We start from the raw sequence: 51,158 nt of genomic DNA on the forward strand, positions 1-51,158 counted from the left end.
AATAGACATCCCTCACGCCCCGCCGTACCGCCATGACCGACCTCGCCCCGCAGACCCCGATCGAAACCCTGCTGAAGGCGGCGATGGACGGGGCGGTGCCGATCCGCGCCTTCATGGAGGCCTTCGTCGCCTCCGAAGTGGTGCTGCTGACCGGCAGCCTGGTCACCCCCGACGGCAGCGGCTTCGACCCGCTGCTGTTCGACAAGCAGGGCACCCTGCACGTGGCCGTGTTCACCGACCCGTCGCGGGTGGGCATCTACAGCCAGCAGGCCGAACACCAGATCCGCTGGCTGATGCTGGACGTGCTGCGCCGCGTGCCGGGTGGCTATGGCGTGGTGATCAATCCGGGCACTTCGCTGGGCTTTGAGATTTCGCCGAGCGGCGTGGGCGAGATCCTGAAGGACTTCGCCCAGGGCTGAACCGCCACCGCGCTATATTTGTAGAGTCGAGCCATGCTCGACTGCCTTTCGCACAGTGCCAGATCAGTCGAGCATGGCTCGACTCTACAGAACGCTTCCCCATCGAGGCATTGCCATGGAATTCAGGGTATTACCCGCCGATGCACCGGAACGGCAGCAGTTGGCCCGGTGGTACCACGCCGAATGGGGCCGCGACGCCGGCCTGTCGCTGGAACAGGAACTGCAGCGGCTGAACACACCTCAGGACGCCGAGGGTTTCCCGCACCTGATCGCCGCCTTCGATGGAGACCAGGTGGTCGGTGCCGTGCAGCTCAAGCGCCGGGAAATGCAGGCCTTCCCGCAGTACGAGCATTGGCTGGGCAGCGTGTTCGTGGCCGATAGTCATCGCGGGCGTGGGCTGGCTGGCGCGCTGGTCGAACAGGCCGCGGCGCAGGCGGTGCGGATGGGCGTTTCCGAACTGTACCTGCAGACCGAATCGTTGGATGGCGGCCTGTATGCGCGGTTGGGCTGGAAGCCGCTGCAGGAAGCGGACAACCGCAGCCACCGCGTGCTGGTGATGGTGCGCAGGTTGGCCGCATGAGCGCCGCAACGGCCCGGCACCCCCGCTCAGCACTGATCTTCCTGATCGCAGCCATCGTTGCCGCACTGGTCTCCATGCCCCTGCTGCGCGCGGTGGGCATGGTGCTGTGGCCGGTGTTCGTCATTGCCTGGCTGATCAATCTGGGCGCGGCCTGGCATCTGGCCCAGTGGGCGCGCCAGCAGGGCCGTTCGGCGTGGGCATTCGGGTTGCCGGCGGGGCTCGGTACCGTCGCCTCGATCGTGGTCTATGTGCTGCTGGCGTTGCTGGGGCCGAAGGCGACGGTGCGCTGAAGCTTCTCGGTCACCGTGGGCAGTATGCCGAGCATGGCTCGGCACTACAGTAAGGCCGAGCCAAGCCCGCAGGTGTTGCGTGGAGCGCCGGCGGACAGGCCGGCGCCCCGTTGCCTCACATCGTCACCTTGCGCCGGTTGTCATCGCTCACTCGGTCGATCAGCTTGTTGTACGGGTCGAAGCCTGCTTCGTCCGGCTTTTCGTCCACCGTCACCGTGATCTTCGGCGCGGCTCTGGTGATGTGGTGGCGCTGCAGGTACAGCACCTTCTGGTCGCGTTCCTTGCCCGAAGGCCCATTGGCGAACACGCCGATCTCAACCCAGTCATCCATCGTGCCGTCGCTCTCCTTGCCCTTGCCATCGGCGTACTGCTTGGCCGCGTGCAGGTCCAGGGTCACGTCGTAGCGACCGTCATCGCGCTTGCGGGCGCTGGCGGCCATCACGCGGTTGTCGTAGAAGCTGATCTTCTCGAACAGGTCGGTGACCAGCTGCTGACGATCAGCCGGGGTCTCGGCGCGGATGTAGCCCAGCAGTTCGCGTGAGGTGGTGTACGGCGGTTGCTGATAGCCCTTGTCCTGCAGGAAGCGCTTCAACGCACGGTTCAGCGCCTGCTCGCCGATTTCCTCGCGCAGCCGGTAGAACACCAGCGAACCCTTCTGGTAGTGGATGTACTGCTGGTTCTCCACGCGCTCCAGCGGCTGCTCCTCGATGGCCTCGCCACCGCGTCCGGACAGGTAGCCATCCAGCTCGCGCTTGAGGAACTGGCGCATGTGCTGGCGGCCGTACTCCTGCTCCATCACCATCAGCGCAGAGTACTGCGACAACGATTCGGAGAGCACCGTCGCGCCCTGTACGTTGGCACCGATCACCTGGTGCGCCCACCACTGGTGCGCGATCTCGTGCGCGGTCACGTAGAACACGTAGTCCACCTTGTCCGGATCGCGCAGGTCGGCGATGAAGCCGATGGCCTCGGAGTAGGGGATGGTATTGGCGAACGACTGCGCGAAGCGCGCATAGCCCGGAAACTCGATGATGCGTACCTGGCGGTGCTGGTAGGGCGTGAAGTTCGCTTCGTAGTAGGCCAGCGACTTCTGCACCGCTTCGATCATCCGGTCCACGTTGTAGCCGTGCGCCGGGTCGAAGTAGACCTCCACCGGGATGTCCTTGTACTTCGCCTTGCGCACCTCCCAGCGTGCCGACAGATAGGCGTAGAAGTTCAGCATCGGCCGGTCCATGGCATAGCTGAAGCAGCGTCGGCCGTTGACCGTGGTCTCATGCTGCAGGTAGCCCGGGGCCAGCGCCACCTGGTCCGGTGCCGTGCAGACCGTGGTGCGGAAGTCGAGCCAGTCGGCATCGTTGGAGATGTAGGTGTTGGCACGTGCGGCTTCGTCTTCCAGCTTGGGCATGCGCCGCGGCTCACCCAGGTCGCGCTTGCGCCGCTCGTTGCGGTCGCTGATCTCGGCGCCTTCGTTGTAGCCGAACGACGGCAGTACGCGGCTGTTGAAGAACGTGCCGTTGTCGACGATGTTGCTCGGCGCCTGGCCGGCGGTGATGCCGTTGGGTTTCTGCACAACCCGGAAGTGGACGTTGCGGCTTTCACCCGGTTGCAGTGGCGCGGCCAGGCGGTAGATGCGGTAGCCGAGATCGGCATCATGCATCGACAAGGTCTGCCCACCCAGGTCAACCGCGACCAGCTGCTTGTCGTCGCCCATCGAGACATGCACGTCCTGGATCGGCACGGCATGCGTGTTGCGCACCGTCCAGTTCGCATCGATCACCATCGACTGCGATTCGGGGAACAGGTCAACGCGGTTGTCCACCGCCACGATGCGAGGCTGCGGCAGGTTGCGGTACTTCGACAGTTCACGCTCGTAGCGGGCCTGCAGATCCAGCTGCTGGTCGGGCGAGATGAACTCGTTGCGGATGTTGGTGCTCCAGTACAGCCAGCCGCCCACGCCGATGAAGGCCAAGGCCGCTACTCCAGCGAAGACGCCGGTCGGGCCGCGCAGGCGGCGGCCGGCCAGGGCCAGGCGCTGACGCAGGCCCTGGCTGACACCTCGTACCCAGAAGGCTGACGCCAGGCACATCAAGGTCAGCAGGAACAGGGCCCAGTAGCCCTGGAACGCCAGTTGCCCGGTCAGGAAGTGGCCGTAGCCGTTCATGTCCGAATAGGGCGCGTTGGGCCAGCTGCCGAAGTTGTACAGGTTCTGCGTGTAGTCGAGCAGGCCGAGCACGCCCTGGCCGATCATCACCACGATCAGCAGCGCATAACCGACGAACTTGTTGTTGGTGAGCACCTGCAGCACCAGCGCCAGGCCCCCCATCAGGATGTAGACCACCGAATCCAGCGCCAGGCTCCGCAGGTACAGCAGCGGCTCCAGATGCGTGTAGCCCTTGGCCAGCTGCACGCCCATCGCCGCCAGCGCGCCGGCGGCCTGGAAGCAGATGATCACCGCCAGCAGTGCGGTGAACTTGGCCAGCAGCGGCACCCAGTTCGGCACCGGCATGGCATCGGTCACTTCATTGATGCGCGCGCTGCGTTCCTTCCAGACCAGCTCACCGGCGAAGAACAGCACGATGATCACCAGCAGCCAGCTGAAGGCGCCCTGCAGGCCCATGATCATCTGCGAGGTGACCGGCCAGATCGAGGTGCCGTACAGGGTCTGCCGGAACAGCGCGCTGGGCAGGAAGTTGGCCAGGCCGAGCACCAGCAGCACGATGAACGGCACGCTGCGCAGGACGCCACGTGTATCGAAGCGGACCTGGCGCAGGAACTGCTGCCACGCCGTGGTGGTAGTGAATGCCGGTACCACGCGTGGCAGCGTTGCGCGGGTGGGGCGGACGGCGCCGGCATCGGCAACCGGTTGCGCCTGCCTGCGGCCCCAGCGCCGACGGCCACTGCCGCTGCGTTCGGTGCGGAACAGCGCGAAGGTGGCGGCGAACAGCGCGGCAGCCACGCCCAACCACAGGGCGCGATTGGCCAGCAAGTAACCGGCCAGCTCGGGAATCCCGTTGTTGCGTTCGGCGGTGGACCAGTAGCGGATCGTGCGGCCCAGTGCGCGCATGCCCAACGGTTCGCTCAGCACCGCGATCCACGTGTTGTCGATGTCGCGCAGCAGGGCCGCGCTGGCGCCGTACAGCACCAGGTAGGCCACCAGGCCGATGTAGACCCACAGGATCGAGCGCGTCAGCGCCGCCAGCAGCGACAGCAGCGCGGTGGTGAACAGCAGGTTCGGTATGACGATGACCGCGAACGTCCACGCATAGCCCTGCCAGCTGATCGGGCCCATGCGCTCGGGATCGACCCACGGCATGAACGGCGCCAGCCACAGGCCAAATGCGATCAGCACGTAGACCAGCAAGCCTGCCGCCAGGGCGGCGGCGATGCGTCCGGCCAGGTAGTCGCGGCGTTTCACCGGGCTGGCGAAGATCAGTTCGGCGGTGCCTAGCTCGAAGTCACGCAACAGCGCGTTGCTGACGAACAATGCGGTGACCAGCATGCCAAGCAGGGTGAAGATGCCCAGCATCTGCGCGATCACGGTGGGCGCGTTGCTGTGCACGTTGCCAGTGCCGCCACCGATCTGCACGGCGTCGCTGGAGGCAGCGGCGAAGGCGAGCAGGGCGAACAGCCCGGCCAGCAGCCACAGCAGCGGGGAACGCAGCTGCTCGCGCAGCTCGAAGCGGAAGAAGTTGAGGATCATGGCGTGCTCCGCTCAGGCTGCCGCGCGGGCACGGGCCTGCAGGCGCAGGCGCTGGAAGTACACGTCCTCGAGGTCGGGAGCTACGGTCGCAAAGCCGTCGCCGGGGTCGTTGGCGCTGTGCACGTGGATCACCGGGCGGCCACCGACCAGGCGGGTCGACAGCACCACATAGCGCGCTTCGTGGTCGGCCAGTTCAGAAGGATCGACCTGCTTGCGCCAGACCTGGTGCTGCAGGGCGTCGATGGCTTCGGCAGGACGGCCGGTCAGCAGCACCTGGCCCTTGTTCATGATCGCCATCGTCGGGCACAGATCGGTCACGTCCTCGACGATGTGGGTGGACAGGATCACCGCCACGTTCTCGCCGATGGCGGCCAGCAGGTTGAGGAAGCGGTTGCGTTCTTCCGGGTCGAGGCCGGCGGTGGGTTCATCGACGATCACCAGCCGCGGGTCACCCAGCAACGCCTGGGCAATACCGAAGCGCTGGCGCATGCCGCCGGAGTAGGTGCCGAGCTTGCGCTTGCGGGCGTCCCACAGGTTCACCTGCTGCAGCAGCCCATCGACCACCTCGCGGCGCTGCGCGCGCTGGGTCAGGCCCTTGAGCACCGCGAAATGCTCCAGCAGGTCCAGCGCGCTGACTTTCGGGTACACGCCGAAATCCTGCGGCAGGTAGCCCAGCCGGCGGCGCACCGCGTCCTTGTCGCGCAGCACGTCGATCGGTGTCTCGCCGGGGATGGTGAGCACGGCCGTGCCGCTGTCGGCCTCCTGCAGGGTGGACAGCGTGCGCATCAGCGACGATTTGCCGGCGCCGTTCGGGCCGAGCAGGCCGAACATGCCGCGCGGGATGTCCAGGTTGACGTTGTTGAGGGCATGCACGCCGTTGGCGTACGTCTTGGACAGCGAATCGATCTTCAGCATGCGACGTACACCTTTCAATGGGCGATGTCTGCGCGTTATCCGCGCATCAGCCTCCGTGCGCATCCGCCGTTGGTCATGGGGGGAGAATTCCGCCGTCGCACGTTGGGGCGTGGGGCGGTGGCCTGGCAGCGCTTACCCGCGCAGCGAAGATTCCCGCACCACCAGCTTCACCGGGATGCTCTGGCTCTCCACCGGTTGCCGGCCGATCAGTGCCAGCAGGCGCTCCACCAGCAGCTGTCCGGCCTGCTTGGTGTCCTGCTGCACGGTGGTCAGCGCCGGGGATACCGAGGCCGCCAGTGGGATGTCGTCGAAGCCGGTCACCGCCACGTCCTGTGGCACCCGCAGGCCAGCCTCGCGGAGCGCGCGCATCGCACCGATGGCGATCAGGTCGCTGGCGGCGCAGATCGCATCGATCGGTTCACCGCGCGCCAGCAGCACCTGACAGGCCTCCTGGCCGGAAGCCTCGGTGGTGATCGCATCGTGCTGCAGCGCCGGTTCGGCGGCCAGGCCGTGGTCCTGCAGGGCCGCGACATGGCCGCGGTAGCGTTCCTGGAATTCGGGGTAATGGCTGGAGGCATGGCCGAGGAAGGCGATGCGGCGGCAGCCCTGGTGCAACAGGTGGTTGGTGATGTCATGCCCACCCTGGAAATTGTCGCTGCCGATCGACACGCCGGGCTGGCCGGGCAGGGCGGCGCCCCAGCGCACGAAGTGCGTGCCCTGTTCGACCAGCCGCTGCAGGCGGTCGCGCGATTCGTGGTAGTCGCCGTAGCCGAGCAGGATGATGCCGTCGGCCTTGTTGCTGTCTTCGTAATCGGCCTGCCAGTCGGTGGACAGCTGCTGGAACGAGACCAGCAGGTCTTGCCCGTGCAGGGCGCAGGCGCGAGTGATCGAGCCCAGCATCGAATGGAAGAACGGGTTGATCAGCGAGTCGTCGTTGGTCGGGTCTTCGAAGAACAGCAGGGCCAGCGTGCCCGCATTGCGCAGGCGCAGGCTGGAGGCGTTCTTGTCGACCTTGTAGTTCAGTTCGCGGGCGATGCGCAGGATGCGCTCGCGGGTCTCGGCATTGACCATCGGGCTGCCACGGAGCGCCCGCGACACGGTCGGCTGGGAGACCCCGGCCAGGTGGGCGATGTCCAGGGAGGTGGCTTTGCCTTTGATCGTCATGGGAACGGATAGGGAACGTGCAGCGATCATGATGCCATGAGGCTGGCCCTCCGCTCGCAGGTGCGCTCCTGTCTGGATGAACGGGATTGATGTTGAAAAATGTGACCAATTTGTCACTTTGACCTGATTTGCACAAAAGCGCATTCAGCAGATGGACAGCTGCCATGGCATGGCCCTAGAGTCCGCGCACCAGGGGACAACAAGGCAGTTGACGTGGGCAGTAACGGATCAGGGATCGATCTGCAGGAGTCACTGTGCGTGGACGATGGAGGCGCGCTGGCGTGCTTCGTCGCCCTGTTGGGGTTTCTGGATCGGCCTGCCGACCCCGACCAGCTCCGGCACCAGCTGGGCCACCCCGAAGGCCGTATCGATACACAGGATCTGTTGCGCCTGGCCAAGCGGATGGACGTCAAAGCACGCGTGGTACAGGCGCGGGTAACCGCGCTGCGCGACCATCCGCTGCCCGCCATCGCCTGCCTGGCCGACGGGCGCTATACGCTCGTGCTCAAGGCTGACGCCGAGAACGTGTTGTGCTTCGACGCGGCGGCCGACGGACGCCCGGTCACGCTGTCCCTTGGCGAGTTCTCGCAGGAGTTCGATGGCCGCCTGTTGCTGATGACCACGCGTGAAAGCGTGGCCGGTGCCGTGAGGCGCTTCGATGTCGGTTGGTTCATTCCTGCCCTGGTGAAGTATCGCCGCCTGCTGCGTGACGTGTTGGTAGCCTCGTTCTTCCTGCAGTTGATGGCACTGATCACGCCGCTGTTCTTCCAGGTGGTGATCGACAAGGTACTGGTGCACAAAGGCATCACCACGCTGGAAGTGCTTGCCCTCGGCCTGCTGGTGGTTTCGGTGTTCGAAGTGCTGATGGGCGGACTGCGCACCTACCTGTTTTCGCACACCACCAGCCGCGTTGATGCCGAACTTGGCTCGAAGCTCTTCTCCCACCTCACGCATCTGCCATTGGCCTATTTCCAGGCGCGCCGGGTGGGCGATTCGGTGGCGCGCGTGCGCGAACTGGAAACCATCCGCGAGTTCCTCACCTCTTCGGCGCAGACGGTCGTGCTGGACCTGTTCTTCGCCATCGTGTTCCTGGCCGTGATGTGGCTGTACAGCCCTGCATTGCTGCTGATCGTACTGATCACGCTGCCGCTGTACGCGGTGGTGGTCATGGTGGTCGGGCCGATGCTGCGGCGCCGCCTGGATGAAAAGTTCGTGCGCGGTGCCGAAAACCAGTCGTTCCTGGTCGAAGCAGTGACCGGTGTGGAGACCATCAAGGCGCTGGCGGTCGAGCCGCAGGCGCAGAACCGCTGGGACAAGCAGCTGGCGGGTTACATCCAGGCCAGCTTCCGCGCCAGCATGCTGGCCAACTGGGGCTCGCAGGCGGTGCAGCTGATCCACAAGCTGGCCACCGTGGCACTCCTGTTCTTCGGCGCGCGGCTGGTGATTGACGGCAAGCTGACCGTGGGCGAACTGGTGGCGTTCAACATGCTTGCCGGGCAGGTTGCCGGGCCGGTGCTGCGCCTGGCGCAGTTGGCGCAGGACTTCCAGCAGGCGCGCATTGCCGTGGAGCGGCTGGGCGACATCCTCAACTCCCCTACCGAACCGGCCAGCTCACCCTCGCGTGCCAGCCTGCCGGCAGTGGATGGCCGCATCGCGCTGGAGCACGTGTCGTTCCGCTATCGGCCTGAGGGGCAGGAAGTGTTGTCGTCGGTCAGTCTGGAGATTGCTCCGGGTGAGATCCTCGGCGTGGTCGGGCCCTCGGGATCCGGCAAGTCGACCCTGACCAAGCTGATCCAGCGCCTGCACACCCCGGAGCGCGGCCGTGTGCTGGTGGATGGTGTCGATCTGTCCATGGTGGATCCGGCGTGGCTGCGGCGACAGGTGGGTGTGGTGCTGCAGGAAAACCTGCTGTTCAACCGCAGCGTGCGCGAGAACATCGCCATGGCCGACCCGGCGATGCCGATGAGCCGGGTGGTGGAAGTGGCCAAGCTGGCTGGCGCGCACGATTTCATCCTGGAGCTGCCCGAGGCCTACGACACTCGCATCGACGAGCGCGGGGGCAATCTCTCCGGCGGCCAACGGCAGCGCCTGGCGATCGCGCGTGCATTGGCGATCGATCCGAAGATCCTTATCTTCGATGAGGCGACTTCGGCGCTGGATGCGGAGAGCGAAGAGGTCATCCAGGACAACCTCAAGCGGATGTCCGCCGGCCGCACCGTGATCATCATCGCGCATCGTCTGTCGGCGGTACGCCAGGCCAACCGCATCGTGACCCTCGAACGTGGCCGCATCACCGAGACCGGCACGCACGAGGATCTGCTCCGCGCGGGAGGCCGTTACTCACTGCTCTACACCAAACAGATGGGCCTGCCCGCCGTGGCGGCCCCGCTGAACTGACCACTGCGGGCCCAGCCAAGGACAGCACGCATGTTGAAGGGACTGAGGCATCACCTGGGCATCCTGCGCGAGAGCCTGCGCGCAGAGCGTGCGCAGCCGGATCAACGGGATTCGGCCGCGCCGGACTTCCTGCCGGCGGCGCTGGAAATTCTGGAAAAGCCCCCGAACCCTATCGGCCGCACCGTTCTCTGGTTGCTGATCGCCTTCCTGGCCATCGCATTGGTCTGGTCGTGCCTTGGCCGCCTGGACATGGTTGCCGTGGCCGAAGGCAAGGTCATTCCGCGCGGCAACGTGAAGGTGATCCAGGCGGCGGATCAGGGCGTGGTCCGTGCGATCCATGTGGTCGAAGGGCAGTCGGTGAAGGCTGGCACGCCGCTGCTCGAACTGGATCCGACGGTCAGCCATGCCGAGGTCGAGCAGGCGCGCCAGGCGTTGCTGACCGCGCAGATCGATGTGGCACGGGCGCAGGCCGTGGTTGACCACGTTGCCGGCCGGGCCGGTCGGTTCATCGCACCGGAGGGAGCATCTGACAGCATCGTTGCCATCCAGCAGGCACTGGTGGCCGCCAAACAGCGCGAGTTCGATTCCACCGTGGGCGGCTTGCAGCAGGAGCGCAGCCAGCGCGATGGCGAGCACGGCATGATCCTGGCCGAGATCGCCAAGCTGGAAGAGCAGCTGCCGCTGGCTACAGACCAGCTGAACAAGCTGGAGGAGCTGAGCCGCGACAACTATGTGCCGCGACTGCAGGTGGCCGAAGTGAAGGAGCGTGTTGTCGGCATGCGCCAGGACCTGGCGATCCGACGCGAAGAGCAGCGCAAAGCGACCGCAGCGCAACTGGCGGCCAGCCAGCAGATGAGCAAGAGCCGCAGCGAGTTCGCACGTGAAGCACTGGACGCCCTGACCGAGGCCGAAGCGGCGCGCGCGCTGCGTGGCGAAGAATTGAAGAAGGCCCATGACAAGGCCGGGCACATGGTACTGCGCGCGCCGGTGACCGGCGTGGTGCAGCAGCTGCAGGTGCACACCATCGGCGGCGTGGTGAAGCCGGCAGATCCGCTGATGGTGCTGGTGCCGCACGACGGCGAACTGGTGGTCGATGCGATGCTGCCCAATCGTGATGCCGGCTTCGTCCGCGACGGCCAGTCGGTGGAGGTGAAGTTGGAGGCCTACCCGTTCACCCGCTACGGCGTGGTCGACGGAATCGTGGAGACCGTGGGCCATGATGCGGTGCAGACCGAGAAGGAAGGGCTACGCTACCCGGCGCGCGTGCGCCTGCTGAAGCCCTGGATCGAAGTGGATGGCCGGCGCCGCGCGCTGGCGCCAGGCTTGGCTGCCACGGCGGAGATCAAGACCGGTGATCGCCGCATCATTGAATACCTGCTGTCACCGCTGTCGCGGCGTGTTCAGGAGGCGGGGAGGGAGCGATGAAAAGCGGAGTTCGAGCCTCAAACGGCAACCCTGTACCTATGCGGGCTCTTGGTCTGATTCTCGCGCTGGTACTCCTCCCTTGGCATCTACAGGCACGAGATCACGCCTCCTTGAGGTCGGTGGACCTGCAGGAACGCCTGGTTGGACTGCTGGCCCGACAGGGCGGGGACCACTGGAAGGGCATCCCGCCGAGCACTCTGGAACAGGCGATGCGGGTCAGTTGGCGGCGTGGAGCAGGTTTGCCTTCTTCCGGCAGAGGGGAGGGGGTCACGGTCGAAGGCTGGTCTTTCTGGATGCACACCGAGTTTCGCAACGGTGGCTATCAAACGCGCCTCGACACCTACGTTGCCACGCCAGGGAGCACCTGCACCTTCAATGCCGATCAGTTTGCCCGGAGGCTCAAGGCCATCGGGATGGAGGGTGGGCCAGTCAGATCAACGCTGCTTCCCGAGACCTGGTACCTCGGTGCCAGAAACGTGGAGGTTGCGGTCAGGACATACACAAGCACTACCAATGGTCAGCGCCATCAGTGCGTTGAAACGATCAGCATCGGTCCCCGGGAGTTCTGAACATGCCATCGATCAACAACGAGCTTGAAGCCGTTCTGCAGAGCCTCCGTCAGAAGGGAGGGCAGTTCTCCAAGGCCGAGCAGACCATTAGGCGGACAATCGAGAGTTCACCCGAACTCATGATTCGCTTGAACGTATCCGCCAAGAATGGAACGCTGAAGGGAATCGAACTGCTTCCCTCCGGTGCGACAGAGGGAGGGCACTACAGCGCCGGGTCCGGAGTCATCCGTATAAGTCGCGATCGGTTCGTTGCTGGAGGTGAAGCTGCGTTGGACGCGCTGGCATTCGTGCTCGGCCATGAAACCGCGCATAGCATCTATCAAGTCGAGAACGCCAAAGCGCTCGAAACTTTCCGCCAGCAGGTATACGCACTCTCGGTCGTGAAGGGTGTCAGAGACTACACGCCCATCCTGGCTGCCTACCTCAAGGCTACTCGCGAAAACGAAGCGGTTGCGATGATCGGCGGATGGAACGCAGTCTGGGGACGAGCCGTACTCAATTCCAGCAATGGCATTGACCAGCAGTCGTTCTTGGCCAGGATGTATCAGGCGATGCCACCGGGATGCGTCATCAAGGAGCCCAATGGTAGTTACAAGCTCGCACAGGGCATCACCATGCGCGGCAACTACTCCATTGAGTCCAGCAGGAATTCGCCGAACATCGAGGGATTCGGAATCTGCTACTACGACGGTACCGGTGCGGGGCTCGGCCAATCCGGGGGGCTCGATTACCGGAACTACTACTTGGGTCCCCAATTGGAGTACATCATCGAAGCCGAGCTGCAGATGCAGCGGCTGATGCCGGCGGGAAACCAGCCTGGCGACGTTCGGATTGATCTTGAGGCGATAGGTGGCAACGAGGCGGTCCTTGAAGCAGACGGCCTGTACTTCAGCGGAAGAGATAGCCAGTTCATATTCTCTGATGGCCGAGGGCCATTGCGGGTCTTCAATAGAAAGGGTGATGCTTCGCAGAAGCCGCGAAGCCCTTCACAGATACAGCTCCCCGTTGACAGTGAAACCTTGCAACGAATCACCATGTCTGGGGGTTTGGGCGGGGCCATTGGCGGGGCAATAGCCTCTGCGCTGAAGATCAACGATCCACTGTGGAAGGTGCTCGCTTCAGCCACGTTGAAGACGGTAGGCAAAAATCTGGGCGAGATTGCAGCCGCCGGTGGAACGAAGGTCGTGACCCGGGCGGGCGTCTTGGATCTGCTCTCTGATGTTCCGGACGAATTTCGAGTAAGCCTTCAGGGCGCCGCTGCTGGCACGGTTTCTGCCTATTTGACGGCTGAGCTGATCAGCTCGCTTGGCATCAAGGGCACGCTGGGAGAGGTCGGACAGAGCGTTGCCGCAAGCTCACTCAGCCAGATCATTGAGAATGCGATCAAGATTGCTGATGGCGCCACGATCGGCATCACAGATGGCTTGTCAAAGGGGCAGGTCTTTACCGCGATCGGTGGGTACATCGGCGCGCGCCTGGGCGCCAGCCTCGTCCAGTTCGAAACAGTGGGTGGACAGTTGGGCGCTCAGATCGGCTCTGCTGTGGGCGCCTATGTTGGTGCCACGATGGCACAGACGTGGAGTGCCTTGCTGCAGGCCGTTGGCACGACCTATGCCGGACCCATCGGCGCGGCTATTGGCGCGTTGGTTGGGTACATATTCGGAGGATTGATCGGAAGTTTGTTCTCCAGTGGGAAGCCGCGCTCTTGGGCATCTGTCACCTGGGACGAGGCGAACTCGACCTTCACCGTTTCTGGCGTTCGTGCCCGCTCGGGCGGCGTGAGTATCGGAGCGACGCTACTGGCCAATCAGGTCGCTGGCACAATGAATGCGGTACTGGAGGTGTCGGGGAGCCGGGTGGCAACGGGTGCGACGGTGGATGGCGGTACCTATGGAACGTACGGCAAGAAGTATCGCTATTGGTCGGAGCCTTCATTCACCACCTCCAAGGCCGAGGATGTAATTTCCTACGGTACGGTGCGGGCGTTGTCCAATCTACTCGATCGGATGATTGGTGGAGACATCTACATCAAGCGTGCCATCGGAAAGAATCTTGTCAGCCTAGATGCGCCGACAGGTTTCAGTGCGACCAATCTGTTTGGCGACATAGCCGTTGCTTCCGACTACGCTCGATATGTTGCGTCTCCATGGGAAATCAATACTCTGATTGCGGGAGCGCCTGAGAGTGGGTTCGCCGCACAGTGGGCCATTACGCTCGTCCGTGTCGAAGAGCTCGGACTCAACCGCCGTGCAGCGTCTGATTGGACGGGGGGATTTGCTGCATGGCTTGATCAACTGGCAGACGGCGCTGTAGACGGTGTCGGTCTGGTCGCCTCCAACATGACGTTGGCGCTCGATCCTGATGGAGGACGAAAGCGTACCTTGGTCAGCTGGACCGGAGACGAAGTTCACTCGTTGGGCGACACCATCGTCACCGCAGATAAAGACAGGATCCTCGGCGGAACCGGCAGCGACAGCATCATCGTCAATGGTGCATTGCTGTCCAGCACCACCGGCCTGCTGGTCAACGGCAACGCACCTTCGGCCACGCATCGCATCGAAATCGCGGCTGTCATCGATGCCGGTGCAGGTGACGATCTGGTCCGGGGTGGAGACCTCGGCAACGATCTGCTCGGCGGCAGCGGCAACGATACCCTGGTGGGCGGCCTGCTCGATGACTGGCTGTTTGGCGGGGACGGCAATGACGTGCTGTTCGCCGGCAATATCACCAATGTGAACTTCGCCATCGGTGATGCCAGCGCACAGGCGCTGGCGATCGCTGCGCGTGGTGGCAACGGCAACTACCTCGACGGCGGTGCCGGCGATGATCGCCTGTATGGCAGCACCGGTTCGGACTGGCTGGAAGGTGGCGCTGGCAACGACCTGCTGGTGGGTGGCGAAGGGGGGGACATCATCGCCGGTGGCGCTGGCGATGATCGGGGTGCCAATGGCGAAGCACGCCTGTTCGGTGGGGGCGGCGCGGACCAGTACCTGTTCCGGCTTGGTGACGGCCGCGATGTGGTCTACGACGAAGAGGGCGCAGACGCCATCCGTGGCAGCGGCGACAGCTTGAATGACCGCCTCGCAAAGATCGCCAATGGACAGTTGGCGCGCAACTGGGCCGGTGGTGGCGAGTACGAGGTCAACGGCTCGGTGAAGGGTGGTGAGGACGCGATCGTGTTCGGCACCGGCCTGTCGCTGCAGAACATCCAGATGCGCCGCTCCTCGGCCAGCGGCGCCGGCAACGACCTGATCATTGCCTTGGTCAGCTATGACGCCGCCGGCAACGCGACCCTCACCGGCGATGAGCTGACCATCAAGGACTGGTTCGAATCCTCGCATCGCGTGGAGTGGCTGCGGTTTGCCGATGGCGAGGACATCCGCATCGGCGACATGACCTCGTACATCATCGGCACCGGTGGCTCGGATGTGATCCTGGGCACCTACGGTGCGGACTTCCTCTATGGCGGCGCCGGCAATGACGAGATCCGGGGCCTGGCCGGCAATGACTTCGGCAATGGTGGCTCGGGCGACGATTTCGTTGCTGGCGATGGCGACCAGGACTGGGTGATGGGCGGCTCCGGCAACGACCAGGTGCTGGGCGGCGCGGGCAATGACACGGTGTTTGGCGATGATGGCAATGATCGTGTGTATGGCGGTACGGGTTCGGACCTGGTGGTCGGCGGCCGTGGCAACGACGAAGTGGTGGGCGGTGAAGGCGATGACGTCTTCCGCTACCAGCGCGGCGATGGCGACGACATCGTCATGGACGACTATGTCGACAACTGGGATCTGGTCTGGGAAAGGGGCGCCTATGTCAACGGCTATGTGCGCAATGCCGATGGCACTGTCAGCAAGGATGGCGTGGTCTACTTCGATGGCTCCACCTGGATCAGCCACAACGACTGGAATGATGAGGCGCAGGTGCTGCGCCGGCACAAGGGCGCGCTCAATGGCCTGATTGCGCGCAACGCGGGTGTTGATTCGCTGGAGTTTGGCGTTGGCATCGACATCCAGGATGTGATGTTGCAGCGCGATGGCAATGACCTGCGCCTGGTGATCGGCCGCGATGGTGAGAAGGAGCGCCTCTCGGCGTCCAGTGACCGCACCACGATCAAGGACTGGTACGCGCTGGGTGGATCGATCGAGAACATGGTGTTTGCCGCGACCGGCCGCCATGCGCTCACCGACATGACCCTGCTGGGGGGCGGCGATGGCAATGACACCATTGCCGGTACGGCCGGCAAGGACTGGTTGACCGGCAACGGTGGCGATGACGTCATCGACGGCGGCGCGGGCAATGACCTGCTGATGGGCAACGAAGGCGACGATACGCTGCGTGGCGGTGCGGGTGACGACATCCTGTACGGCGGCCAGGGCGATGATCTGCTGCACGGCGGTGCCGGCGCGGACACCCTGTTCGGCGGCGGTGGCGTGGACATCGCCTCTTACGCGGGAAGTGCGGCGGTGCGCGTTTACCTGGAAGGCACGTTCGCCAATACCGGCGACGCCAAGGGAGATGTCTACAGCAGCATCGAGGGTATTGAAGGCAGTGCCGGTGCCGATCGCCTCGGCGGCAGCATCGGCGCGGACGTGCTGCGCGGTGGTGGTGGCGCGGATGCGCTGTACGGCGGTGAGGGCGACGATGCCTATGAGTACAACGTCGGCGACGGTAGTGATGTCATCTATGAAGGCGCCTTCTATCTGGATGAGGTGATGTCCAGCTCAGGGACGTTTGGATCAGCCTACACGGCGTCCTGGGAGTATCTGGGCCTTGGCGAGACAACGGCGGGCAACAAGCATCAGTATCGGTTGACGGTCAAGGAGATCGCATCCGGCACCGTTGTCTACCAGAGCGTGGACAAGGTGGACTTCCTGTTTGACGCCCCAGTGGCGAACGCGCCAGCCTCCACCACGTGGCCATCGGCGCAGGGGCAGTTCCGTTCGTCGACCTGGCGAAACGGGCCAAATGGGCAACAGATCGTGCGCGAAGTGTTCCAGGCCACCGACGGGGGCCAGGATACGCTGGTACTGGGAGCAGGGCTCAGCCTCTCAAATCTTCGGTTGGCGCTGAGCGGGACGACGCTCCAGGTGGATGTCTTCGCCGCACAGAACGGTACGATCAAGCTCGCCAATCATACGAATGCCCAGCGTCGCGTCGAGTTCATGCAGTTGAAGGACGGACTGGTGCTGGATCTGCGCCAGTTCCGCCAGCTTTCCCAAGGCGGTAGCGCGAGTGACGATGTATTGTTCGGGTCCGATGGCGCGGACACGCTTACGGGTCTTGCAGGTCACGACGTGCTGGCCGGTGGTGATGGCAATGACACGCTGCGGGGCGGCGACGGCGACGACACGCTGGAGGGCGGCGCCGGTGCCGACATCCTCGACGGCGGCAGCGATCGCATCAGCCTCGGCCAGGCCGCGGTGGCGGGTGAAGCCTATGGCGATACCGTCCGATACGTGACCTCCACTGCGTCGCTGGTGCTGGACCTGGCTGCGGGTACTCTGTCGGGCGGGCACGCCGATGGCGATACCCTGGTTGCAGTCAACGGCGTCAGCACGCTGGAGAACGTAGTTGGCAGCGACGGCTTCGCCGATACGATCAGTGGTGATTCACGCGCGAATCGCCTGATCGGGCTGGGTGGCAACGACTGGCTGGATGGGCGGGGGGGCGACGACGTGCTCATCGGTGGTGATGGCAATGACACCCTGATGGGCGGCGACGGCAACGACGCGTTGTCCGGTGATGCCGGCGATGACCGGCTTGAAGGTGGCGGGGGCAACGATGTGCTGGCCGGCGGCGCCGGTGCCGACGAGCTTTACGGCGGGCTGGGCGACGACCAGATCAGCGGCGATGTGGGCAACGACAAGGCTTGGGGCGGCGAAGGCAATGACACCCTGGGGGGCCAGGACGGAGACGATCAGCTCTATGGCGAGGCCGGCAACGATACCCTGGTGGGCGGCGCAGGCGACGACCTGCTGGATGGCGGCACCGGCAACGACACCCTGGCCGGTGAGGCCGGCAACGACCTGCTGCGGGGCGGGGATGGCAATGACACCTACCTGTTCGATCGGGAGGGTGGCAACGACCGCATCGAAGACGCACTGGGCGTCAATCGCATCGTGCTGCAGAACGTGGCCAACCACGAGGTCTGGCTGCAGAAGGTGGGCAACGATCTGCTGGTCAGCGTGATTGGAGGCAGCACTCGGATCACCATCGCGGGCTACTACACCGGCGCCAGCCGGATCACCGAGATCGCGACCGGTGCAGGCTCGCTGTTCCTCGCCCACGCCGAGCCGCTGCTTGCGGCAATGGCGGCAGAGTCGGCGTCCGTGCCGGCTGGGATGTCCTCCAGCTTGCAGGGCATGCTCGGCAGCTACTGGCAGAACTCGAGCAAGCCGGCACCGCTGGTCGAAACGCAGTACCTGGCCACCGACGAGGACGTGCCGCTCAGTGGCAGCGTCAATGCCGTCGACCATGACGGGAACATCACCGGGTACACGGTGATCACCGCCCCCGGCATGGGGACCGTCACGCTTAATGCGGCCACCGGCGCCTGGGTCTACACGCCGGCGGCGGACCGCCACGGCAATGACCATTTCGTGGTCCGGGTCACCGATGCCGACGGCAATACCGCCGACCAGATCGTCGATCTGGAGGTGCGCTCGGTCAACGACGCGCCCAGCGACATCCTCGCACCCGGTCCGCTGGCCGTGGACGAGAACGCCGCCAACAACCTGTCGCTGGGCCGCTTCGGCCATGTCGATCGCGACGGCGCGGAAGATACGGCCAGCTTCACCCTGATCAATGATGGCGGCGGCCGCTTCAAGCTCACCGCCGATGGCACGCTCAGCGTTCGTGATGGCACCAAGCTGGACTATGAGACCGCCACCGCGCACACCATCCGGGTGCGCGTGACCGACGGCGCCGGCGCGTGGTTCGAGAAGGACTTCAAGATCGACGTCCGCAACGTCAACGAGGCGCCGTTCACGCCGACCCGGCCACCGAACACTGCGGCCGTACTGGCCGGCGAGAAGACCGGGGCCGGTACGGTGGTGGGCACCTTCGTGATCGGGGACCCCGACAAGACCACGCCGACCCTGCAGCTGGTGACCAACCCGGGTGGCCTGCTGGAAGTGGTGGGCAACCAGGTGCGTGTGCGTGCGGGCGTTGCGATCGACTTCGAGACGCTGGCCGCCGCGCAGGGCGCGACCCTGGTCGATCTGGATGGCGATGGCATCAAGGAGGTGCTGCTGACCGCCAGCGTGAGGGCGTACGACGGCAGCCTGGCATCGGCCTCGACGCTCAGCTTCACCTATGCCATTGAAGATGAGAACGAAGCGCCGACGGCGGTGGTGTTCGCGGCCACCACCACCAGCTTCAGCGAAACCGATCGCGTTCCCACCGGAACCGCGCTGCCGGCGATCCTGCTCGGCACGCTGTCGGCCACCGATCCAGACACCACCGCCGGCAGTGATTTCGCCACGATGGTGTTCAGCGTGTCCGACAGCCGCTTCGAGATCATCAACGGCAACCAGCTGCGCCTTAAGGCCGGGGCGATCGTTGACTATGAAGCGGGAGGCAACGTCACCGTGACGGTCACTGCGACCGATCGCGGCGGCGCCGGATTGAGCGTCAGCAAGCAGTTGGTCTTCACCGTGGTCAACCGGGATGACTACCTGTACGGCACTGCCGCTGGCGAAACGCTGGTCGGCCAGGCCAACCGGGACGTGATCCAGGGGCTCGGCGGCAACGACATCATCAACGGCGGCGGTGGCAACGACGACCTGTACGGCGGCGATGGCGATGACAATCTGCGCGGTGAGGCTGGCGACGACAAACTGTGGGGCGAGCTGGGTCGCGACACGCTGTACGGTGGCGCAGGCGTCGACGAACTGCGTGGTGGTGATGGCGATGACAACCTGTATGGCGAAGACGGTGATGACCGCCTGTACGGCGACGCCGGCAATGACATCCTCGATGGCGGTGCCGGCAATGACCTGCTGGAAGGGGGCATCGGAAATGACACGCTGCGCGGCGGCGTCGGCAACGACATCCTGCGCGGTGGCGATGGCGACGATATCCTCGATGGCGGCGTCGGTGCCGACACCCTGTCCGGAGGCGCCGGTGTCGATACGCTGACCTACGCCTCGGCGACTGCGGGCATCGTGCTGAACCTGGCTACCGGAACACATGGCGGGGCGGCCGCCGGCGATGTGCTGGAAGATGCGTTCGAGCGCATGATCGGCAGTGGGTTCGACGACGTCATCACTGGTGGCGCTGGGGATGATTACATCGAGGGTGGCGCGGGCAACGACAAGCTCTACGGCGGCGCTGGCAATGACACGCTGTATGGCGGTGATGGTGACGACCTGCTCGATGCGCAGGCAGGCAATGACACCCTGTATGGCGGCGCCGGTAACGACATCCTGATTGGTGGCGATGATAGCGACGTCTACTTGATCGACCGCAACTCCGGTGCCGACGAAATCCGCAACTACGACTCCAGTGGCGACGATATCGACGTCATCGGCTATCGCGACATCAGTCGCAATGATCTGTGGTTCAGTCGAACCGGCGACGATCTGGTGATCTCGGTGATTGGTACCAGTGTGGTGACCACGATCAAGGGCTGGTACACCACCACCAACGCCAATGATCGCGCCAACTACAAGATCGATTTCTTCCTGGCCGGCGAGCACGCCAGCAGCACGATCAATGCAGAGGCACTGGTCGCGTTGATGGCCGGCCGCACCAGGCCCGCCACGGTCGCGGCCTATCAGGCATTGCATGCCGACGGCACGTTCGAGAACCAGTGGCGGCACTACTGGGATGGCAACGGCCTGCCGTCGATCAGCATCGTGCCGGATCAGTCGATCAACGAGGATGGCCAGGTCGCCCTGCAGTTCACCGTCGGTGATGACTTGACCCCGGCGTCCGGGGTCACCGTACGTGCCGTGGCGGTGGATGCCACTGACCTTACGACGGTGGTGGCCTGGATGAATACTCCGACCATCACTGCGGGGGCCAACGGCGAGCGCACGGTGACGCTGGTGCCCAAGAGCAACGCCAGCGGACGCGTTGCGATCAAGCTGATCGCAACCGATGCCGGTGGGCTGGTGACCGAGCGCGTGTTCTTCATGAATGTGGCGTCGGTAGTGGACGCGCCGGTGATTACCCGTGCCGTGCAGGTCGGCAAGACACTTGATAGTGGCACGCTGACGCTGGATGTGCAGGCGGCGCTGTCCGATGCCGATGGTTCGGAGACCCTGGAGATCCGCATCTCGAACCTGCCGACCGGGCTGACCCTGAACAAGGGCACGAACCTGGGCAACGGCGTGTGGTCGCTGACGCCGGCGCAGCTGGCCGGTCTGGCGCTGGTCGGTCCGGCCACGTGGTCGGCCGACCTGACCGGCACTGCGGCGCTGACGGTGACTGCCATCGCCAAGGAGACCGCGACGGGCAAGACCAGCAGCAAGACGCAGACGCTGTCGGTCACCATCAACGCGCGTCCGACCGACATCACTGTCGACCGCGCGTTGAGTACGGTCGAGTCAACCGCGGATGCACCGGTGGCCAATGGCACGGTGCTCGGCAATTTCGCCCGCGTCGATGCGGACAACGATGGCTTCACCTTCAGCCTGACCAACAACGCGGGCGGCCGCTTTGCGATTTCCTCAGCCGGTGTGCTGACCGTGGCCAATGCCAGCCTGCTCGACTACGAGGCCAACACCTCGCACCAGATCGTGGTGCGGGTGACCGATTCGGGCGGGTTGACCCGCGACAAGACCTTCACCGTCGCGGTGACCAACGTCGATGAAGCCCCGGCCACGCCGACCGTCTCCAGCCAGCCGGTGGCGATTGCTGCGGAGAATGCAGCATTGGGTGGTGTGGTGATTGCCAACTTGGCTTCCAGCGGTGGCAATGGCACCTACAGCTATGTGCTGGAGGGCGACGCGCGCGGCTGGTTCACCCTGGTCGGCAACCAGCTGAAGTTCCGTGATGGCCTGGTACTGGATTTCGAGGCGCTGAAGGCCGCCGGCATGACCCTGAGCGATGCTGACAGCGATGGCCGCCAGGAAGTGGTGTACTCGGTGTCGGTGAAGGCGGTATCCGGTGGATTGACCTCGGCAGGTGCGCGCACCATTACCGTACGCCTGGAGGACGTCAATGACGCGCCTCATGGCATCACTGCCGACCGCTCGCTCAGCATTGCCGAGAACTCGGGCAACGGCACCGAGGTCGGCAGGTTCAGCGGCCAGGACCAGGACGTTACCGACGGTCTGACCTTCACCCTGGTCAACAACGCTGGCGGCCGCTTTGCCATCACCGCGGCTGGTGTACTGAGCGTTGCCAATGGCGGGCTGCTGGACTACGAGGCCGCCACTTCGCATGCAATCACGGTGAGGGTGACCGACACCCACGGCGCGACCCGCGACCAGGTGTTCCAAGTGGGCGTGTCCAACGTCAACGAAGCACCACGAACGCCGGACGTCGTACAGCACGTGGCGCTCACCTCCGAGAACACCGGCGTGTCCGGGCAGGTGGTAGCCACGCTGTCCTCGTCTGATCCGGACGGGACCGTACCCTCGTATCAGATCATCAACGACCCCTTCGCCTGGTTCGTCATTTCCGGAAACCAGCTCAAGTACAATGTCAGCAGCTTCGATTTCGAAGCGGTTGCACCGTACCTGCAGCTGATCGACGGCGACGGCGACGGCCAGCTGGAGGCTTACTACAACGTCACGGTCCGTGCCACGGATGGTGCGCTGGTGTCGGGCAATCGCGAGATCACGGTACGCATCGAAGACGTCAACGAGGCACCGACGACCTGGGGCCAGAGTCTGACGCTGGCCGAATCGGCGCCGGGCGCGGGCCAGACCGTGTTCCAGTTCACCAACTGGTCCGACCCCGACAGCCAGTGGTACAACCGCGACCACCGGTTTGCCATCACAGGTGGTGCCAGCAACCTGTTCGGCATCAACGCCACCACGGGTCAGATCGCGCTGCACGGGCAGCTGGACTATGAAACCGCGCAGAGCCACCAGATCCAGGTGACGGTCACCGATCGTGGTGGCCTGTCCAGCAGCACCTGGGTGACGATCAATGTGCAGAACGTCAATGAGCGGCCGACGGTCGTGACTTGGCAGGATGGGAATTTCTATCAGGTGCTCTCAGCGAGTGACCAGGAGGACTTCTACGCCATCATGCATGTCACCAGTGCAGTGGAGTTCACTGGCATCTCCAGCCAGTATTGGGATACCTACTCGGGTGAAACCGAAATGCTCGATGGAGGTATTACAACGCGCGGTATCTCGGGCGATGGTTTCCTTACTTCTTACGGAAGCAACATCTTCGATTCGCGCATCGTGGGCCGTGGCGGCCGTCGAACGGAGATATCTGGAAACTGGGGCGATCCGCGAGGCAGCGGCGCGGGCTACTACCAGGAAACCTACTACGACACCTGGTATGAAATCGTCGTTCAGGCGGTGGATTCTGCAGGGCAGTGGAGTGATCCTTTGAAGTTTGTCGTCAACCAATGGGGCGGGCGCCTCGGTCCGGTCGTACTTGACCTGGATGGCGACGGCGTGGAGACCGTGGGCTGGGCGCAGAGCGCCACGCGCTTTGACATGGACGGTGATGGCGTGCGTGATCTGACCGGTTGGGTCGGGCCGCACGACGGTCTACTGGTGCTCGACCGCAACCGCAACGGCACGATTGATTCCGGCGCCGAAATCTCGTTCACGATGGATCTGGAGGGGGCCCATTCCGACCTCGAAGGTCTGGCTGCCTATGACAGCAATGGTGATCGGCGTCTGGATGCCAATGACGCCCGCTTCGGAGAGTTCCAGGTCTGGCGTGACGCCAACCGCGATGGCATCAGCCAGGCGGGTGAGCTGTTGACGTTGCAGCAGGCCGGCGTGGCGTCGATCAACCTCGATGCGCGCCGTACCGGGCAGATGCCGGGTACATCGGCGGACAACACCACCTATGCCAACGGTCAGTACACCCGTACCGATGGCACCCAGGCGGCGCTGTCGGACATGTTCTTCGCTTTCGGCGAGCGCGATGAGGAGGGCAACGGTGACGGCCTGAATCTGAATGCTGGCGCCGGCAAGGGCGGACGCGACCTGGGCAGCGGTGATGCCGCCTCCGGCCGGGTCAACCGTCGAGGCGGCGATCCACGCTTCGCGCCTGCAGCTGACCTGCCGCAGGCCCCGGTGGCGCAAGCAGTGACGGAACCGGGGGATCGTTTCGGTGGCGTTGAGCCCACAGCCGCCGAGCGGATGCAGCAATCGGCTCGTTCGGAACATCGTGCTCCCATCGACGAAAGCATTCCCTCCGGCCAGGCATCACAGCGCTCAGCCTTGCATGACAATCTGGCGCTGGCACAGAAGAAGCGGTTCCAGATGATCGAAGCGATGTCCACGTTCGACGTCCAGCCCTATGCCCAGGGCATCAGCACAGCGGCGCGCGATCCGGCCACCATGGAACTGTTGACCGCCATTCCCGACTACAGGATTTCCCGTTCATGATCACGTCCACGACCGCCACCACCACCACCACCCCCGACGGGGCGCCGCGCACCGTTGCCGAGGCCCTCGGCCAGATCGTCTGGCTGCTTTCACAGTCGCCGCTGCACCGTGAGATGCAGTTGAAGGACCTCGAATGGTCATTCATGCCGCCGCTGCTGAAGGAGCAGTTCCGGGTGTTCCGTTTCGGCACCCTGCCGCCGTTGCCGGGCATGCAGGAGGCCGGTGCGGCCTTCGCCGGGGTGACCCAGCAGGCGCTGGAACAGTTGCCGCTTGGAGTTGCAATCTGGGCCAATTTGTCAGAGGAGGCCGAGCGCAAGCTGGAAGCCGGCGAGCGGCTGGAACTGGACGACTGGAACAGCGGCGATCGCCTGTGGCTGATCGAGTTCATCACTCCCTTCGCCCAGCCCGGCAACGGCCTGGCCGAGGCCATGCTGGGCGATCTGCTGACCGGGCCGTTCGCGGGGCGCAGTCTGTCCATGCACCGGACCGATCCGGCCACCGGCCGGCGTGACAAGGTGACCCTGGGCGGCGTGCCGTCGCAGGCGGCCTGATCCGGGAGAGGTGAACGTCCGCCCCGGTCGCCACGCTGGCGGTCGGGGGAGTAGAGGCAAGCCCGGTGGGCCGGGGCTCGATGATAGAATGCCGGGTTTCTGGCAGTGCCCACCCATGGGCGGCCGGGTATCGGCAACTCCGGCTGTGTGCTATGACAGGCACCAGCCCCCGGACAATGGAATCACTTACCTATGGCGCGCGGCATCAACAAAGTCATCCTGGTCGGCAACCTCGGCAACGACCCGGACGTGAAGTACACCCAGAGCGGCATGGCGATCACCCGCATCAGCCTGGCCACCACCAGCGTCCGCAAGGACAAGGATGGCAACCAGCAGGAACGTACCGAATGGCACCGCGTGGTGTTCTTCGGCAAGCTCGGCGAGATCGCCGGCGAGTACCTGCGCAAGGGCAGCTCGGTCTACGTCGAAGGCAGCCTGCGCTACGACAAGTACACCGGCCAGGACGGCGTGGAGAAGTACTCCACCGACATCGTTGCCGATGAAATGCAGATGCTGGGCGGCCGTGGTGAAGGCGGCGGTGGCGGCGGTGGCGGCGGTGGCGGCGGTGGCGGCAACTACGGCGGCGATCGCCCGCAGCGCCAGCAGGCGCCGCGCCAGGAGTACGGCGGCGGTGGCGGTGGCCAGCGCGGCGGCCAGGGCGGTGGCTATGGCAACCAGGGCGGCAACCAGGGTGGCGGTTACGGCAACCAGGGTGGCAACCAGCGCCCGCAGCCGCAGCAGGCGCCGCCGATGGACGACTTCGCTGACGACGATATTCCGTTCTGATCGAACGCTCGTTCGCAGCAGAAAAGAAAGCCCCGCTCATGCGGGGCTTTTCTTTATCCGGAATCCCTTCGGAGTTGTGCCCCGCAGCATCAGTTTTCGTGCACCGCGACTTGCAAACAGACAATTTCCTCCCCTATGGTGCAATCGATTGCATTGCTGTGAATCGTTGCGTTTGATACCGGTTGGGAGGCCGGCAGGTGGATGTCCATCCATTCGATCAGACCGGCCCCGGCGACGGGCCTCACGCGGCGCGATGCGTTGCGCATGGCGGTTGCTGGAGGCGTAGCTCTGGGTACTGCGGGTACGCTGCCCGCATTCGCCGCCACGGCGCCGCTCAAGGGCAACCTGAAGCACTCCGTGGCCCGCTGGACGTTCCCGCAGCTGTCCGTCGCCCAGCTCTGCGCGACGGTGAAGGACATCGGCTTTGCCGCGATCGACCTGGTCGGCCCGGAGGACTGGCCCACGCTGAAGGCGCACGGCGTGGACAGTTCGATGTGCAACGGCGCGGAGCTGGGCCTTACCAAGGGCTTTGCCGGCCGTGAGTTCCACGACCAGCTGGTGGAACGCTACACGCGGCACATCGATCTGGTCGCCGATGCCGGCTATCGCAACCTGATCTGCTTCTCCGGCAACCGCAACGGTATGGACCCCGCCGAAGGCATCGCGAATGCCGAGGCCGGCCTCAAGCGCATCCTCGGGCACGCCGAGAAGCGCGGGGTGGTGCTGGTGATGGAACTGCTGAATTCCAAGGTCGACCATCGCGACTACCTGTGCGACCACTCCGCCTGGGGCGTGGAGCTGTGCCAGCGGCTCGGCTCGGACAACTTCGGCCTGCTCTACGACATCTACCACATGCAGATCATGGAGGGCGACATCATCGCCACCATCGGCAAGCATCACGCCTGCTTCAAGCATTACCACACCGCAGGCGTGCCCGGCCGGAACGAGATTGGAGACCAGCAGGAGCTCCACTATCCGGCCATCTGCCGCGCGATCCGCGACACCGGTTTCAAGGGGTATCTGGCGCAGGAGTTCACGCCTGCAGCGCCCGATCCCGTTGGCTCATTGCGCGAGGCGATCCGCCTCTGCGACGTCTGAAACGATATCCACCCAGGTGAGAAACCCATGGCAGATAATCACTACGACGCCATTGTTGTTGGCTCGGGAATCAGTGGCGGTTGGGCGGCGAAGGAGCTGACCGAAAAGGGCCTGAAGGTCCTGATGCTGGAACGCGGACGCAACATCGAACACGTCAAGGACTACGTCAATGCGATGAAGGAGGCGTGGGACTTCCCGCACCGAAACCGGCCAACGCAGGCGATGAAGGCCGACTTCCCGGTGCTGATGCGCGACTACGGCCTGGCTGAGAACCTGGAAGGGATGTGGGCCAACGAACAGGACTCGCCCTACATCGAGACCAAACGCTTCGATTGGTTCCGCGGCTATCACGTCGGCGGCCGCTCATTGTTGTGGGGCCGGCAGAGCTATCGCTTCTCCGACCTGGATTTCGAGGCGAATCTCAAGGACGGCATCGCAGCCGATTGGCCCATCCGCTACGCCGATATCGCGCCGTGGTACGACTACGTGGAGAAATTCGCAGGTATCGCTGGTACGCGCGAAGGGCTGGACGTGTTGCCGGATGGTGAGTTCCTGCCGCCGATCCCGTTGAACATCGTCGAGAAGGACGTGGCCGCACGGATCAAAAAGGCGTTCGGCGGCACCCGGCACATGATCCACTCGCGCACCGCCAACATCACAAAGCCCATGCCCGAACAGGGCCGCGTCAACTGCCAGTACCGCAACAAGTGCATCCTGGGTTGCCCCTTCGGCGCTTATTTTTCCACCCAGGCAGCGACACTGCCGGCGGCAATGAAGACCGGCAACCTGACCTTGCGGCCGTTCTCGATCGTCAAGGAAGTGCTCTACGACAAGGACCGCAAGCGTGCCCGCGGTGTGGAGGTCATCGATGCCGAAACCGGCCAGACCTACCAGTACACGGCGAAGGTCATCTTCCTCAACGCGTCGTCGTTCAACTCGACCTGGCTGCTGATGAACTCGGCCACCGATGTGTGGGAGGGCGGGCTGGGCTCATCGTCGGGCGAGCTCGGGCACAACGTGATGGATCATCATTTCGGTGCAGGTGCCTCGGGTCGGGTCGAGGGCTACGAAGACAAGTACTACTTCGGTCGTCGTCCCTGCGGCTTCTACATTCCGCGTTTCCGCAACGTCGCGACCGACAAGCGCGGCTACCTGCGCGGGTTCGGCTACCAGGGCGGTGCCAGCCGCACCGGCTGGTCGCGCGAGATCGCCGAGCTGAACATCGGTGCCGATCTGAAGGAGGCGCTGACCGTGCCCGGTGACTGGCGCATCGGCATGACCGGGTTCGGCGAAATGCTGCCGCACCACGACAACACGATCCGCCTGGACCGCGACCGCAAGGACAAGTGGGGGCTGCCAGTGCTGGCGATGGACGTTGCCATGCGTGCCAACGAACTGGCGATGCGAAAGGACATGGCCGCCGATGCCGCCGAGATGCTGGAGGCGGCCGGCGTCAAGGACGTGAAGATGCACGACAACGATTACGCCCCGGGCAAGGGCATCCACGAAATGGGGACCGCGCGCATGGGACGTGATCGGAAGAGCTCGGTGCTGAACCAGCACAACCAGGTCTGGGATGCACCCAACGTGTATGTGACCGACGGGGCCTGCATGACCTCCAGCGCCTGCGTTAATCCTTCGTTGACCTACATGGCGCTGACGGCTCGGGCCGCAGATCATGCGGTGCGCGAACTGAAAGCGGGGAATCTCTGATGGATCGCCGCGAGCTGTTGAAGATGATCGTCGCCGCCACCGGTGCGGCCATGGTTGGGTTGCCTGCCCTTGTGCAGGGTCAGGCACCGGCGGGCGCCACCAAGATTCATTTCTCCGATACCGACGTCGCCACGCTGGACGAGATCGCCGAGACCATCCTGCCGCGGACCCGGACGCCAGGGGCGAAGGATGCCGGTGCCGGCCTGTTCATGGCGACGTTCGTCAGCGACTGCTATACCGCCCGGCAGCAGGCGACGTTCCGCGCAGGGCTGGCCGACATCGACAAACGCGCCGGCGGCCGCTTCGCGTCGCTCACGCCGGAAGCCCGCACCGAATTGCTGCGCACGCTGGACGCCGAAGCCAAGGCTCGCCATGCCGATGTGACCGAAACCGGTACGCCTGAAGAGGGCGAGGCGATGCCGCATTACTTCACGATGCTCAAGCAGCTGGCCATCTTCGGCTTCTTCACCTCCAAGGTCGGCGCCACCGGGGTGCTGCAGTACGTCGCCGTGCCGGGGCGCTACGACGGCGATCTTGCCTATGTTCCCGGCACGCCCGCCTGGGGGACCAGCTGATGGAGTGCAACAGGATGATCAAGCCGCTGCTGATCGCGGCCACCGTGCTGGTCGCCGCACCCGTGTTCGCGCAGAACGGTGCCGACGCCGCACGCGATCCGAAGAAGACCGAGGTGTGGACGCCGGTGCCCGCGACCGTGGCCACGCCGCCAGGCAAGGCACCGTCCGATGCAATCGTGCTGTTCGATGGCAAGGATGTCTCCGCGTGGGAGTCGGAGCAGGGCGGAGGCGTGCCCTGGAAGATTGCCGATGGCGCCATGACCGTCGTGCCGGGCAGCAAGGGCATCCGCACCAGGCAACGCTTCTGCGACGTCCAGCTGCATGTCGAGTGGCGTACGCCCACCGACACGAAGGGCTTCGACGGACAGAACCGCGGCAACAGCGGCATCTTCCTGCAGGAGCTGTATGAACTGCAGGTGCTCGACAGCTACAACAACCCGACCTATGCCAATGGCCAGGCGGGCTCGATCTACAAGCAGGCCATGCCGTTGGTGAACGCCTCGCGCGCACCGGGACAGTGGCAGGCCTACGACATCCTCTGGAAGGCGCCACGTTTCTCGCAGGGCGGCGGGCTTGTGTCGCCCGCGCGCATCACGGTGCTGCACAACGGCGTGCTGGTGCAGGACGACACCGTGCTGGCAGGCAGGACCGAATACATCGGTGCGCCTTCCTACGCGCCGCATGGGTGTGCTCCGCTCTATCTGCAGGAACATGACGCCAGGGTCAGCTACCGCAACATCTGGGTGCGCGAGCTGTAGGGGCACGCGGCCGGCGTGGTCGCCGGCCGCTTACTTCGCCAGGTAGCTGGCGATGTCATTGATCTCCTGCTGTGAAAGCTGGGAGAAGGGCGGCATCAGCCCGCCGCCCTTGCTGATCTTTTCCTTGATCTGTGCGGGTGCCATGCGCTTGCCGATGTCGGTGAGCGCCGGGAACGCGCCCGGCATGCCCGCACGATCGGCGCCGTGGCAGGCCACGCAGTTCGCGGTGTAGAGCTTTGCACCCGCAGCCGGATCGTCCTTGCACCAGGCGGCCGTCGCAACGCTCATGCCACCCAGGGCCACCGCCATTGCCAGGATCATTTTCATGTGGGGCTCCTTGATGCGTCAGCGCCGCGCACGGGCGGGCACGTTGGTGGTCAGGTGTTCACGCAGATAGTCCGCACCGGTCTGGATGATCCTGGCCGGATCGCGTGGCTGGTCGTGCTCGATGATGTACCAATGCACGCCGGCGGCTGCCGCAGCAGGCAGGATCGCGTTCCAGTCCAGCACGCCCTGGCCCACCGCGGCGAATCCGCCTTCGTCCTGGGCCTGGCCCTTCGGTGCATTGTCCTTGGCGTGCACCGCGAATACGTGGCCGCGGAACTTTGCCAGCATCACGGCCGGGTCCAGGCCTGCACGCGCGACCCAGGCCAGGTCCAGCTCGGTCTGCAGGTCTGGGCCGGCGGCGGCGAACAGCAGCTCCAGTCCGGTCCTGCCGTCGAAGTCGGCCAGTTCGAAGTCGTGGTTGTGGTAGGCCAGGCGCATGCCTTTACCGCGCACCTGCTTTGCGATGCGGCCCAGTTCCAGGCCCAGGGCGGTCCAGCCGGCGGCATCGCCCGGGCGATCCTTCTTGTCCAGGTACGGCACCACCAGTGTCGTGTTGCCGATCGACCGGTTGAAGGTCACCACCCCATCCAGGTTGCTGCGCAGCTCGGCCAGCGGCACATGCGATGAAACTGCCTTGATCGAATACCGGTCCAGCAGCTGCTTGAGCTCGGCGGCGCTGGTGTTCTGCGTGCCGACCGTTTCCACCGCATGGACGCCAGCGTCGTGGACGATCTTCAGCTGCTGCTCGAGCGAGCCGGCATCGCGCAGGGTGTACATCTGTACCGCGATCGGCTTCTGCGTGCTGACAGCTTCGACTGCAAAAGCGGGCAGGGCAGCGAGCAGCAGAATGAGGCTTGCAGTTCCATGGACAAGGGCTTTCATCAACAGATCCTCCCGGGTTTCAACCGATGGTGGTCCAGGCACGCGACCTGGCTGATGCAATGACACGATCGACGATCTGCGCCGAGCGCAGGCCGTCCTCGAAGGTGGGCAGGCCCTGCGGCCGCTCGCCCTCGATGGCGCGATAGGTGTCGGCGACAAACGCTTCGAAGCACTGGGCGTAGCCCTGCGCGTGTCCGGCCGGCAGCACGGAAAGGCGGCGTTGATCGGCACTGCCGGCGCCTGGTCCGCGCACGAAGATCTCCTCGCGTTGGTCGGGCAGGCCGATCCACAGCCGCTCGGCGTCTTCCTGGTTGAAAGCCACGCTGGCCTTGGCACCGTCGATCTCGAACCAGAGGCGGTTGTGGCGTCCGGCCGAGACCTGGCTGACCGTCAGAGATGCCAGCGTACCGGCACCGGTCCTGAACATGGCCGCAGCCACGTCCTCGCTCGTTACCGCCTGCATTGCGCTGGCCGCGGTTGGCGTGCTGAAGCTCTGCCCGCTGACGGCGCCGCGCTCGGCGATGACCGTAGAGAACGCCGCGCTGACCTCGGCGAAGCGCTCGCCGCTGATCCATTCCACCAGGTCGCACCAGTGCGAGCCGATGTCGGCGAACACGCGCGATGCGCCACCCAGCGCCGGGTCCACGCGCCAGTTGTTGCTGGCCGGGTCCAGCAGCCAGTCCTGCAGATAGCTGCCGTGGATCAGGTGCAGTGGCCCCAGATCACCCTGCGCTATGCGTGCGCGCGCCTCGCGCACCACCGGGTGGTAGCGATAAACGAAAGGTACTGTGGCGACCAGCCCGGTTGAGGCGGCCAATGCTGCAAGGGCCTGCGCATCGTCCAGCGTGGTCGCCAGCGGTTTCTCGCAGATCACGTGCTTGCCGGCTTCCAGTGCTGCCTGCGCCATCGCGCGGTGCAGATGGTTGGGCGTGCAGACATGCACGACCTGCACCTGCGGATCGGCGATCACCTCTTCGATATCCCGATAGGCGCGCGGGACATTCCACAGCTGCGCCATCTCACGCGCGCGCTGCGCTGACGAAGCGGCGACGCCGCGTACCTCGGCACCGGCGAGCAAGGCCGCTCGGCGGTGCACGGTGCCGATCATGCCGGCGCCGACGATGGCGATTCCAAGCGTTGGCATCGGCTCGAATCCTCAGGGTGTGGAAGATGCGGCGGCCACGGCGGGCCGGTCGCGGAACAGCAGCAGGAAGGCGATCAGCACCACCAGCGCGACAGCGGCCGGGAACAGCCATATCTGCTGCCAGTCGGGGCCGGCCTCGGTGGTGAAGTGCTCCACCACCGCGCCGGACAGGAAGGTGCCGATCAGCATGCCCACGCCGTACGTGGCCAGGGTGATGAAGCCCTGCGCGCTGCTGCGCACGGCGGGGCCGGCATGGGCATCGGTGTAGATCTGGCCGGTGACGAAGAAGAAGTCGTAGCAGATGCCGTGCAGCACGATGCCGATCACCAGCAGCGAGAAGCCGCTGCCCGCATCGCCGAAGGCGAACAGGACGTAGCGCACCACCCAGGCCGCCATGCCGACCGCCAGCATCGTCTTGACGCCAAGGCGAACGAACAGGAACGGCATGGCCAGCATCAGCAGCACCTCGGAAACCTGGCCCAGCGACTGCAGGCCGGCGGCGCCGCGCACGCCCAGGTCGTTGAGATACGGATTGGTGAAGTTGTAGTAGAACGACAGCGGGATGCAGATGGCGATGGAGGCCAGGAAGAACACCAGGTAGGCGCGCGACTTCAGCAGCCGCAATGAATCCAGCCCGAGGATCTGCCCCAGCCCGGCATCGCGCTGCTGTGCCAGTGGCGGCGTGTGCGGCAGGGTGAAGGCATACAGGCCCAGCGCCAGCGAGGCCACCGCCGCCATCTGGAAGGTCAGCTCCAGACGATGCGCCTGTTCCCAGCCCAGCCAGCCGATCAGCACGCCCGCTACGATCCAGCCGATGCTGCCGGCCACGCGTACCAGCGGGAACTGTTTCTCGGGCGACTGCATGTGCCGCATCGCTACGCTGTTGGCCAGTGCCAGCGTCGGCATGAACAGCAGCATGTAGCCCATCACGCAGGCCGAGAACATGCTGAAGCTGGTCGCCGTGGACGCCAGCCACATCAGCACCGCGCCGGCCAGGTGCAGCACCGCGAGGATGCGCTGCGCGGCGAAGTAGCGATCGGCGATCAGGCCGACCAGGAACGGCGCCACGATCGCGCCGATCGACTGGCTGAGGAAGGCGGTGGCCACCTGGCTGGCGCTGGCCTGCAGCGGGCCCTGTACCAGGTACGTCCCGAGGGTCACGAACCACGCTCCCCAGATGAAGAACTGCAGAAACATCATCGCGCCCAGGCGCGACATTGCGTGCGACATGGCTTGCCCTCCCGGGGCGGTAATGGCTCAGATTCCCAGCATGTGGTGCAGTGATGCGGCGTCCGTGCCACTGTCGGCAAAGTCATCGAAGGCGCGCTCGGTCACCCGGATGATGTGGTCGCGGATGAAGGCGGCACCTTCGCGTGCGCCGTCCTCCGGGTGCTTCAGGCAGCACTCCCATTCCAGTACCGCCCATCCGGGGAAGTCGTACTGGGCGAACTTGGAGAAGATCGCCTTGAAGTCGATCTGGCCGTCACCGGGCGAACGGAACCGGCCCGGACGATCGATCCAGTCCTGGTAGCCGCCATACACGCCGCTGCTCGCGCTGGCGTGATACTCCGCGTCCTTGACGTGGAAGATGCCGATGCGCGCGTGGTAGCGGTCGATGAAACCCAGGTAGTCCATCTGCTGCAGCAGCAGGTGGCTGGGGTCGTACAGGATCTTCGCGCGGGGGTGATGGTCCACCACATCGAGGAAGCGTTCAAAGGTCGCGCCGTCGTGCAGGTCCTCACCCGGGTGGATCTCGAAGCACAGGTCCACGCCGCAGGCGTCGAACGCATCCAGGATCGGGCGCCAGCGGCGGCCGAGTTCGGCGAAGGCTTCTTCCACCAGTCCCGGTGGACGCTGCGGCCAGGGATAGAAATAGGGCCAGGCCAATGCGCCGGAGAACGTGGCATGCGCGGTCAGCCCCAGGCGCTGGCTGGCTTTGGCGGCCAGCAGAAGCTGCTCGACTGCCCAAGCCTGGCGGGCAGCCGGATCGCCGCGCTTGTCCGCCGGCGCGAATCCGTCGAACAGGCTGTCGTAGGCCGGATGCACCGCGACCAGCTGCCCCTGCAGATGGGTGGACAGCTCGGTGATCTGCACGCCATGACCGGCCAGCATGCCGGCGACGTCGTCGCAGTACGCCTGGCTGCGCGCGGCCTCGGCCAGATCGAACAGGTGGGGCGCGCCGGTGGGGACTTGTACGCCAGAATAGCCCAGACCCGCGGCCCATCCGGCCAGCGTGTCCAGCCGATCAAAAGGAGCTGTGTCGCCGATGAACTGCGCCAGGAACAGCGCTGGACCCTTGAGCGTCTTCAACGTGATTCGCCCTCGATGCAATCGATTGCATTATCCTAGCAGGGGCTCACGCAGGACCTGTTGTGCACTGCACAGCAGACAGGAGAACTAACGCCATGGCCACCATCTACGACATCGCGAAGCACGTCGGCGTCTCGGCAGGCACGGTGTCGCGGGCGCTTTCCCGGCCGGACAAAGTGCTGCCGGCCACGCGCGCGCGCATCGAGCAGGCCGCCGCCGCACTGGGCTATGTGCCCAACACGGTGGCCCGCACGCTCAAGACCCAGCGCAGCGGCAAGATCCTGGTTACTGTCCCGGACATCGCCAATCCATTCTTCGCGCAGATCCTGCAGGGGGCGGAGGACGCCGCACAGACGGTCGGCTATGCGGTTCTGCTCGGGGATACCCAGCATCAACCCGACCGCGAGGAGCGCTATGCGCAGATGCTTCGGCGCAACGAGGCTGACGGCATGATCGTGCTGGGGCACCGCCTGCCGCCGACGGCGCGCGAGATCGTCCAGCAGCGCGGTGCCGCCGCGCCGGTGATCAACGGCTGCGAGTTCGACCCCGCGCTGGGCATTCCCAGCGTCCATATCGATAACGCCGCGGCCGCGCGCGTGGTGATGGAACATCTGTATGCGCTGGGACACGAGCGGATCGCCGTGGTCGGCGGACCGCCGGACAATCCGCTGCACCAGCAACGGCTGGAAGGGGTGCGGGCGGCCGGCAAGGCGCGTGGACGCCTGCGCCAGCTGAACATCGTGCCGGGTGACTTTTCGGTGGAATCCGGCCATGCGGCTGCCATGGCGCTGCTGGACGGCATGTCTGCGCCAACGGCGATCTTCTGTTTCAGCGATCAGATGGCGCTGGGCACCCTGGCGGCCTGCCGCGATCTGGGCATCCGCGTGCCGGAGGACCTGTCCATCGTCGGCTTCGATGATCTGGCATCTTCCCGCTACCTCACGCCGCCGTTGACCACCATCCGGCAACCGATGCGGGAGATCGGTGAGCGCGCGGTCAACCTGCTGCTTGCCATCATCGAGCACATGGATGTGCCGCTGCAGCAGACGCTGGATTTCACCCTGATGCTGCGGGGTTCAACGGCGCCACCCAGGCGTGGGTGAGGCAGGATAACCGCCGTGAATCCTTGATCCCGAATTGACGCAGAGCTGTCAGACTCACCACAGGCCGCCCGGCAAGGGCGTGCGATCGCGCAAGGGGGTCGGCAATGCCGTTCTTGACGGACTCGACGGAAGTCGCGGTCGAAGGCATCGGCGCGGCACGTCGCATCGGCTGGATGCGCTTCGTGGGCAATGGGCTGGGCGCGATTCCCATCGCCTCGATCATTCTTGAACGTCAGGACGGCCCGTGGGCCTGGGTGTTGCTGCTGCTCAACGCGCTGGCCTGGCCGGCGCTCGCGCTGGCGCTGACCCAGCGCTCACGGCAGCCTGCGGTGGTCCAGTTCCGTTGCATGGTGGTTGATTCCTTCTTTGGCGGTGGCTGGATCGCCTTCATGGGGCTCAGCGTGGTACCCAGTGCGTTGTTCGCCGCGCTGCTGGTCGCCGACAAGATCGCCGCCGGTGGGATGAAGCTGGCGGTACGGGCCACACTGGCACTGGTAGCGGGATTCGCGCTCACCTGGTGGGGCCTCGGGTTTCCTTACCAGCCGGTGTCATCGCAGCGCACGATCGTGCTCAGCGTGCCGTTCCTGTTCGTCTACGGCATCGGCCTCAGCATCCTCAGCTGGCAGCTGGCGCGGCGGGTGAAATCGCAGAACCGCCAGTTGAAGCGGCTGAGCCGCATGGACCCGCTGGTGGAGCTGGCCAACCGCGGCTTCCTGATCGTCCGTGCGCAGCAGGCACTGGACAAGGCGCAGGGGCAGGGTGGTTTTGCCTGCCTGCTGATGCTTGATGTGGATGACTTCAAGCGCATCAATGACTCGCACGGTCATCGCGCCGGGGACGAAGTGCTGCGCCATATCGCCTCCACCTTGCGCGCCTTCGCCCGGCCCGGCGATACCCCTGCGCGGCTGGGAGGCGACGAGTTCGTCGTGCTGCTGCAGGACTGTGCGCCCGTCGATGCGATGCATGTGGCAGAGCGGGTTCGGCTGCAACTTCTGGAGGCAGCACGGCAGGCAACCCCGGGCATCGAGTTCAGCGTCAGCATCGGAATCGCGGCGACGCCGCGCGGTGGCAGCGTCGAGGACTGGCTGGCACTGGCCGACCGCGCGCTGTACCACGCCAAGCGCCAGGGCAAGAACAACGCCAGCTATGGCGAATGAGGTGTTGCCAGGTCTCTGGCGCAGGCCAGCAGCTGGGCGGCCGTTGCCGGAGGCTTGCAGCGCACCGCCAACTGCAGCGTAGTGGTCGGCATGCCCAGTTCCAGCGCAACAAAAGCCAGGCCGCTGCGGTGCATGCTCTGCATCGAGGCCGGCACGATGGCGATACCCAGGCCGGCAGCGGCAAGGTTGATCGCTGAAGCCACCTGCGGCGCTTCCTGCTGGATGGTAGGCGCGAAGCCCTGGCTGCGGCAGGCAGCGACGACGTCTGCACTCAGGCCCTGACCCGATTTCCGCGAGAACAGGATGAAGCGCTCGTCGCGCAGCTCGGCCAGCGCGATGCTTGTCCGGCACGCCAACGGGTGATCGGCCGGCAGTACTGCCACCAGTGGCTCGGCACTGAGTTGCTGTGTCATCCGTTCACCGGTATCGGAAAACGGCGGGCGCACGATCACTGCATCGAGCTCGCCATCATCGAGGCGCCGGACCAGCGATTCACTGCCATCTTCGACCAGCTGCACCTGCACCGCCGGATGTGCCCGCTGGAAGCTGCGCATCAGCGCGGTGACCGCCTCGTTGTAGGTCGCCGATTCGGTCAGCCCCAATGTCAACGTACCGACCTCGCCGCGTGCGGCGCGCAACGCCTCCTCCTTGGCCTGGTCGACGCGCGCGAGGATGTCCTCCGCGGCTCTCCAGAATACCTGGCCAGCATCGCTGAGCACGATGCCGCGTCCCTGCCGGTGGAACAGCGGTGTGCCGATCTCTTCCTCCAGGGCGCGGATCTGCTGCCCGAGCGGCGGCTGGGCGATATGCAGGGCCTCGGCGGCCTTGGTGAAGCTCTGCAGCTGGGCAGTCATGACGAAGTAGCGCAGGTGCCGCAGTTCCATTGGAACCTCAAACGTTCTGGTGCTGTACGAACACGGTATTGGACGGTCGCCGCTGGCGGCAACATCATCGGTATCCCACGGCAGGTGTCCAACGACAAGGGAGACCCCATGAAAAAGACACGTCAGTTGCGCGATCTGCTCCGCCAGGGCAGCGTGATTGCGCCAGGTGCATTCGATGGATTGTCGGCACGCCTGGTGGAGCTGGCCGGCTTCGATGCGGTGTATGCCAGCGGCGGCGCCATCGCGCGTTCGGCCGGCGTGCCGGACATCGGCCTGCTCGGCCTCAGCGAAGTGCTTGCGCAGGTTGAACGGATCGTCGATGCCTGCGATCTGCCGGTGATCGCCGACGCTGACACCGGCTTCGGCGGCACCGCGAATGTTGAACGCACGGTGCGCGCGTTCGAAAGGGCAGGCGTTGCCGCCCTGCATATCGAGGACCAGGCCTTCCCCAAGCGCTGCGGACACCTGGATGACAAGACGCTGGTCGACGCGGGCGAGATGTGCACGAAGATCCGTGTCGCCTGCCAGTCGCGGATCGACCCGGAGTTGATGATCATCGCGCGTACCGATGCCATCGCCTGCGAAGGCCTGGATGCGGCGATCGAACGGGCGCAGGCCTATGTGGACGCGGGCGCGGACATGATCTTCGTCGAGGCACCGGAAACGCTGGAGCAGATCGAGGTGATTTCGCAGCAGGTTCCCGGGCCGAAGCTGATCAACATGTTCCACAGCGGCAAGACGCCGCTGGTGCCGGTGGCGCGGCTGGCCGAACTCGATTACCGGCTGGTGATCATTCCCTCGGACCTGCAGCGCGCTGCGATCCGGGCCATGCAGCGCACCCTGCAGGAGATCGCAGCGACTGGCGACAGCGGGCGTGTTGCCGGCGAGCTGGCCAGCTTCGGCGAGCGTGAGACGATCGTGCGCACGGCGCGGTATCTGGCACTGGACCGGGTGTGATCCGGGCGTGATTGCGGACGTGCCGATGGACGGAGAAGGGGCGGCGGAATCCGCGTGTGTTGCCTGTTCATCCTGCACCCGGAATCATCGCCGCCAATCCTCTACCATGGGCCACCCTGCCCGGACGTGCCGCCCATGCAAGACGCCCTTGTTGCCCAGCCCAAGCCCCCCGTCCCGAGGATCGCGGCCTGGCTGATGATGCTGCTGGGCATGTGGCTGGCGTTGAAGCTGGGCCTGGTGGTGACCCTGCTGTCGGGCCTGCTGGTGTTCCAGCTGACCCACCTGCTGGCCTCCACCGTGGAGGGCAAGCTGCCGCCAGGCCGGGCGCGGGCGATCGCGGTGATCGTGCTGTCAGCGGTGATCATCAGCGCGCTGGTGCTGGCCGGGATCGGCGTGGCGTCATTTTTCCGCAACGAGACCGGTGGACCGGACGCATTGCTGGCGCGGCTGATGGAGATCCTCAATTCGTCGCGGCACCAGGTGCCGGCGCTGCTGCAGCCGTACATCCCCGAGGACATGCCGGCGCTGCGCACGGCACTGAACGACTGGGCCGCCGAGCATCAGCGCCAGCTGGGCGTGGCCGGTACCTCGGTGGTGCAGGTGGGCGTACGCGTACTGATCGGTATGGTGCTGGGCGCGATGATCGCGCTGTATGACGAACTGCCGCTGCCGAAGATGGGCCCGCTGGCGCAGGAGCTGATCGGCCGCACCAGCCGCCTGGCCACCGCGTTCCGCCAGGTGGTGTTCGCGCAGGTGAAGATCTCGCTGCTCAACACCGTGTTCACCGCCATCTTCCTGCTGGGCGTGCTGCCGTTGTTCGGCGTGCACCTGCCACTGTCCAAGACCCTGGTACTGATCACCTTCATCGCCGGCCTGCTGCCGGTGGTGGGCAACATCATTTCCAACACCATCATCACCATCGTCGCGCTGTCGGTTTCGTTCTACGTGGCCGTGGCGGCGCTGCTGTACCTGATCGTGATCCACAAGCTGGAGTACTTCCTCAATGCGCGCATCGTTGGCGGCGAAATCCAGGCCCGCGCCTGGGAGCTGCTGTTGGCGATGCTGGTGATGGAAGCGGCGTTCGGCCTGCCCGGCCTGGTGGCGGCGCCGGTGTTCTACGCCTACGTGAAGCGCGAACTGGTCGACCAGCGCTGGATCTAGTACGGCAGGGTGTGACGCATTCGCCCCAGCCCGGCGCGGGGTGAGACCTTGCCGGCGCGTTCGCGGTGGCTGCGGTATACCCATGGTCACGGTTCGCGCGGCACTGGCTTGGCGCTGCCGGGACCGGCGGCTACAGTGATCCGCACTTCAGGGGAAATTTGCATGGCCGGCAAGGCATCGCCCATCGGACTGCGGACCTGGGTCTGGATCCTGGCGGGGTCGTTCGTGGTCTGTACGCTGCCGTTGATGGCCATCGCGCTGGTCCAGGGCACGCTGCGCTACAGCGCTGCCGAGGACAACCTGGTCAGCCTGCGCCAGCTGCGCCAGACCTTCGACCTGGCCAACCTGGTCTCGGCCGAACGCGGCCCGGCCAACAGCCTGCTCGGTGCCGACCCGGCCGATGCCAGCGAGCATGCGCGGCTTACGCTGCAGCTGGCGGTGGTGCGCAGGCGTGTGGACACCGCGCTGCAGCAGCTGGGTGCCGTGTTCACGGCTGATCCGGGCGTGGTGGATGAGCATGGGATGCTGGCAGACGCGCAACGTCGCCTGCAGTCGGCACGCGCGGGCGTGGACCGGGTGGCAGCGCAGCCGCGCGACGCACGACGCGTCGAAGACGTGGAGCGCGCGATCAGCGGCATGTTTGCCGTGGTCGACCGCCTGCACCTGCTGACCTCGGCACAGATCAACGTACTGGTCCGGGCCGACCGCGAAGCGGCGATTCCAGCCATGCAGGGGCAGGTGCTGATCGACCTGCGCGAGCACGGCGGGCGTCTGGCCTCCAACGTGATGGCGCCGGTGGCGGTACCCGGTGCCTGGCGCAACGAACAGGTGCGCGCGGCGCTGCAGACCGAGGGCCGCCTGCTGGAACTGTGGCGGCTGGCCGGCAGCCACGAATCGGTGTTCCGCAGTGATCCGACGCTGTCCTGGCATTGGGATATGGCGCGCCGGCAGTTCTTCGGCGAGTCACTGCCGATGATCGAACAGCTGATCGACGACGGACGGCGTGGCCTGCCGCCGCCGTGGACCGCTGCCGAGTTCACCACGCGCTACGTGCCGACCCTGCAGTCGCTTGAGGCGCTGCGTGACGGTTACCTGAGTGTGTCCATCGCCAGGTTCGAGCACACCCGCAACCGGGAGGCCACGCGGCTGGCGGTACTTCTGGCCACCGCGCTGGGAACCCTGGTGGTACTGGGTGTGGCGCTGCGTATCGCGCATCTGCAGATCCTGCGATCTCTGCTGCAGGCACAACGGCAGGTGATCCAGATTGCCTCCGAAGCGCCTGGGCCCGAGCAGCATGTCACCCATCCGCTGGCCGAGATGCAGCGCCTGTTCGATGCGATTGAAGTGCTGCGCGAGAAGTCGCGCGAACGCTCGGCGCTGACCAGCGAGCTGCGCCAGCTGGCCGGCACCGATGAGCTGACCGGACTGCTGAACCGTCGCGCGCTGGAGGAACTGGTGCAGCAGCGCCACGACGAGGGGCGGATGAGCGCAGTGGTGATCCTGCTGGACGTTGATCGCTTCAAATCGATCAATGATGGTCATGGCCACGATGCGGGTGATGAAGTGCTGGTACAGGTGGCGCAACTGCTGCAGCGCCATCTTCGCCGCAGCGACAGCATTTCCCGCTATGGTGGCGAGGAGTTCCTGGTGCTGCTGGCCGACGGTGACCTGGCCGCTGGCCGACAGCTGGCCGAATCGCTGCGGCTTGCGCTGCAGCAGCTGGACATCGTGGTGGCCGGCGGTACCGTGCTGCGGGTGACCGCCAGCTTCGGCGTGGCCCGCGGTGCTACCGACGCCTTGGGCTGGCGGACCCTGCTGCGTGCCGCCGATGCGGCCATGTACCAGGCCAAGGCGCAGGGCCGCGACCGCGTGCGGGTCGCCGGTGGTGGGCGCATTCCACGCTGAAACATCATGTTCATCGCTGGCGCACGCATGGCTGCTTAGACTGGACCTTCGACCATCTGGCAGGAGCGCATCATGACCGTTCGCCCCGTCGTTGCTGCAGCGCTGCTGGCCGGGATGCTGGCCGGCTGTACCTCCACTTCGTCGCAGACCGCTGCGGATGCGCCGCGCCACCCCTCGGTTGCCGCCGACCTGAGCCCTGTGCCGGCTTTCACCGGCGGCGGTGCGGGTTGGAGCATCGAGATCGCCTCCACCGGCCAGGGCAACCACGATGCCAGCCTCAGCGTTGACGGCCGTACCCACAAGGGCACGCTGCGCTATCCGGGGCAGCCGGCCGATGCACCGAGCTCGCTGATCGTGCTCAACGGCGAGCTTGGCCAGCAGCCCGCCATCGTCGAGATCAAGCGTGAGTCGTGCCGCACTGCCGAAGGTGTGGACACCCTGACCAGCGTGCAGGTGACGATGGAAGGGCAGCCACAGCGCCGCGGTTGTGGCCACCTGGCGGTGTACTGATCCTGTGCGCCGTCGTGCTTGAGATTCCAACCCTGCACACCGTGCGCCTGCGGCTGCGTCCACAGCAGCTGGATGACTTCGGCGTCTATGCCGCGTTCCTGGCCTCGCCGCGTGCGCGGGGCATGGGCGGGCCGTTCGGTGAGGTGGCGGCGTGGGGGCAGTTCTGCCATGACCTCGCCAGCTGGCATCTGTTCGGCCATGGCGCGTTGATGATCGAGCGTGCCGATACGGGAGCCTGCATCGGCCAGGTCGGGATCAATCATGGCCCGCTGTTTCCTGAAAAGGAGCTGGGCTGGTTGCTGTACGACGGCCATGAAGGGCAGGGCTTTGCCACTGAAGCGGCCGGTGCACTACGCGATTGGGCAGTCGTGGTGGCGCGGCTGCCGACGCTGGTCAGCTACATGGCGCCGGACAACCTGGCATCGCAGGCCGTCGCGCGGCGCCTGGGCGGGGCGCTGGATGCGAACGCCGTGCGCAGCGATGCGGATGATCTGGTCTACCGCTACAGCACCCGGTAGTGCCGGCCGCTGGCCGGCATCATCGGTGCACCCGGGGGCGTCATCTACGCATGTCAAGCCATGACCCGTTGCGCGGCACGCCTGGGCTTTGCCATCCTCCCTGCTGTTTTCCGTAGCGTGGAATCCCGATGCGTCCTGTGTTCTGGCTGGCTTTGGCCCTGCTGCCCACCCTGGCGGTGGCGCAACCCGCGCGTATTGCCAAGACCAAGGCTCCGGCGCAGGATCCCTTCAGCGAGCTGTTCGACACCGCCTGCATGCAGCACATCGGTGCCCCGGCACGGTTGCAGTCGCTGATGGAATCCAATGGGCTGTCGCCGTTGCAGCCCGCCGAAGCCGCGGCGCTGTTGCAGGGGCAATCGGGCGTGGCCTGGATGGTGCCTCTGGCCAGTGGCCGCTATGCGGTGAGCTGGGCTGACGATGGCACGTGTACGGTCTACGCCGAAAAGGCCGACGCGGCGGTCGTGCAGAAGGGATTCGCCCGGTTGGTGCAGGCCGCACCGAAGCCGTTGCAGGTGCGGTCGCTGCCAGGGCGTGGGCCGCTGTCGGCCGATCAGGTGGCCATCCAGTACGGCTGGGCCACGCCGGGGCAGGGCAAGCTGCAGGTGCGATTCCGCCTGGTCACACGGCAGGCGGCAGAAGCCGGCGTGCAGGCGATGGCCTCGGCGGCCCCGGGCGAAGCGATGCTGGCGCAGGGCGCGCCTGGGCCCTGAAGGGCCCACGCTCGCGATTCAGCCTTTCACGCGGCAAGTGGTATATCGTTTATCGATAAATTCACCCGGGGCGGCGAGGCCACCCCAATGCCGGAGGCCGCTTGACCGCTCGTCCCGCCCGCGCCAGACCCGCGCGAGGCTTGTTCACCCTGGCCCAGGCCGCCGTACAGGCGGTGCGGGCGATGTGCTGGCTGGGCATCCTGGCCGCACTGCTGGCCGTGCCGCTGGTCGCCCACGACCGCAGCTGGCTGCTCGACAGCATCCACGACGCTGATGCTGCTGCCGTGCATGGCAGCGACCTGTTCCTGCATTTCTGCCTGGGCCTGGGCGCGATCGTCGCGCTGCTGGTGCTGTGCCTGATGTTCCTGCGCCACCTGCTGCGGCTGTTGAAGTCGGCGGCGCGCGAGCGGCCGTTCACCCACGCCAATGCACAGCGCCTGCAGCGCATGGCCTGGCTGATGCTGTCGATGGAGGTGCTGTCGATCCTGATCGGCGCCTACGCCGCCTGGATGGGCCCGGACTTCACCTGGATGGAGGTGGGCGGCGGCATGTCGATCACCGGCCTGGTCGCGGTGCTGATGCTGTTCGTGCTGGCACGCGTGTTTGCCGTGGGTGCGGCAATGCGCGATGACCTCGACGGTGTCATCTGATGGCGATTGTCATCACCCTGGACCGCATGCTGCAGGAACGGGGCATGACCCTGTCCGAGCTGGCCGGGCGCATCGACATCACCCTGGCCAACCTGTCGATCCTCAAAACCGGCAAGGCGCGCGCCATCCGCTTTTCCACACTTGATGCGATCTGCCGTGAGCTGCAGTGCACGCCCGGTGACCTGCTCGGGCATGACCCGGCGCAGGCGCAGGAGGCTGACTGAGTGTTTCCCCTTTTCCCTTACCTACTGACGAAACGGACCTGAAATGGAATGGTTGGCTGACCCCTCGATATGGATGGGCCTTGCAACCCTGGTCGTGCTGGAGATCGTTCTCGGCATCGACAACCTGGTGTTCATCGCGATCCTGGCCGACAAACTGCCGCCGCACCAGCGTGACCGCGCGCGGGTGATCGGCCTGGCGCTGGCCCTGCTGATGCGGCTGGTGCTGCTGGCCGCGCTGGCATGGATCATGAAGTTGACCGAACCGCTGCTCACGCTGTTCGACCACAGCTTCTCCGGGCGTGACCTGATCCTGCTGGGCGGTGGTCTGTTCCTGCTGTTCAAGGGCACGATGGAACTGCACGAGCGACTGGAGGGCCGCCAGCATGAGGACAATGGCAAGAAGGTCTACGCCAGCTTCGCGATGGTGGTGGCTCAGATCGTGGTGCTCGACGCGGTGTTCTCGCTGGACTCGGTGATCACTGCGGTCGGCATGGTCGACAACCTGGGCGTGATGTACGCCGCGGTGACCATCGCGATGGCGCTGATGCTGGTGGCCAGCAAGCCGCTGACCCGCTTCGTGAACAAGCATCCCACGGTGGTGGTGCTGTGCCTGGGCTTCCTGTTGATGATCGGTTTCAGCCTGGTGGCCGAAGGCCTGGGCTACAAGATCCCGAAGGGTTATCTGTACGCGGCGATCGCCTTCTCGATCCTGGTTGAAGCCTTCAACCAGTGGGTGCGCTTCAATCGCGAGCGCAACGAGCGTCGCCAGCCGTTCCGCCAGCGTACCGCCGACGCCGTGCTGCGCATGCTGGGCGCGCGCCCGGCCAATGGCCACGACGACGAAAACGCTGACGAACACGTCGATGCCGAAGAGCGGTTGCAGCCGGCCGAGCACGAGATGATCCGCAGCGTGCTGGGCCTGGCTGATCGCCCGGTGTCAAGCGTGATGACCGTGCGTGCCGACGTGCAGTGGATCGACCTGGCACGTGGGCAGGAGGATGTGGTGGCACGCCTGGTGGCATCGCCGCACACCCGCCTGCTGGTGGGTGATGGCGACCTGGACAGCCTGCGCGGCGTGGTGCAGAGCCGCGACCTTCTGGCCGACCTGCTGCAGGGCAGGCCGCTGCAGCTGGAGGGCAACCTGCGCGAGCCGCAGTACGTGCTGTCCAGCGCCAGCGCACTGCAGGCGCTGGAACTGATCCGCCAGCACCCGGTGCCGTTGGCGGTGGCGGTGGACGAGTACGGCAGTGTGGAAGGCCTGGTGACCGCCAACGATCTGCTGGCGGCCATTGCCGGTGACCTGGTCGACACCCAGGACGAGCGCTATGGCGTGGAGGCGCAGGGCGAGAACCAGTGGGAGGCCGACGGTGCGCTGACCCTGGACGACCTGCAGCGCCTGGCCGGCGTGTCGCTGCCGCGCAGTGCCGACTACATGACCATCTCCGGTCTGGTGCTGGAGCGTCTGGGGCGCCTGCCGGACATCGGTGACACGGTGGAGATTGCGGATGTACGCATCACCGTACTGGCAATGGAGAGGCGTCGCATCGCCCGCCTGCGGGTGGAACGCATCGGGCTTTCGTAGAGTCGAGCCTGCTCGACTGGCCCTCTGTAGAGTCGAGCCATGCTCGACTGCCTCCTGAGCAGCCGGGTACGGGCTCGGCTCTACACAACACTGCCGGCAACCGTCACCATGGCGGGCCCGTTTTCCTTCCCGGATGGTTGCAGTGCTGAGTACGATCGGTTTGTTGATGGGCCTGTATGTGGCCTGGCGCCTGTTCTGGCCACTACGCATGCCCATCTGGATGAAGGTCGTGCTGTCGCTGCTGCTGGTGAGCGTTGCCGTGCAGCTGCGCATCGTCGCCATGTTCTGGGGCACGATGGCCTCGCCGGAAATCCCGAAGCTGGCCATCGCCTCGTTGGCCACGGGTTCGACTGCCGTACTGCTGCTGGCGCTGTTCCTGCTGGTGCTGGACGCGGGCCTGCTGGTGTCGCGCATCCTGCGCAGGCCACGTGCTGTATCGGCGTTGCGCGCGCCGAAGCTGCGCCCGGCGGCGGGTGTGCTGGCGCTGCTGGTCAGCGCCTATGGCGTCAGCCAGGGAATGGCGGTGCCCAAGCCCAGGCAGATCGAGGTGAGCATCGCCGGGTTGCCGGCCGGGTTCGACGGCTATCGCGTGCTGCAGCTGACCGACATCCATGCCAGCCGCCTGCTGACCGGCGACTGGGTGCGCAGGGTGGTGGAGGAGAGCAACGCACTGAAGCCGGACCTGATCGTGATCACTGGCGATCTGATCGACGGCAGTGTCGAGGCCCGTCGCGACGACGCGCGTCCGTTGGCCGACCTGCAGGCGCCGGATGGCGTCATTGCCATCACCGGCAATCACGAGTACTACGCGCAGTACCAGGACTGGATGCAGGCGTTCCGCGCGCTGCACATGCAGGTGCTGGAGAACAGTCATCTGCAGGTACGACGCGGTGACGCGGCGCTGACCATTGCCGGCGTCACCGACCCGGTGGCCGCACGCTACGGTCTGCCGCTGCCGGACCTGGAGGCCGCGCTGGCTGGCGCCGATCCGGGCGCGCCGGTGATCCTGCTCGACCATCGCCCGCGCAACGCACGCGAGGCTGCCGCGCGTGGGGTGAAGCTGCAGCTGTCCGGGCATACACATGGCGGCCAGATCATTGGCATGGACCAGCTGGTGAAGCGCGCCAATGGCGGTTATGTGTCGGGGCGTTACGAGGTGGATGGCATGACACTGTACGTTAGCAATGGTGCTGGCCTGTGGGCCGGTTTCCCGGCACGCATCGGCGTTCCTTCGGAGATCACCCTGATCACCCTGCGCCGCGCCCCGTGACCCCTGACAAACCACATGGAAGGAACCATGGCCCATCCCCGCGCACCCATGGAACGTCTGATCCGCGCCAATGCGGACGAGATCAATCGGCTGCGCCAAGCCATCCGCGAAGCCGCTGGCGCGCGCTGGCGTGGCCCGGAAGAAATGCAGCGGCACACAGCAGCCTGCGCGGAATACAACCAGCGCTATGAACAGCTTGCTTTCCCGGGTGGCTACGCCAATGCACTGAAGCAACTTGCCGAACGCGATCCAGATACGGTGGATGTCGTGCTGACCTTCCTTGAGGTGCGCCCGTACTTCTTCCGTTCCGGATATATGTGGAAGACGCTGCTGAAGCGTGTGCAGCGGGTGCCGATGGGCGCGAAGCAGCAGGCCCGGATGCAGAAGATCCTCGATGCCTACGCCGCTTACAGGGCGGTAAGCCAGCACACCGGGTAGCTCCACGCCATGCGTGGAGGTCGCGCAGCACCCAGCGTCCCAGCCGGCCCCGGATCGGCGATCATCTGCACTGGGTTCTGAAACCAGGAAACACGCAATGCAGGGAGCGCATCATTCAATCCGGCGTCCGCGCCACGTCGCGCTGCTGGTTGGTCTGCTCGCGCTGGCGGCATGCCAGCGCACAACGGATGCGCCGACCGGAGCACCCGCAGCGGGCACACCGCTTGCCGCCCCGGCCATGGCAGAAGACCTCTCTCCGCTGCTCGATGCGCTGCCGAGCTGCGTGCTGGACGGCTGGTACATCGACGTTCAGACCGATCGCCCGGCCCATCCCTGGCTGGCCGCGAATGCGCCGAAACCCTGCAAGGTGGACGAAGAGAATGAGATCGCCACGTTCTGCACGGGTGGGCAATGGAAAGGATTGCCGGTGGAAGAGGTGATCCTGCCGACGATGACGTTCGTCTCGTTCCGTGGGGCCAGGATTGCCTTGCCGTTGGAGAAGGCGCGTTCAATCGCCCGCCAGCACCTGGGGCAGGACTTCCCGGGTGGCGCGGCTTACGAAGCGGGCCGCGAACCGAAGCTGATGGCTGATCCTGAAGATGCGCAGCGCTCGTGGCTGCTGTGCAGCACGCCGGAGCCGGGAGATGACGCGGGCAGCCAGGCAGGCGTGAGCTATTCCGGCATGAACCTGCCCTACGACCACGACAGTTGCAGCTACCGCTACAGCCCGGTCGACTTCTGCGATGCGCGGCACCGGGCCGCCATTGAAGAAGCTCTCCAGCATCAGAAGCCCAATTTCAACCAGCACTATCTGCTGGTACAGGTCGATGATCGTCCCGAGTACTTCCAGCGCACGCTGGTGCTGGTCGACACCCGCACCGGACGCGCCACGCCATTGCCGATCGATGCCTTCACCGGCCCGGCGGGGAAGGGCGGAGACGCCGCCGGCTACGGGACCCTGGAAACGGGTGCGGACCAGCAGCAGTTCTGCCTTGATGGTGCGTTGCTGGTCTACCGCGTTTTCGAGGAAGGACGCTTCTGCTTCGGCTTTGACGGTGAGCGATTCACCGGCCATGAAACCCAATACATGCAGGCGACGGACAGCCGATGACCGGTATTTCACCCCGGCCATGACATCCTGCCCCGAACCTGCGCAACCGGGATCGAGGCTGTTGAAGGCGAACACGCAATGACTGCCGAGCGGCAGCGCTCGATGTGGGTGGCCGGCCTGTCCACGGTGGTGGAGTGGTACGACTTCACCTTGTACCTGTACTTCGCCACGGTGCTGTCGCGGGTGTTCTTCGGTGGTGGCGAGCAGGCGCTGCTGGTCACCCTGGCCGGCTTTGCGGTGTCCTACCTTATGCGCCCGCTGGGCGCACTGTGCTTCGGCCACCTGGGCGACCGCCTGGGCCGGCGCTGGATGCTGCTGGCATCGATGGCCTTGATGGCAGCGGCGATGCTGGCCACCGCGCTGCTGCCGACAGCGGCCACGGCGGGCACTACGGCGGGCGTGCTGCTGTTGGTGCTGCGCTGCGTGATGGCGTTCTCGGTAGGTGGTGAGTACACCGGCGTGGTGGCGTATCTACTGGAAAGCGCGCCGGTGCGGCGACGTGGCCTGGTGACCTCGCTGGCATCGGCGGCCAGTGAAGTGGGCGCGCTACTGGCGGTAGCGATCTCCGCGCTGACCGTGGCGCTGTTGCCCACCGCGCAGCTGGACAGCTGGGGCTGGCGCATTCCGTTCTTCTTCGGTGCCGCGCTGGCACTGGTGATCCTGGTCGCGCGCTCGGGCATGCACGAATCGCCGGAGTTCGAACGCCAGCGTCGCGAGGGCAGTATTCCGGCTACGCCGCTTCGCCACGTATTGCGTAACCACCCGCTGGCGGTAGCGCGCACGTTTGCGATTTCGGCGCTGGGATCGATCACTTATTACGTCGGCATCACCTATGTGCCGGCATTCCTGCATGCGCAGGGTCATGACGAAGGTGATGCACTGTGGCTGTCGACGATTGCGGCAGTGGCGGTCATTGCGATCACGCCGCTGTGCGGCGCATTGTCCGACCGCGTCGGACGACGGCCGATGCTGTTGGGCCTGACCGTGCTGGCGGCGCTGCTGCCACTGTCCCTGTTCGCGTGGATGGCACAGGCGACGGCGCTGGGCATCGCGCTGGCGGCGGTGCTGCTGGCCTGCGTGGCCGGTGGCGTGAGCGCGGTGGCAGCCCCGGCCACGGCCGAGCAGTTCCCCGGCGAGGGCCGGGTCAGCGGGCTGGCACTGGGGGTGACCATGGCCACCGCCTTCTTCGGCGGCGCAACACCCTGGCTGGCGCAATGGTGGGTGGAACGCAGCGGCTGGGCAGCGGCGCCGGGCGCGATGATCGCGCTGGTGGCGGTGCTGGTGCTGCCGGTGCTGTGGACCCTGCCCGAGACGGTCCCGGGCAGGGCCAGGCGCTAGCGGGTCAGACCTTCAGGGTCTGCTCGATGTCGGCCAGTACCGCGGCCGCATCCACGCCGATGGCAATCGACTGCACCACGTGGCCATCCCACACGCTGGGACCGAACGCCAGGCCTTCCGGCTTGGGAATGGTCATGCCGCGGGCGACACCGTCGGTGGCCACGCGCACGCTGGCGCGCTCGAACTGGAACAGCTCCGGGCGGGTCAGCGCGATGCACGCGCAGCAGTCGTGCACGACCATGCCCTTGTGGCCGGCCTGCAGGTAGAAGTCCACGTAGTCCTGCGACAGCGCACGGACCAGCTCGGCGTCGGCACCGCCGATGGCAGCCAGCGTGTCCAGGCCGTCACGGTCCATTTCCACGCGGGTGGTCACGTCCAGACCGATCGCAGTAACCGGCCAGCTGGCGGTGAACACCACGTCGGCCGCTTCGGCATCGCCCCAGATGTTGGCCTCGGCGGCCGGGGTGATGTTGCCGTTGACGTGGAAAGCGCCACCCATGATCACCACGCCGCGCACCAGGCCGGCGATGTCCGGGGCCTGCTGCAGGGCCAGGGCCAGGTTGGTCATGCGGCCGACCGCGACCAGGGTCACTTCGCCCGGATGTGCGCGGACCAGGTCGATGATCAGCTGGTGGGCCGGGCGCGCATCGGCGGCCACGTCCAGGTGGGCGGGCACCGGGTGGTTGCCCAGCCCGTTGTGGCCATGGATGTGCACCGGCCAGGCTTCCGGGGTGGCTTCCGGCTGCAGCGGGCCGCCGGCGCCGCGCGCGACCGGAGCGGCAAAGCCCCAGGCCTGCTTCAGGTACAGCGCATTGTGCGTGGTCGACTCCACCGAGGCATTGCCGAAGGTGGTGGTGACGCCGATCAGGTCGATCTGGGCGTGCTTGTGCAGGTACAGCAGGGCCAGGGCGTCGTCGACGCCCGGGTCGGTATCGAAAATGACTTTCAGCATGTTGTTGTTCTTCTTCTTCCGTGTGGTGCGGGGGGCGCCGGCGGCCACGGGGCAGGCCGGCGCGCCCTACATTGTCCCATCTTCATGACAGGCAGGGCCATTGCCGGGGTGGCAGGCCATAATGCCCCCAGTCCAGGCACGGAGTCGCCGAATGCTGATCGTTGCCCTTCTGCTGGTCCTGCTGGTGCTGGGCCTGAACGTGGTGGCCACCGTGGTGATCGTGCAGCGTGACGGCCTGACGGCGGGCGGCCGGACGGTGCAGTTGCTGCTGGTCTGGCTGCTGCCGCTGGTCGGCGCGATCCTGTGCATGGCGGTGGCCACGGCCGATGGCTCACCCGCGCGGAGCGATGGCAGTGGCGGTGGGCCCGCCGATTTCTCCGGCGGCTATTCCGGGGACAGCCACAGTCATCACAGCTACAGCAGCTCCGACTGTGGAAGCGACGGCGGCAGCAGTGACGGTGGTGCTGGCAGCTGCAGCGATTGAGGTCTCTGTAGAGTCGAGCCATGCTCGACTGCACTTCGCTCCAACGCCGCGGCGCCTGATCGAAA

39 protein-coding genes are annotated in these 51,158 nt (G+C 65.5%); 29 read left to right on the forward strand and 10 right to left on the reverse strand.

Annotation, left to right across the window (positions count from 1 at the left end; all coding sequences use genetic code 11):
- The first annotated feature begins 32 nt into the window (after window positions 1-32).
- The 3 genes from N7573_RS15875 (at window position 33) to N7573_RS15885 (ending at window position 1,289) form a co-directional block, all read left to right on the forward strand.
- Complete coding sequence (locus N7573_RS15875) at window positions 33-419, forward strand: SseB family protein (RefSeq protein ID WP_049462191.1); 387 nt, start codon at window positions 33-35, stop codon at window positions 417-419.
- A gap of 115 nt (window positions 420-534) precedes the next feature.
- Window positions 535-999 (forward strand): GNAT family N-acetyltransferase, encoded by a 465-nt coding sequence (locus N7573_RS15880; RefSeq protein ID WP_032129587.1) that lies wholly within the window; start codon window positions 535-537, stop codon window positions 997-999.
- A complete protein-coding gene (locus tag N7573_RS15885; RefSeq protein WP_279912124.1) occupies window positions 996-1,289 on the forward strand; it encodes a hypothetical protein in 294 nt (97 codons plus the stop codon). The genes N7573_RS15880 and N7573_RS15885 overlap by 4 nt, the downstream gene beginning before the upstream one ends.
- 115 nt (window positions 1,290-1,404) lie before the next feature.
- Here the strand turns inward: N7573_RS15885 and N7573_RS15890 are convergent, their stop codons facing one another.
- The 3 genes from N7573_RS15890 to N7573_RS15900 form a co-directional block, all read right to left on the reverse strand.
- Entirely contained in the window at window positions 1,405-4,989 is a 3,585-nt protein-coding gene (locus tag N7573_RS15890) for an ABC transporter permease subunit (protein ID WP_279912123.1), read from the reverse strand.
- 12 nt (window positions 4,990-5,001) lie between these two features.
- Complete coding sequence (locus N7573_RS15895) at window positions 5,002-5,904, reverse strand: ABC transporter ATP-binding protein (RefSeq protein ID WP_279912122.1); 903 nt, start codon at window positions 5,902-5,904, stop codon at window positions 5,002-5,004.
- A 132-nt stretch (window positions 5,905-6,036) separates the two neighbouring features.
- Window positions 6,037-7,068 carry a LacI family DNA-binding transcriptional regulator gene (locus tag N7573_RS15900; RefSeq protein ID WP_279912121.1) on the reverse strand — a complete coding sequence of 344 codons (1,032 nt, stop codon included), beginning with the start codon at window positions 7,066-7,068 and terminating at the stop codon, window positions 6,037-6,039.
- Between the two features lie 258 nt (window positions 7,069-7,326).
- On the opposite strand from N7573_RS15900, the gene N7573_RS15905 reads away from it, so the two are divergent.
- The 10 genes from N7573_RS15905 (at window position 7,327) to N7573_RS15950 (ending at window position 29,476) form a co-directional block, all read left to right on the forward strand.
- Window positions 7,327-9,465 (forward strand): type I secretion system permease/ATPase, encoded by a 2,139-nt coding sequence (locus N7573_RS15905; RefSeq protein ID WP_235202901.1) that lies wholly within the window; start codon window positions 7,327-7,329, stop codon window positions 9,463-9,465.
- Between the two features lie 30 nt (window positions 9,466-9,495).
- Window positions 9,496-10,890 (forward strand): HlyD family type I secretion periplasmic adaptor subunit, encoded by a 1,395-nt coding sequence (locus N7573_RS15910; RefSeq protein WP_049422738.1) that lies wholly within the window; start codon window positions 9,496-9,498, stop codon window positions 10,888-10,890.
- A gap of 119 nt (window positions 10,891-11,009) precedes the next feature.
- A complete protein-coding gene (locus N7573_RS15915) occupies window positions 11,010-11,459 on the forward strand; it encodes a hypothetical protein (protein WP_138927384.1) in 450 nt (149 codons plus the stop codon).
- 2,414 nt (window positions 11,460-13,873) lie between these two features.
- Window positions 13,874-23,995, forward strand: coding sequence for a cadherin domain-containing protein (locus tag N7573_RS15920; RefSeq protein WP_279912120.1), 10,122 nt, complete (start codon window positions 13,874-13,876; stop codon window positions 23,993-23,995).
- Window positions 23,992-24,546, forward strand: a complete 555-nt coding sequence (locus N7573_RS15925; protein ID WP_279912119.1) for a toxin-activating lysine-acyltransferase — start codon at window positions 23,992-23,994, stop codon at window positions 24,544-24,546. Before N7573_RS15920 ends, N7573_RS15925 begins: the two co-directional genes overlap by 4 nt.
- Before the next feature lie 192 nt (window positions 24,547-24,738).
- Window positions 24,739-25,332, forward strand: a complete 594-nt coding sequence (locus tag N7573_RS15930; protein ID WP_279912118.1) for a single-stranded DNA-binding protein — start codon at window positions 24,739-24,741, stop codon at window positions 25,330-25,332.
- 201 nt (window positions 25,333-25,533) lie between these two features.
- Window positions 25,534-26,430: a TIM barrel protein gene (locus tag N7573_RS15935; RefSeq protein WP_279912117.1), complete on the forward strand. Its 897-nt coding sequence runs from the start codon at window positions 25,534-25,536 to the stop codon at window positions 26,428-26,430.
- Between the two features lie 27 nt (window positions 26,431-26,457).
- Window positions 26,458-28,143, forward strand: coding sequence for a GMC family oxidoreductase (locus tag N7573_RS15940; protein ID WP_279912116.1), 1,686 nt, complete (start codon window positions 26,458-26,460; stop codon window positions 28,141-28,143).
- Entirely contained in the window at window positions 28,143-28,718 is a 576-nt protein-coding gene (locus tag N7573_RS15945) for a gluconate 2-dehydrogenase subunit 3 family protein (protein WP_032127647.1), read from the forward strand. The genes N7573_RS15940 and N7573_RS15945 overlap by 1 nt, the downstream gene beginning before the upstream one ends.
- 14 nt (window positions 28,719-28,732) lie before the next feature.
- The gene (locus tag N7573_RS15950; RefSeq protein WP_279912114.1) at window positions 28,733-29,476 is read left to right on the forward strand and encodes a DUF1080 domain-containing protein; all 744 of its coding nucleotides are present in this window, start codon (window positions 28,733-28,735) and stop codon (window positions 29,474-29,476) included.
- A gap of 30 nt (window positions 29,477-29,506) precedes the next feature.
- On the opposite strand, the gene N7573_RS15955 is transcribed toward N7573_RS15950, so the two are convergent.
- From N7573_RS15955 to N7573_RS15975, 5 genes are read right to left on the reverse strand one after another with little or no spacing between them, the layout of a single operon-like run.
- Entirely contained in the window at window positions 29,507-29,803 is a 297-nt protein-coding gene (locus tag N7573_RS15955) for a cytochrome c (RefSeq protein ID WP_032127645.1), read from the reverse strand.
- 18 nt (window positions 29,804-29,821) lie between these two features.
- Window positions 29,822-30,685 carry a sugar phosphate isomerase/epimerase gene (locus N7573_RS15960; protein WP_279912113.1) on the reverse strand — a complete coding sequence of 288 codons (864 nt, stop codon included), beginning with the start codon at window positions 30,683-30,685 and terminating at the stop codon, window positions 29,822-29,824.
- Window positions 30,686-30,704: 19 nt separating this feature from the next.
- Entirely contained in the window at window positions 30,705-31,829 is a 1,125-nt protein-coding gene (locus N7573_RS15965; protein WP_279912111.1) for a Gfo/Idh/MocA family oxidoreductase, read from the reverse strand.
- A 12-nt stretch (window positions 31,830-31,841) separates the two neighbouring features.
- Window positions 31,842-33,059, reverse strand: coding sequence for a nucleoside permease (locus N7573_RS15970; protein WP_134950930.1), 1,218 nt, complete (start codon window positions 33,057-33,059; stop codon window positions 31,842-31,844).
- Window positions 33,060-33,086: 27 nt separating this feature from the next.
- Window positions 33,087-34,139: a sugar phosphate isomerase/epimerase family protein gene (locus N7573_RS15975; RefSeq protein ID WP_279912110.1), complete on the reverse strand. Its 1,053-nt coding sequence runs from the start codon at window positions 34,137-34,139 to the stop codon at window positions 33,087-33,089.
- A 95-nt stretch (window positions 34,140-34,234) separates the two neighbouring features.
- On the opposite strand from N7573_RS15975, the gene N7573_RS15980 reads away from it, so the two are divergent.
- Both N7573_RS15980 and N7573_RS15985 read left to right on the forward strand, forming a co-directional pair.
- Complete coding sequence (locus N7573_RS15980; RefSeq protein WP_279912109.1) at window positions 34,235-35,242, forward strand: LacI family DNA-binding transcriptional regulator; 1,008 nt, start codon at window positions 34,235-34,237, stop codon at window positions 35,240-35,242.
- A gap of 104 nt (window positions 35,243-35,346) precedes the next feature.
- Complete coding sequence (locus N7573_RS15985) at window positions 35,347-36,399, forward strand: sensor domain-containing diguanylate cyclase (RefSeq protein WP_279912108.1); 1,053 nt, start codon at window positions 35,347-35,349, stop codon at window positions 36,397-36,399.
- Here N7573_RS15985 and N7573_RS15990 read toward each other — a convergent pair.
- Entirely contained in the window at window positions 36,387-37,283 is an 897-nt protein-coding gene (locus N7573_RS15990) for a LysR family transcriptional regulator (protein ID WP_279912107.1), read from the reverse strand. The genes N7573_RS15985 and N7573_RS15990 overlap by 13 nt on opposite strands.
- 108 nt (window positions 37,284-37,391) lie before the next feature.
- Between N7573_RS15990 and N7573_RS15995 the strand changes: the two genes are divergently transcribed.
- From N7573_RS15995 to N7573_RS16055, 13 genes are all read left to right on the forward strand, one after another.
- A complete protein-coding gene (locus N7573_RS15995) occupies window positions 37,392-38,240 on the forward strand; it encodes an isocitrate lyase/PEP mutase family protein (RefSeq protein ID WP_049398866.1) in 849 nt (282 codons plus the stop codon).
- 135 nt (window positions 38,241-38,375) lie between these two features.
- Window positions 38,376-39,401 carry an AI-2E family transporter gene (locus N7573_RS16000; RefSeq protein WP_012510371.1) on the forward strand — a complete coding sequence of 342 codons (1,026 nt, stop codon included), beginning with the start codon at window positions 38,376-38,378 and terminating at the stop codon, window positions 39,399-39,401.
- A gap of 162 nt (window positions 39,402-39,563) precedes the next feature.
- Complete coding sequence (locus tag N7573_RS16005; RefSeq protein WP_279912106.1) at window positions 39,564-41,306, forward strand: GGDEF domain-containing protein; 1,743 nt, start codon at window positions 39,564-39,566, stop codon at window positions 41,304-41,306.
- A 72-nt stretch (window positions 41,307-41,378) separates the two neighbouring features.
- Window positions 41,379-41,816, forward strand: coding sequence for a hypothetical protein (locus N7573_RS16010; protein ID WP_279912105.1), 438 nt, complete (start codon window positions 41,379-41,381; stop codon window positions 41,814-41,816).
- A 14-nt stretch (window positions 41,817-41,830) separates the two neighbouring features.
- The gene (locus tag N7573_RS16015; protein ID WP_279912104.1) at window positions 41,831-42,334 is read left to right on the forward strand and encodes a GNAT family N-acetyltransferase; all 504 of its coding nucleotides are present in this window, start codon (window positions 41,831-41,833) and stop codon (window positions 42,332-42,334) included.
- Window positions 42,335-42,462: 128 nt separating this feature from the next.
- Window positions 42,463-43,044 (forward strand): hypothetical protein, encoded by a 582-nt coding sequence (locus N7573_RS16020; RefSeq protein WP_279912103.1) that lies wholly within the window; start codon window positions 42,463-42,465, stop codon window positions 43,042-43,044.
- Window positions 43,045-43,226: 182 nt separating this feature from the next.
- Window positions 43,227-43,694 carry a DUF2975 domain-containing protein gene (locus N7573_RS16025; protein WP_032127655.1) on the forward strand — a complete coding sequence of 156 codons (468 nt, stop codon included), beginning with the start codon at window positions 43,227-43,229 and terminating at the stop codon, window positions 43,692-43,694.
- Complete coding sequence (locus N7573_RS16030; RefSeq protein WP_032127628.1) at window positions 43,694-43,918, forward strand: helix-turn-helix transcriptional regulator; 225 nt, start codon at window positions 43,694-43,696, stop codon at window positions 43,916-43,918. The genes N7573_RS16025 and N7573_RS16030 overlap by 1 nt, the downstream gene beginning before the upstream one ends.
- Before the next feature lie 43 nt (window positions 43,919-43,961).
- Window positions 43,962-45,500, forward strand: coding sequence for a TerC family protein (locus N7573_RS16035; protein ID WP_279912102.1), 1,539 nt, complete (start codon window positions 43,962-43,964; stop codon window positions 45,498-45,500).
- 133 nt (window positions 45,501-45,633) lie between these two features.
- Window positions 45,634-46,770 carry a metallophosphoesterase gene (locus N7573_RS16040; RefSeq protein ID WP_164079582.1) on the forward strand — a complete coding sequence of 379 codons (1,137 nt, stop codon included), beginning with the start codon at window positions 45,634-45,636 and terminating at the stop codon, window positions 46,768-46,770.
- A gap of 27 nt (window positions 46,771-46,797) precedes the next feature.
- Window positions 46,798-47,208: a hypothetical protein gene (locus tag N7573_RS16045; RefSeq protein WP_197655672.1), complete on the forward strand. Its 411-nt coding sequence runs from the start codon at window positions 46,798-46,800 to the stop codon at window positions 47,206-47,208.
- Between the two features lie 97 nt (window positions 47,209-47,305).
- Window positions 47,306-48,319 (forward strand): hypothetical protein, encoded by a 1,014-nt coding sequence (locus N7573_RS16050; RefSeq protein ID WP_197655673.1) that lies wholly within the window; start codon window positions 47,306-47,308, stop codon window positions 48,317-48,319.
- Window positions 48,320-48,397: 78 nt separating this feature from the next.
- Window positions 48,398-49,657, forward strand: coding sequence for an MFS transporter (locus N7573_RS16055; RefSeq protein WP_279912100.1), 1,260 nt, complete (start codon window positions 48,398-48,400; stop codon window positions 49,655-49,657).
- Between the two features lie 4 nt (window positions 49,658-49,661).
- On the opposite strand, the gene N7573_RS16060 is transcribed toward N7573_RS16055, so the two are convergent.
- The gene (locus tag N7573_RS16060) at window positions 49,662-50,609 is read right to left on the reverse strand and encodes a nucleoside hydrolase (RefSeq protein ID WP_279912099.1); all 948 of its coding nucleotides are present in this window, start codon (window positions 50,607-50,609) and stop codon (window positions 49,662-49,664) included.
- Between the two features lie 151 nt (window positions 50,610-50,760).
- On the opposite strand from N7573_RS16060, the gene N7573_RS16065 reads away from it, so the two are divergent.
- Window positions 50,761-51,093, forward strand: a complete 333-nt coding sequence (locus tag N7573_RS16065; RefSeq protein ID WP_279912098.1) for a hypothetical protein — start codon at window positions 50,761-50,763, stop codon at window positions 51,091-51,093.
- Window positions 51,094-51,158 lie beyond the last annotated feature (65 nt).

Source organism: Stenotrophomonas sp. GD04054, assembly GCF_029836955.1.
Taxonomy (GTDB): Bacteria; Pseudomonadota; Gammaproteobacteria; order Xanthomonadales; family Xanthomonadaceae; genus Stenotrophomonas; species Stenotrophomonas maltophilia_A.

Coding starts and splice junctions, on each gene's coding strand:
- N7573_RS15875 (WP_049462191.1), top strand. CDS start 33: ATGACCGACCTCGCCCCGCAGACCCCGATCGAAACCCTGCTGAAGGCG.
- N7573_RS15880 (WP_032129587.1), top strand. CDS start 535: ATGGAATTCAGGGTATTACCCGCCGATGCACCGGAACGGCAGCAGTTG.
- N7573_RS15885 (WP_279912124.1), top strand. CDS start 996: ATGAGCGCCGCAACGGCCCGGCACCCCCGCTCAGCACTGATCTTCCTG.
- N7573_RS15890 (WP_279912123.1), bottom strand. CDS start 4,989: ATGATCCTCAACTTCTTCCGCTTCGAGCTGCGCGAGCAGCTGCGTTCC.
- N7573_RS15895 (WP_279912122.1), bottom strand. CDS start 5,904: ATGCTGAAGATCGATTCGCTGTCCAAGACGTACGCCAACGGCGTGCAT.
- N7573_RS15900 (WP_279912121.1), bottom strand. CDS start 7,068: ATGACGATCAAAGGCAAAGCCACCTCCCTGGACATCGCCCACCTGGCC.
- N7573_RS15910 (WP_049422738.1), top strand. CDS start 9,496: ATGTTGAAGGGACTGAGGCATCACCTGGGCATCCTGCGCGAGAGCCTG.
- N7573_RS15925 (WP_279912119.1), top strand. CDS start 23,992: ATGATCACGTCCACGACCGCCACCACCACCACCACCCCCGACGGGGCG.
- N7573_RS15930 (WP_279912118.1), top strand. CDS start 24,739: ATGGCGCGCGGCATCAACAAAGTCATCCTGGTCGGCAACCTCGGCAAC.
- N7573_RS15935 (WP_279912117.1), top strand. CDS start 25,534: ATGTCCATCCATTCGATCAGACCGGCCCCGGCGACGGGCCTCACGCGG.
- N7573_RS15940 (WP_279912116.1), top strand. CDS start 26,458: ATGGCAGATAATCACTACGACGCCATTGTTGTTGGCTCGGGAATCAGT.
- N7573_RS15945 (WP_032127647.1), top strand. CDS start 28,143: ATGGATCGCCGCGAGCTGTTGAAGATGATCGTCGCCGCCACCGGTGCG.
- N7573_RS15950 (WP_279912114.1), top strand. CDS start 28,733: ATGATCAAGCCGCTGCTGATCGCGGCCACCGTGCTGGTCGCCGCACCC.
- N7573_RS15955 (WP_032127645.1), bottom strand. CDS start 29,803: ATGAAAATGATCCTGGCAATGGCGGTGGCCCTGGGTGGCATGAGCGTT.
- N7573_RS15960 (WP_279912113.1), bottom strand. CDS start 30,685: ATGAAAGCCCTTGTCCATGGAACTGCAAGCCTCATTCTGCTGCTCGCT.
- N7573_RS15965 (WP_279912111.1), bottom strand. CDS start 31,829: ATGCCAACGCTTGGAATCGCCATCGTCGGCGCCGGCATGATCGGCACC.
- N7573_RS15970 (WP_134950930.1), bottom strand. CDS start 33,059: ATGTCGCACGCAATGTCGCGCCTGGGCGCGATGATGTTTCTGCAGTTC.
- N7573_RS15980 (WP_279912109.1), top strand. CDS start 34,235: ATGGCCACCATCTACGACATCGCGAAGCACGTCGGCGTCTCGGCAGGC.
- N7573_RS15985 (WP_279912108.1), top strand. CDS start 35,347: ATGCCGTTCTTGACGGACTCGACGGAAGTCGCGGTCGAAGGCATCGGC.
- N7573_RS15990 (WP_279912107.1), bottom strand. CDS start 37,283: ATGGAACTGCGGCACCTGCGCTACTTCGTCATGACTGCCCAGCTGCAG.
- N7573_RS15995 (WP_049398866.1), top strand. CDS start 37,392: ATGAAAAAGACACGTCAGTTGCGCGATCTGCTCCGCCAGGGCAGCGTG.
- N7573_RS16000 (WP_012510371.1), top strand. CDS start 38,376: ATGCAAGACGCCCTTGTTGCCCAGCCCAAGCCCCCCGTCCCGAGGATC.
- N7573_RS16005 (WP_279912106.1), top strand. CDS start 39,564: ATGGCCGGCAAGGCATCGCCCATCGGACTGCGGACCTGGGTCTGGATC.
- N7573_RS16010 (WP_279912105.1), top strand. CDS start 41,379: ATGACCGTTCGCCCCGTCGTTGCTGCAGCGCTGCTGGCCGGGATGCTG.
- N7573_RS16020 (WP_279912103.1), top strand. CDS start 42,463: ATGCGTCCTGTGTTCTGGCTGGCTTTGGCCCTGCTGCCCACCCTGGCG.
- N7573_RS16025 (WP_032127655.1), top strand. CDS start 43,227: ATGTGCTGGCTGGGCATCCTGGCCGCACTGCTGGCCGTGCCGCTGGTC.
- N7573_RS16030 (WP_032127628.1), top strand. CDS start 43,694: ATGGCGATTGTCATCACCCTGGACCGCATGCTGCAGGAACGGGGCATG.
- N7573_RS16035 (WP_279912102.1), top strand. CDS start 43,962: ATGGAATGGTTGGCTGACCCCTCGATATGGATGGGCCTTGCAACCCTG.
- N7573_RS16040 (WP_164079582.1), top strand. CDS start 45,634: ATGGTTGCAGTGCTGAGTACGATCGGTTTGTTGATGGGCCTGTATGTG.
- N7573_RS16045 (WP_197655672.1), top strand. CDS start 46,798: ATGGCCCATCCCCGCGCACCCATGGAACGTCTGATCCGCGCCAATGCG.
- N7573_RS16050 (WP_197655673.1), top strand. CDS start 47,306: ATGCAGGGAGCGCATCATTCAATCCGGCGTCCGCGCCACGTCGCGCTG.
- N7573_RS16055 (WP_279912100.1), top strand. CDS start 48,398: ATGACTGCCGAGCGGCAGCGCTCGATGTGGGTGGCCGGCCTGTCCACG.
- N7573_RS16060 (WP_279912099.1), bottom strand. CDS start 50,609: ATGCTGAAAGTCATTTTCGATACCGACCCGGGCGTCGACGACGCCCTG.
- N7573_RS16065 (WP_279912098.1), top strand. CDS start 50,761: ATGCTGATCGTTGCCCTTCTGCTGGTCCTGCTGGTGCTGGGCCTGAAC.